Raw genomic sequence first — 54,554 nt, 5'->3', positions numbered from 1 at the left:
CCCGGCAGAGAGACGCAACATGAGTGCTTCGTTTCGCTCGCGGAGTTCGGCGCTTGGTGTGAAAATCGCACGGGCCAGTGTCATCAGGGCAGGGATGCTCATTCTGATCGTTGGACTCTCCGGTTCGTCAGGCTTGGCGCAGACGTCGAAGAAGAGCAGCTCACTCAAGAATATCGAGCTATGTAACGGGTCAGATCGGGTCTCGCCCGAAGCTCGCATCGAGGCCTGCACGGCCTTTATCGATGCGGGCGAGGGGAGCACAAATGGCTTTGCCGTCGCCCACAACAACAGGGGCAATGCCCATAGCGCCAAAGCCGACTACGAAGGCGCGATCAAGGATTTCGTCGCAGCGACCCGGCATAACCCGAATTATGCGAAGGCCTTCAACAACCTCGGAGTGGCCTATCTGAGGACGGGCTCGCACGACCTTGCCCTTGGCGCTTTTCAGGAGGCGCTGAAGCTCAACCCCAACTATGCCACTGCCTTTGCCAACCGTGCGGCAGCGTTCTTGAAGAGGAATGCGTACGACCGTGCAGCGCAGGACTATGACGAAGCAATTCGCCTTGACCCGAAGCTGGAGGCGGCCTGGAGCGGACGCTGTTGGGCCCGGGCCATCCTCGGCGCCTTGCAGGCTGCGATGGAGGATTGCGAGATGGTGCTTCGATCGGGAGCGGGTAACGCCGCGACATACGATTCGCGAGCCCTGATAAATCTGAAAATGGGACAACTCTCCGCGGCTATCGACGACTACAACGCGGCGCTGCGGTACGCCCCCAAGCTGGCGAGCGCGCTGTACGGTCGCGGGGTCGCCAGATTCAAGCTCGGCGACACAGACGGCGGCAATAGCGATATCTCGGCGGCCAGAAGGATCGAGGCCCGAATCGCCGAAGATTTTGTCCGCTATGGGGTGCCGCAAAGGGACTGACAGGCCGCGACATCGTGCAGCCGTTAACAACTGCTTAACCGCCTGCGTCTCAAATTCAAACTCGCGGAACGGCCCCCGCTCCATCCGGCACGGCATGCTGTTCCCGCAAATCAAGACATAGCATTAACAAGTCCTTAATTGGCGAGACCTACAGTCGACGGCACGGGCCGGCGCCAGTGCCGGCATGCCCGCCGAACCGGAAGAAATGCCGCCAATGGCGCGAGAGGCTGCCGCTGGATTTGTGTCGCGAGCCCGCGCATCGGCGCGGGGCTTGTCGCGTCACGCCCGCGCCGCGGCCTTGCTGGCGGCCTGTCTCCTGCTTGGCCTTGCGGCGCCCGGCCGGGCGGCCGATCCGATCAGGGGCGAGGCGACGTTTTCAGCCGGTGGCGGCTTTGCCCGTCTCGTCATCAAGCTCGGCGAGGACGTTCCCTCCGAGGTGACGACCGCGGGCTCGATCCTCGTCATCCGCTTCGACCGGCCCGTCGATGTTCCCGTCGAGCGCATTCCGGAAGGCGCGCCCGATTACGTCAATTCCGCCCGCCGCGACCCTGACGGCGGCGCCATCCGCCTGTCGCTGGCGCGGCGCGTCACCGTCAACACCATGAACGCCGGCGAGCGCACCTTCATCGACCTGCTGCCCGAGGGTTGGAAGGGGCCGCCGCCGAGCCTGCCCATGGACGTGGTCAAGGAGCTTGCCGAGCGGGCACGCGCGGCCGAGCGTGCGCTGCGCGCCCAGCGTGCCGCCGCGGAGTCCAGGAAGCGTCCGCCGATCCGCGTGCGCGCCTCGGTGCAGCCGACCTTCGTGCGCTTCGTGTTCGAGATGCCCGACGGGGTCGGCGTCTCCTCCGTGCTCAACGAGCAGAAGCTGACGCTCGTCTTCAACGCCAATCTCAATTTCGACCTGGCGGACGCGGTTCTCGCCGCGCCGCCGAACGTCGCCTCGATCAAGCAGAAGTCCGATATCGACCAGACCAATGTCGAGATCGCGCTGATCGGCGATGCCGACGTGCATTCGTTCCGCGACGAGAAGAACTACGTCGTCGACGTCTCCTTCCAGCCCGACAAGGGGAAGTTGGCGGCAACGCCCGAGGCGACGATCGCGCAGATGAAGCCGGTCGGTCGCGGGCCGGCGGCTGCCGCTGCCGCTGCACCTGCACCGGAAAAGCCCGCCGCCGAGAAGAAGGACGCCCATCGCGAGATCCCACCGCCGACCTCCGAGACGATCGCGCGCGAGGCCAGGATCGACATCAAGCCCGAGGTGAAGGTGGAAGCGCCCGCCGCGCTGCCGCCCGCCGAAGCGCCGAAACCGGCAGCCTCTCCCGCGGCCGAAGCGGCCCAACCGCCCAAGGAAGCTGCGAAGCCGGCGGCTGCGCCTGCGCCCGTCGAAGCGCCCAGGGAGGTCGCGAAGGAACCGGTCAAGGATGCCGCCAAGGATGCTGGCAAGGATGCTGCCAAGGCTGTGCCGGCGGAGGTGCCGGTCGCGCCCGCGATTGCCAGCGTCGATGCGCGCCGCGACAGTGACGGCTTGCGCGTGACGTTCCCGTTTCAGGTCGCAACGCCGGCGGCGGCGTTCCGCCGCGGCGACACCGTGTGGCTGGTGTTCGATACGCCGAAGCCCGTCGATATCGAGGCGATCCGCACCAAGGGCGGCGCGATGATCGGCGAGGTCGGCCGCGTCCCGCTCGACAAGGCGCAGGCGGTGCGCATCCGTCTCACCCGTCCCCTGGTCTATTCGTTGACGAGCGAGGAGGTCGGCAAGGAGACCAACTGGATGTTGACGCTCGCCGACAAGATCCAGGCGACGCCGCTGCCGCTGATGATGTCGCGCAACATCACCGATCCCGCGCTCGCCAATATCGCGATCCCCTTCGCCAATCCAGGCCAGCTGCACAAGCTCACCGATCCCGATGCCGGCGACACGCTCTATGTCGTCACCGCGCTGCGGCCGGTGCGCGGCTTCATCAAGCGGCAGGACCTCGTCGATCTCTCGCTGCTGGAATCCGCGCACGGCATCGCGATCCGGCCGAACTCCGACGAGATCGGCGTCGAGGTCGGCTCCGACAAGGTCATTCTTGGCAAGAAGGGCGGCTTGACCCTGTCGCCGGTCGACATCTCGGCCGAGCGGGCGCCGACCGCCGTGCGCCCGATCTTCAGTCCCGAAGGCTGGCGCAAGGGCCAGTCGGAAAACTTCATGGCGCGCCAGGGCGAACTGATGACGGCGATCTCGGCGGTCGAGCCGGCGCTGCGTTCGCTGCCGCGGCTCGATCTTGCGCAATTCTACATGTCGCGCGCCATGTATCACGAGGCCAAGGCCGTGACCGACGTGATGCTGAGCGATCCGCTCAACAAGGAGGAGAGCGGCGCGCTGATCATGCATGCGATCGCCAACATCCTGATCGGCCGGCCGGCGCAGGGCCTGAAGGATCTCGCCAATCCTGCGATCGGCAATAGCCACGATTCCCAGCTTTGGAAGGCGCTCGCCTATGCGCGCCAGGGCAAATGGGCCGATGCGCGCGAAAAGTTCAAGAACGTCGAATTCGCCATCGCCTCGCTGCCGCTCGACATCCAGCGCATCGTGACGATGGACGCGATGCGCGCATCCCTCGAGGTGAAGGACTATGCCGGCGCCTCCAAGCGCCGCAGCGAGCTCGAGGTGGTCGGTGTCCCGCCCGAGGCCGCGCCAGGCTTCGCCGTGCTGCGCGGCCGGCTCGCCGAGGCGCTCGGCCACGACAAGGATGCGCTCGACGATTACAAGCTCGCGGTCGCCTCGAATGACCGTCCGGCTGCGGCCGAGGCCAAGCAGCTCGAGATCGCGCTGCGTCAGAAGCGCGACGAGATCGGCAAGGACGAGGCGCTGCGCGAGCTCGAGACGCTGTCGATGACCTGGCGCGGCGATGCGATCGAGGTCAAGACGCTGCAGATGCTGTCGCGCCTCTATGCCGAGAACGGGCGCTACCGAGATGCGCTCACCGCCGCGCGCACCGCGACGCGGCTGCAGCCGAACGCCGAAGCCTCGCGTCAGGCGCAGGATCTCGCCTCCGAGCTGTTCACGCAGCTCTTCCTCGGGCCGAAGGGCGACGAGCTGCCGCCGGTCGAGGCGCTCGGGATGTTCTACGAGTTCCGCGAGCTGACGCCGATCGGCCGCCGCGGCGACGAGCTGATCCGCCGGCTCGCCGACCGTCTCGCCTCGATCGATCTGCTCGACCAGGCCGCCGAGCTCCTGCAATACCAGATCGATCATCGCCTCGAAGGCGCCGCGCGCGCCCAGGTCGCCGCGCGCCTCGCCATGATCTATCTCGCCAACCGCAAGCCCGACTTGGCCATCACCGCGCTTCGCGCGAGCCGCATCAGCGATCTCTCCGGCGAGCTCAGGCAGCAGCGCCTGCTGCTGGAGGCGCGTGCGCAGAGCGACGTCGGCCGTCACGATCTCGCGCTCGACATCGTCTCCAACGTCGCCGGGCGGGAAGTGCTCCGCCTGCGCTCCGACATCTTCTGGGCGGCGCGGCGCTGGCGCGAATCCGCCGAGCAGATCGAGCTCTATTACGGAGACCGCTTCCGCGACTTCAAGCCGCTCAATACGGTCGAGAAGAGCGACATCATCCGCGCCGCCGTCGGCTACGCCCTCGCCGACGACTCGATCGGCCTGTCGCGCTTCCGCGAGAAATACGCCCCGCTGATGAGCGAGAGCGCCGACCGTCTCGCCTTCGACATTGCGAGCAAGCCGGCCGCAGCCTCCAGCGCCGAATTCGCCGAGATCGCCAAGCTCGCTGCCAGCGTCGACACGCTCGACGGCTTCCTGCGCGAGATGAAGCAGCGCTTCCCCGACGCCACCGCCCGCGCGCCCGGCGCGCCGCAGGCCAAAGATACGAGCGACCACACCGGCTCGCTGCCCACGATCCCGGTCGTGCGGCAGATCAAGATGACGCGGTAGGACTGTCTCCGCGCGAAGCGCGGCCCGCGACCGCGCCACAAGCTCGTCATTGCGAGCGCAGCGAAGCAATCCAGACTCTTTCCGCGGCGGCAGTCTGGATTGCTTCGTCGCAAGGGCTCCTCGCAATGACGAGGAGGGAGCGGGGGCTGTCGCTGAGAGCGGAAAGGACGCAGCAGCGAACGAAGCCTTACCCCCCGTAACTCTGCACCAGGCTCCCCGCCACCAGCGACCAGCCGTCGACCAGCACGAAGAAGATCAGCTTGAACGGCAGCGAGATCGTCGCCGGCGGCAGCATCATCATGCCCATCGACATCAGCACGGAGGCGACGACGAGGTCGATGATCAGGAACGGCAGGAATAACAGGAAGCCGATCTCGAAGGCGCGCTTCAGCTCGGAGATCATGAAGGCGGGGACGAGAATGCGTAAGGCGAGATCGTCGGGCGTGGCCGGCGGCGGCTCGCCGGAGAGGTCCAGGAACAGCTTCAGGTCCTTTTCGCGCACGTTCTTCTGCATGAAGCCGCGCAGCGGCACGGAGGCGCGCTGGAACGCGTCCTCGACGCCGATCTGGTTGGCGACGAGCGGGCGGATGCCCTCGTCGTAGGATTTCTGCAGCACCGGGCCCATCACGAAGAAGGTGAGGAACATCGCGAGCGCGATGATCACCGAGTTCGGCGGGGCGGTCGCAGTGCCCATCGCGGTGCGCAGCAGCGACAGCACCACCACGATGCGGGTGAACGACGTCATCATGATCAGGATCGACGGGGCGATCGAGAGCACCGTGAGCAGCGCGATCAGCTGGATCGCGCGCTCGGTGACGCCGCCGCCACCGGCGCCGCCGCCGAGATTGATGCTGATGTCCTGGGCATGCGACGGCATTGCGAGCGAAGCCGCGCCGACCAGGACAGAAAGGAAAAGAACTCTACGCGGGAGGGCGGGCAACCTCACGAAGACGGCTTCGGACGGCCGAGCAGGGAGGCCATCTCGTCTTCGAGATTTTCAAAGCTGGTCTTTTCCGCAGCCGGCTTCGCCGGCGCAGCGGGCGGTGCCGGCGGCTCGCTGCGGGCGGCGCGCGCCGGAGCGGGCGGCGGCTCCGGCGCAACCGGAGGCGCGACCGTTTCCCCGGCCGGGCGGCGCAGGGCAGCCTCGAGCCGCTGCGCCATTTCGGCGAGATTCTGCTCGGCGCTCGAGGGCGCGGCAGCGGGTGCCGGCGGCGGAACGGGCGCAGCCTGCGGCACGGGCGGAGGAGGCGGTGGTGCCGCGGCGCGCTCGGCTCGCACCGGCGGCATCTTCATCGGCTCACTGCCGCGCGGCGGACGCGGCATCAGCGGCGGCTCGCCGCGGGCGATGCGCGGCGGTAGCGGCTCGGGCCGCGGTTCGCGCTCGGGACGTGGCGCGATCGGCTCCGGCGTAAAGCCGCCCAGAGCCGGCTCGCTGCGGCGTTCGGCCAGTGCAGGCGCAGGCCGACGCACTTCGTCGGCGAAGGATGGCCGCGCGGGCCGCGGCGGCGGCTCGGGCATTTGCGGCTCGGGATGATCGAGCAGCTCGGGCCGCGGCGCGTCGTCGGCCCAGCCGCCGGCATCGGGCAGGGGGGCAAGGCGCGGCGGTTCGGCGGCACTCGGACGTTGCGGAATCTGGTCGCGGCTGGGCGCGGCGCGAACGATGTTGGGCTCAACGACGATGTCGGTCGGGCCGCCGATCATCAGCAGATGCTCGACATTGTCGCGCCGGACCAGCACCAGGCGGCGCCGGCCGTCGACCGCGGCGGCGTCGATCACGGCGAGGCGGGGCATCCGGCCGCGCTGGGTGTTGGCGCCGATGCGGCTTCCGGCGAATCGGCGAACCAGCCATGCAGCGACGCCGATCAACGCCAGAACGACGATGAACGCGACGATGAAGGTGATAGGGCTGCCTTGCATACTTGTCCCCGACAAATGGCGCTTTTCTCGTGCCCATGGTCAGTCGAGCCGACCACCGGCGGACGATGCCCCAAACTGCGATTTCTTAACGTTCCACGGCAAGTTTTGCCGTCCCCAACTCTTAATAACCCATGAATCGCCCGATCCAAAACGACTTCTTGCCCTGTGCACGTCTCGCCAAACGGTTGGGTTAATGCCACTTTTCGCGCCGTCGAATCGCGGGGGCGCAAGAATCAGTTTCGGCTGGGGACATGCATCACGACCGGTCCTTAACCAGCTGTTAACCATACAGGCGGCAAATTCTGCCTAGCGGCGGTCCCTAGGGTCCGTCGGGGCGGAGGGAGCCGCGACGATGTCCATCAACGATATTCCGGAACTGTCGGTGCTTCGCACCAAGATGCAGTGGCATCAGGAGCGCCAGCGCGTCCTGTCCGAGAACGTCTCCAATTCCGACACGCCGAAATTCCGGCCGCGCGACCTGGTCGAGCCGAAGTTCGACAAGGCCGGCGCCGTCACGGGGTCCATGGGGCCCTTGGTCCTGACCCGGACCAGCGCCTCGCATTTGGCGCCGTCGGGGGCCCCTTCCGCCTTCGACCAGAACAAGAACGCGGGTTTCGAGACCCGCCCCGCCGGCAATGCCGTCAATCTCGAGGAGGAGATGATGAAGGCCGCCAGCAACCAGATGGACTACGCCGCGGTGACCTCGCTCTATTCGAAGAGCCTGCGCCTGCTCAAGACCGCGATCGGCAAAGGTTAGGCCCTAAAGGAGGCGGATCATGGCAAATGACAGCAGCGACTTCGCCCGCTCCATGGCAATCGCGACCTCGGGCCTGCGCGCGCAGGCCGGCCGCATGCGGGTGATCTCGGAGAACATCGCGAATGCGGACTCGACGGCGCAGACTGCCGGCGGCGATCCCTACCGGCGCAAGGTGCCGACCTTCTCATCCGCGCTCGACCGCACGCTCGACGCGCAGGTCGTCACCCTCGGCAGGATCAAGCCCGACCAGTCCGCCTTCCGCGTCAGATACGAGCCGAACAATCCGGCTGCGGATGCCAGCGGCAACGTCAAATATCCCAATGTGAACTCGGTGGTCGAGATGACCGACATGCGCGACGCGCAGCGGTCCTACGAGGCCAACCTCAACATCATCAGTGCGACGCGCCGGATGATCCAGCGCACGCTCGACATCCTCAAGAGCTGAACAGGACATTTGAGCCATGGCATCACCGACAATTGCCGCCAATGCTTACGCCAGCCTCGCCCGCGTGCTGGAGAACACCGGCGCCGGCAAAGGCAGCGAACCGAACGGGCAATCCTTCGCCGCGCTGCTGAAAGACGCCGTCGGCAGCGTCGTGGAATCCGGTCGCAAGTCCGACGCGCAGACGGTGGCGATGGCCTCCGGCAAGGCCAACGTGATGGACGTGGTCACGGCGGTCGCAGACACCGATGTCGCGGTGTCCACACTGGTCTCGGTCCGCGACCGCGTCATCGCGGCCTATGAAGACATCATGAAGATGCCGATCTGATTTGAAGCGAATGGCGAGTGGCGAATGGCGAGCTCTGGCCACCATTCGCTACTCGCCATTCGCTACTCGCTTCTCGCGCCTTCCTCTAACCCCATCGGAACCTCCAAATGACCGGACCCGAGACCCTCGACGTCGCGCGCGATGCGATCTGGACCATCGTGATCGTGTCGTCGCCGCTGATGGTGGTCGGCCTCGTAGTCGGCGTCATCGTGTCGCTGTTCCAGGCGCTGACGCAGATCCAGGAGCAGACGCTGATCTACGTGCCGAAGATCCTCGCCATCTTTGCCACGATGTTGTTGGCGCTGCCGTTCATGGCCGATTCGATGCACGCCCACATGCTGCGGATATCGTCGCGAATCATAGGCGGCTGAGGCACTATGCGTGAATTATGCGCATCGACGTCTCGCTGCTGCCGGCGCTCGCCGCTTCCTTCATGCTCGCCTTCGCCCGGGTCGGCGCGATGGTGATGCTGCTGCCCGGCCTCGGCGAGACCAACATCCCGACGCGGATCAAGCTGTCGATCGCGCTGCTGCTCACGCTGATCATCCTGCCGCTGCATCGCAACGCCTATCAGGTCGACATGGGCTCGCTGGCGCCGCTGCTGGTGCTGATGCTGCATGAGATCGCGATTGGCATCGTGCTCGGCGCGACCGCGCGCGTGACGTTGTCGGCGCTCCAGGTTGCGGGATCCGTGATCGCGCAGCAGATGGGGCTCGGCTTCGTCACCTCGGTCGATCCGACGCAGGGCCAGCAGGGCGTGCTGGTCGGCAACTTCCTGACCATGCTGGGCGTGACGCTGCTGTTTGCCACCGACAGCCATCATCTGGTGATCGCGGCGCTGAACGACAGCTACACGATCTTCTCGCCGGGCGAGACCGTGTCGAGCGGCGACGTCGCCTCGCTTGCGACGCGTGCCTTCGCCGCCGCGTTCCGTCTCGGCTTGCAGCTCTCCGGGCCGTTCCTGGTGTTCGGCCTCGTCTTCAATATCGGACTGGGCGTGCTGGCGCGGCTGATGCCGCAGATGCAGGTCTATTTCGTCGGCGTGCCGCTGTCGATCTTCGCGGGCTTCCTGGTGCTTGCCGTGGTGCTCACCGCGATGATGGGCACCTTTCTCGACTACTTCATCGGTGTCATGCACCAGATGATGCCGCTCAGGTGAGGGGGATCGATCGGTGGCCGAAGACAACGATCCCGAAAGTCAAACAGAAGACCCGACGCAAAAGCGCCTCGACGATGCGCTCGAACGCGGCGACGTCGCCAAGAGCCAGGAGATCAACACCTGGTTCATGATGGCGGGCGGCACGCTCGTCGTCTCCACCTTCTCGGGCTCGGTCGGCAGCGGGCTGCTGACGCCGATGCGCAACCTGCTTGCCAATTCCTGGATGATCAAGACCGACGGCAAGGCCCTGCTCGCGCTGATGGAGCAGATCGAGCTCGCCGTGCTTGCCGCGATCGGCGTGCCCCTGTTGATGCTGGTGCTGGCGGCCATCGCCGGCAACATGCTGCAGCACCGGCTGGTTTGGTCGGCCGAATCCCTGAAACCCAAGTTCAACAAGATTTCGCCGGGCGCCGGCTTCAAACGCATCTTCGGCAAACAGGCGGCGGCCAATTTTCTCAAGGGCATCGGCAAGCTGGTCGCCTTGGCCGTGGTCATGACCATGATCCTGTGGCCGGAGCGGCACCGCATGGAGGCGATGATCAGGCTCGATCCGGCCGCCATGCTCGGCGCCAGCACCAGCATGACCATCCAACTGCTCGGCGCGGTGGTCGCCGCGCTCGCGATCGTCGCCATCGCCGACTATTTCTTCCAGTACCGAAGCTGGTTCCAGCGGCAGAAGATGTCGCTCCAGGAGATCAAGGAAGAGTACAAGCAGTCCGAAGGCGACCCCCACATCAAAGGCAAGATCAGGCAGCTGCGGCAGCAGCGCGCCAAGAAACGCATGATGGCGGCGGTTCCCAAGGCCTCCGTGATCATCACCAACCCAACCCACTATTCGGTAGCGCTGTCCTACGAGCGCGGCATGACCGCGCCGATCTGCGTCGCCAAGGGCGTCGACAATCTCGCCTTCAAGATCCGGGAGATCGCGCGCGAGCACGACATCCCGATCGTGGAGAACGTGCCGCTGGCCCGCGCGCTCTACGCCACCGTGGACATCGACCAGGAGATCCCGACCGAGCACTACCATGCCGTTGCCGAAGTCATCGGCTACGTCATGCGCCTGAAGCGCGGATTCAGCGCCGGACGGGGATAAGATGCCCGAAACGTACCGGAAATGGCCGTAATCTGGGAATCAGCGTACCTTTTGCCGTTGCTGCCCTTGCACCTCAGGGTCCGATTCAGGCAGGGAGGACCCCACGCGCCCGGTGGCGCGTTGATTCTCTGCCGACAGGCTGCGCCAGCTCGAGAATGACCGCCGAGACCGACCACGACCTCACACGCGAGCCCGTTGCGGCGCACGAGCCGTCGCCGCGCTCGGGCAGCATTGCGCTGGTGCTGTTGGTGGCCGCCGGCCTCGTCGCCGTGGCCGTCGGGCTGATGACGCTCGGGCGCGCGCAGGCGCAGCCCTATATCCTCGGTATCCTCGCCGTGCTGGCGATGGTCGGCCTGTTCAACCTGTTCGCCTTCGCCGCCGGCATCATCCGCTTCGCCGACCGCAATCTCGACGATCCCGTCATCGGCCGCATCTCCGATCACGCCTTCGACGGCCTCGCGGTCACCGACGCGCGCGGACACGTGGTCTATTCCAATGCCGCCTATCTGACGCTGACCGGCGCCACCGGACCGCAGGACGTGCGCCCGGTCGAGCGCGTCTTCATCGGCAACCCCGACGTCTCGGAAGCCGTGTTCCGGCTGCTCAAGGCCGCGCGCGAGGGCAAGCGGCAGCAGGAAGAGGTGCGCATCTCCGGCCATGACGGCAATCAGGGTCGCTGGCTGCGCATGCGCGTGCGCCCGCTCGGCACCGGCAAGCGCGAGGCGAAATACGCGGTGTGGTCGATCGCCGACATCACGCGCGACCGCGAACGCCAGGAGGACGTGTTCCAGGAGCTCCAGCACGCGATCGAATATCTCGATCACGCCCCGTGCGGCTTCTTCTCGGTCAATCCGGCCGGCGAGCTCGCCTATGTCAACGCGACATTGGCGAACTGGCTCGACTACGACCTCGCCGAGATCGGCTCCGGCGGCCTGAAGCTTACCGATATCGTCTCCGGCGACGGCGCTTCGCTCTTGACCTCGATCGTGGCGGTGCCGGGCGAGGTGAAGACCGAGGTGTTCGACATCGACCTGCGCATGCGCACCGGCAAGACCATGCCGGTGCGGCTCTATCACAAGCTCGCCTTCGGCGCCGACGGCGCGCCGGGGCCCTCGCGCACGCTCGTGATCAGCCGCGCCCGCGACGAGCGCAGCGACCCTGATCGTGCCGCCGAAGTGCGCTTCATGCGCTTCTTCGACCACACGCCGATGGCGATCGCGACCGTCGATCGCGCCGGCAACGTGGTGCGCGCCAATGCGCGCTACGCCAAGCTCAGTCAGGCGCTGGGGCTCGACACCTCCTCCAAGTCGATCTTCCGCGCGGTCAATTCGCGCGACCGGCACCTCCTGATCGCGGCCATCAACCAGGCCGCCGAAGGCAAGGCCGATATCGCGCCGGTCGAGGTGGCGCTGGAAGGGGCCAAGGAACGCTGGGGCCAGTTCTTCGTGACGCCGGTCGATTCGGCCGAGACCGAGGCGGAAGCCGCCATCGTGCACATGCTCGAGACCACCGAGCGGCGCGCGCTGGAAAACCAGATCAACCAGTCGCAGAAGATGGAGACGGTCGGCCAGCTCGCCGGCGGCATCGCCCACGACTTCAACAACGTGCTGTCCGCCATCATGATGGCGAACGACTTCCTGCTGAACGCGCACAAGCCGACCGACCCGTCGTTCCAGGACATCATGCAGATCAAGCAGAACGCAACGCGCGCCGCCACCCTGGTGCGGCAGTTGCTGGCGTTCTCGCGGCGGCAGACGCTGCGGCCGCAGGTGCTCGATCTCGGGGACGCGCTGTCCGATCTCACCATGCTGCTGCGCCGGCTGATCGGCGAGAAGGTCAAGCTCGACCTCGTCCACGGCCGCGACCTCTGGCCGGTGAAGGTCGACGTCTCCCAGTTCGAGCAGGTTATCGTCAACCTCGCGGTGAACGCGCGCGACGCCATGCCTGATGGCGGCAAGCTGATCATCCGCACCGCCAACGTCACCGGTGACGATGCGGGCAAGCTCGCCTATAAGGGCATGCCGGCCGCGGATTATGTCCGCATCGAGGTCGCCGACACCGGCACCGGCATCCCCGCCGACATCCGCGACAAGATCTTCGAGCCGTTCTTCTCGACGAAAGAGGTCGGCAAGGGCACGGGCCTCGGGCTCTCCACCGTCTACGGCATCGTCAAGCAGACCGGCGGCTTCATCTACGTCGATTCCGAGCCGGGGCAGGGCACCTCGTTCCACATCTTCCTGCCGCGCCACATCGCCGAACCGGAGGTGCAGGTCGAGCAGCCCGCAGCCGCAATCGGCGCGACCAGCGGAGCCGCGAAGGAAGCCGCGCCCGCTGCGGCGGCAGAGGCGAAGCCGCGTACCGACCTCACCGGGCAGGGCACCATCCTGCTGGTCGAGGACGAGGAGGGCCTGCGCGCGCTCAATGCCCGCGGCCTGCGCTCGCGCGGCTACACCGTGGTCGAGGCCGAGAACGGCGTCGAGGCCATGGAGGTGCTGGACGAGCAAAGTGGCGCGATCGATCTCGTCGTCTCCGACGTCGTCATGCCGGAGATGGACGGCCCGTCGCTGTTGAAGGCCATGCGCGAGAAGAACCCCGACATCAAGTTCATCTTCGTCTCCGGCTATGCCGAGGATGCCTTCGAGAAGAGCCTGCCCGAAGGCCAGCAGTTCGACTTCCTGCCAAAGCCCTTCACGCTCAGCCAGCTGGTCGCGGCGGTGAAGGAGACGATGACGAAGCAGGGGTGAGACCTGCCGCTCTCCTCGCAATGACGGCTGGTGGGCCAGCTCGGCTCGCGGACCCGGGGAAAAGCGGAAATCGGGTCGTAAACCCGGCGGTAAGCATCCTCCAATGGTTCCCGTAAAACCCCTGTCATATATGGGCTTTTGCCACATCCCCGCGACTGAGGGCCGCAGCCGCAAGTTCCGAAACCGGCTTCACTTTTCGGGAAGTCTGACCATCTTAGGGGCACGTCCCCATGCCGGGGATTTGGGAAACGCACATGACTTTCTCGCTTCGCTCCCGGAAATTCTTCAACACGATCGCCGTCGTGCTGGCGCTTGCGCTGCCGACCGCGCTGACGATCTCGTCGGCCGACGCCCGCGCGGGTGGCGGCATGTCGTCCGGTTCGCGCGGTACGCGCTCCTATTCGGCGCCGCCGTCGACCACGACCGCACCCGGCTCGGCCTCGCAGTTCAACCGCACCTACACCCAGCCGGGCGCAGGCATGAACTCGGCCGCGACCGCGCCGGCGCGCGGCGGCCTGTTTGGCCGCGCCGGCGGCTTCATGGGCGGCCTTGCGGCCGGCTTCCTCGGCGCCGGCCTGCTCGGCATGCTGTTCGGTGGCGGCCTGTTCGGCGGCCTCGGCGGCCTGTCCTCGATCATCGGCCTGATCATCCAGATCGCGCTGGTGGTGCTCGTGGTCCGGCTGGCAATGTCCTGGTGGCAGCGCCGTCACACTCCGCGGGCGGCTTACGCCAATGCTGAGGCCGGCGCAGCGCCCGGACCGCAGACGAACTATCGCAGCGGCCTCGGTGGCGGCCTTGGTAGCGGACTCGGCGGCTTCGGCTTCGGCGCCAACAACGCGCCGCTCGAGATCAAGCCGGACGACTATGAGGCGTTCGAGCGCCTGCTCGGCGACGTCCAGGCCGCCTGGTCGAACGAGGACGTGGCCAAGCTGCACACGCTCGCGACGCCGGAAATGGTCTCCTATTTCGAGCAGGACCTCGCCCAGAACCGCGCCCGCAACGTGGTCAACAAGGTCGCGGACGTGAAGCTGTTGCAGGGCGACCTCGCGGAAGCCTGGCGCGAAGGCGAGACCGACTATGCCACGGTGGCGCTGCGCTTCGCGCTCACCGACAAGACGGTGGATCGCAACACCGGCGCAATCGTCGCCGGCAGCGAGCAGCCGGGCGAGGCGACCGAGATCTGGACCTTCGCCCGCCGGCCGGGCACAGGCTGGGAATTGTCAGCGATTCAGCAGACCAACTGATCGCGGACGAGATGAGGAATCAGGGCGTCGTGCTTCGGCACGGCGCCCTTTTCTTTTGGGCCTCTCGCAGCACGGCATCGGAATAAGCGGGGGCGCCTCGGGTTGAAGTCAGGCGGCGAACAAAAAAAACGTTGGGAGGACAGGATGATCCGTATCGAGAAATCCATGACGATTTCCGGTGTTGCGCTGGCTATTGTCTTGCTTGCTGCCCCATCGGCGCAAGCGCAGTCGGCCGACATGACCTTCTTCGTGACGTCGAACGGGCCCGGCAAGGGCGCCGATCTCGGCGGTCTCGAAGGAGCCGACGCGCAATGCCAGAAGCTTGCACAAGCGGCCGGCGCCGGCACAAAGACTTGGCGCGCCTATCTGTCGACGCAGGCCGCCGACGGCAAGCCGGCCGTCAACGCCAAGGATCGCATCGGCAAGGGGCCGTGGCAGAACGCCAAGGGCACGGTGATCGCCAAGGACGTCGCCGAGCTGCACGGCGCGACGAACAATCTCACCAAGCAGACCGCGCTCAGCGAAAAGGGTGAGGTCATCAATGGTGCCGGCGACCAGCCGAACCGGCACGACATCCTCACGGGATCGCAACCGGACGGCACCGCGTTCGCCGGGCCGGACGATCGCACCTGCAAGAACTGGACGTCGAGCACGCAAGGCGCCGCGATGGTCGGCCATTTCGATCGCCGGGGTCTGCGCGACGACGAACCCTCGAAATCCTGGAATAGCTCTCACCCCTCGCGCGGTCCCGACGGCGGCTGCTCGCAGGCCGATTTGAAGACCACCGGCGGCGACGGGCTGCTGTACTGCTTCGCGGCGAATTGAGGCGCTGAGTTCTCTCCACCGTCGCGGAGCTCTCTCCATTCGTCATTGCGAGGAGCTCTTGCGACGAAGCAATCCAGAGTGTCTCCGCGGAGGCATTTCAGGATTGCTTCCGCCTTCGCCAAGGCTTCGGCGGACAAGTCGCTTGCGCTCGCAATGACGGCGTATGTTGAACCGCCGTTCCGCCTCACGCTGACGGAACCTTCAGCCACGTGCTACATTGGTCCGATCGCCTCCACGCTCACGGACCTCCCCCATGACATACGAGCTCTACTACTGGCCCGAGATCCAGGGCCGCGGCGAATATGTGCGGCTGGCGCTGGAGGAGGCGGGTGCCGCTTACGTCGATGTCGCGCGCGGTCCGCGCGGATCGGCCGCGATGATGAAGATGATGGATGCGCAGAAGGGCACGCCGCCCTTTGCGCCGCCGTTCCTGAAGGCGGGCAAGCTCGTCATCGGCCAGACCGCCAACATCCTGCTCTATCTCGGCTCCCGCCATGGGCTTGCGCCGAAGACGGAGGCCGGCAGGCTCTGGGTGCACCAGCTTCAGCTCACGATCACCGACTTCGTCGTCGAGATCCACGACACCCATCATCCGCTCGGGCCCTCGCTCTATTATGAGGATCAGAAGGCGCCGGCGAAGAAGCGCACGGCCGACTTCTGGGACGAGCGCGTGCCGAAATATCTCGGCTATTTCGAGCGGCTCCTCGCCGGGAGCGGCGGCATTTACGTGACGGGCCGGCGCCTGACCTATGTCGATCTCTCGCTGTTCCAGCTCGTCGATGGGCTGCGTTATGCTTTCCCCAAGCGCATGAAGGCGTTCGAGAAGGATGTCCCGGGCCTCGTCGGCCTGCACGACCGCATCGCCGCACGGCCCAACATCCAGGCCTATCTCGCAAGCGAGCGCCGCATTCCCTTCAACGAGCAGGGCATCTTCCGCCGCTATCGCGAGCTGGACCGATAGCGGCTTCGTGCAGTTGGCGCGTTCACCAGACGCCGGGGATGAGGCGATGGCGCACCCGCGCCGTGTAATCGGTGTAGCCGGGCAGACCCTCGCGCAGCGTGCGCTCCTCGATCGGAATGCGGACCGCGAGCAAGGCGAGGAGAAGCGGCATCATCGCAAGTCCCCACCACGATCCCAGCAGCAACGGCACGCCGGTGAAGAACAGGATCATGCCGCTGTACATGGGATGGCGGACATAGGCATAGGGTCCGGTCGAGATCACGTGCTGCGCGCGCTCGGCTTGCAGCTTCACCACGGGCGCGGCGAACGAGTTCTCGCGGAACACCCACATGGTGAACAGTGTCGAGCCCAGGAACAGCCCGAGTCCGAGCACCTGCAACGCCGTCGACATGTCAGAGGATCGAACACGCCGGTCGAGCCCCATCAGGACAAGCCAGGCCAGGATGGCGACGATGAACAGCGCCATGAACATCTTGTCGGCGGCGGGCTGATCCTTTTGCAGCACCGGCCGCAGGCGTTCGGCGAGCAGCGCCGGATCGGTCCGGTAGAGCCACCAGCCGCAGAGTGGGCCGAGCAGGGCGGAGGTTGCGAGGAAGGCCCAGGCCGACGGCCAATGCAGCGTCCCCGCGCACGCGAACAGCAGCGCGCCCATGCCGACGACGAACACCGTGTTCCGCAATAGCAGCCGTGCGAACATGCGCAGGTCCCGAGTGAACGGCGCATGATCCTGGTGCAGCTATCCGGCAAAGATGCGGCCGGACACGCCAAAAGCCCGATCGACCGGATCGGGCGCTTCGGTCTCGGGACGCCTGATCAGGCGAGCTGATCGATCCGCGTGCCCTGACCCGGCGGCAGCGGCGCCGGCGGCTGCGGCTTGAAGGTCGGATTCTCGTCCTTGACCTTGGTCTGATCGTCCTGCGGCTTGGTCGTGTCGTAGTTCGGAACCACGATCGCGATCGGCGGGGGCGCAACGGTAGAAACCTTCATCCGCAAATCCTCACACATGGAAACAATCAAGCCTGCCCTGCGAGGAGCGAAATTTCCTTCAAGCCAATCGTTAAAATGTGAGGGAATTGGCGCGGTGAAGGCTGTCCACGCGTGGCATCCGCAAACCGAGACGACGAGGCCTCTCCCCGTCATTGCGAGGAGCCCTTGCGACGAAGCAATCCAGACTGCTTCCGCGGATACAGACTGGATTGCTTCGCTGCGCTCGCAATGACGGAGTATGCGGCGGACGCCATCGCGCGATACGCACCCCGCAAGGGTGCGGAAAGAGCTGGCGCGTGCCCTATTCGTCCTTGCCGCGCGTGATGGCGATGGACGCCTCTGTCTTGGTGCGGGTGCATTCCATGTTGAGCCGGCGGTAGCGCATGGTGACCTTGTCGCCGCGCAATAGACCCATCCGCTTCAGGCAGCGCGTCGCGCCCGTCGTGGTGTCGTCCTTGGTCACGGTGAAGACGATCGCCGCCATCGAGCCGACCAGCGCGTAGAATTCCGGCTTCGGCTTGCGATCACCCTTGGCGTAGAGCTCGATGGAATATTTGTCGCCGCGGCAACCCACGGACAGCTCCTTGGCCGCCGGGTGCGTGAGATAGACGACGTTGGCGGCGCGGAAATTCACCTTGAGGCGATCGACCTGGCTCGCCAGCTCCTTGGCGCTGTCGTCGCAGCGATCGGCGCGGGCAGGCGAAGCGAGAGCCACAAGGCCGGTGAGGGCGGCGGCGACCAGGATCGCGCCGCGGACGTTCAAGTTCAATGTCATGATGAAAAGCCCCTTAGGTCACGCATTCAAGCGTCGGCGGACGCGAATCGCAAGGGTGGGCAGAGGCATTTCCACGAGCTGTGCCAATGCCTTCCGTGCCGAACCTACCCCTCCCATGCGCACCGCTCCCTTTCTTTTCTGGCTAGAATGCGCTTAGAACGCTTCTATGCCGAGAGGCCCGCCACGGCCCCAAAACCCCGAGATTTGCCCCATGAACGCTCCCACCGCCTTCCCCGACCAGTCCAAGCCCGTTCCGCCCTACAAGCACACCCCGCTGTTCCCGCTGGGCAAGGACGAGACGCCCTATAAGAAGATTTCGTCCGAGGGCGTCAGGGTCGAGAAGGTGCTCGGCAAGGACATGCTGGTGGTGTCGCGCGAGGCGCTGCGGGCGCTGTCGGAGGCGGCCTTTGGCGACATCAACCACTATCTGCGCCCCGGCCATCTGAAGCAGCTCCGCGCGATCCTCGAGGACGGCGAGGCGAGCCCGAACGACAAGTTCGTCGCTCTGGACTTCCTCAAGAACGCCAATATCGCGGCTGGCGGCGTGCTGCCGATGTGCCAGGACACCGGCACCGCGATCATCATGGGCAAGAAGGGCTGCAACGTCATCACCGACGGTGACGACGAGGCGGCGCTGTCCGAAGGCGCGCGTGACGCCTACCTGCGCCGCAATTTGCGCTACTCGCAGGTCGCGCCGCTCTCGATGTACGAGGAGAAGAACACCGCCAACAACATGCCGGCGCAGTGCGAGATCTACGCCGAGGGCGATGACGCCTACAAGTTCATGTTCATGGCCAAGGGCGGCGGCTCCGCCAACAAGAGCTTCCTGTTCCAGGCCACGCCCTCGGTGCTGACCAAGGACCGGCTGCTCGCGTTCCTGAAGGAAAAGATCCTCACCCTCGGCACCGCCGCGTGCCCGCCTTATCACCTCGCCATCGTGATCGGCGGTACCTCGGCCGAGCTGTGCATGAAGACGGTGAAGCTCGCTTCGGCGCGCTATCTCGATGCGTTGCCGACGCACGGCTCGCCCGACGGCAACGCCTTCCGCGACGTCGAGATGGAGAAGGAAATCCACAAGATGACGCAGTCACTCGGCGTCGGGGCGCAGTTCGGCGGCAAGTATTTCTGCCACGACGTGCGGGTGATCCGCATGCCGCGCCACGGCGCCTCGCTGCCGATCGGGCTTGGCGTGTCCTGCTCGGCCGACCGCCAGGTGCTCGGCAAGATCACCAGGGACGGCGTCTATCTTGAGGAGCTCGAGCACAATCCCGCGCAATACCTGCCGCAGGTCGAAGAGTCGCTCGGCGGCGAGGTCGTCAAGATCGACCTCAACCAGCCGATGAAGGACATTCTGGCGACGTTCTCGAAATATCCGATCAAGACGCGGGTCTCGATGACGGGCACCATGATCGTCGCGCGCGATAGCGCCCACGCCAAGCTGCGCGAACGGCTGGAGAAGGGCGAGCCGCTGCCGGACTATTTCAAGAACCATCCGGTCTATTATGCCGGTCCCGCCAAGACGCCCGAGGGCTACGCCTCCGGCGCGTTCGGTCCGACCACCGCGGGCCGCATGGATTCCTTCGTCGACCAGTTCCAGGCTGCCGGCGGCTCGATGGTGATGGTCGCCAAGGGCAACCGCGCCCCTAGCGTGCGGGAGGCCTGCAAGAAATACGGCGGCTTCTATCTCGGCTCGATCGGCGGCGCCGCGGCGAACCTCGCCGAGCACTGCATCAAGAAGGTCGAGGTGCTCGAATATCCCGAGCTCGGCATGGAAGCGATCTGGCGCATCGAGGTCGTCGATTTTCCGGCGTTCATCATCATCGACGACAAGGGCAACGACTTCTTCAAGGAGTTGAATTTGGGCTAGTTGCTTCACCCGTACGCGCGCGGGGGAAGATGCTCGTGCCGTAACAATGATCGTCATGCCCGGGCTTGTCCCGCCTGCGCGGCCGAAGCCGCTTCGGCGAGGCGAAGGCCCGGGCATCCACGTTCTTAGTGCCGCAAAGAAGCCGTGGATGGCTGAACAACAAGCCCGGCCATGACGAAGCCAATGCTTCAGCGCCTCAACTGCAATTCGTGACCTGGTTGGAGCACAGCGCGCGCCACCAGCCGCGGACGCCGTCGTGGCTCTCGACCAGACCCCAGAGCCCACTGCAGGCGAAGATGCGCTTCGGGCCGCCGTCGGTGTCGAGCGGCCCGCCGAGCTCGCGCTGGGCCGGCATCCATTTGGCATCGATGAAGGGCGCCTGAAACAGCCCGCCCATGCGCGTGGTGCCATTGGCATAGTTCGCGCCGACCTTGTTCGAGGCGACCCAGCCGCGCCCGGCATAGGGCCTCGGCGCGCTGCGCGGATATCGCGTCTCGTCCTCATAGTCCTTGCCCGGCGGCCTCGCGCCTTCGATCAGGAACCAACCGTCCTTGAAGCCGATGATGCGGAATTCGGTGAGCCAGCCGCCCTCGGGCGTGTTCTCGGCGCCGCCGAGCCTCAGCCGGTAGGGCGGCGGCAAGGTGCCAAGCACGCGCGCCTTGATCGACGGCTCGGCGCGCACGTTGAGGCCGCTGGAATCCTTGTCGACGGACCAGGCGCCGAGATCGCAGGGCTCGGTGCCAGCAGGCAGGTTTGCGCGCTTGGCGGCGAGCTCGGCGTGCATCCCGGCGAAATCATTGTCGTCGTTATCAGGGGCCGGCCCGGTGCGCGGCTTCAGCTCGGCTGACGTCGCCCGCGTCGCGTCCGCAGTCAGCGTGACGACCAGAACCTGGCGCGCCGCAAAGACGCTCCCCGGTGTCTTCGGATCGTTCGATGTCGCGGGATAGACCGCGAGATAACCGGTCGACTCCTCGGTTCGATAAGCGGTGCCGGCAACATAGCCTGCCGGCACCAAGGCGAGCCCGCTCGCGCGCCACGCCGGTTCGCTGTCACCTGCGCGCGCGGCCTGTGCTACGGCAGACAGGACTGCCGCCGCGATGAGGAGGAGCGCACGCATCGGTGCAGCGCGCGGTTTACGCCCGCGCGCCGGTGAACGGGAAGCTGCCCATCGGGCCGATGCCCATCTCGCCACTGATGCTGTCGCCGGAGACCGTGCCGGTGAATTCGAGCGTGAGCGGCATCGGCTTGTCGATCGAGACCTTCCAGGAGACGTTGTCGCCGGAGACGGTGCCGTCGAAGATCTCGGTGGTATTGCCTTCCGCGCCCTGCGTGCCCGTGAGCGTGCCGCCAGCAGCCTTCAGGCTCAGCGTCGCCTGGCGCTCGCCCATCGGCGTCGTCATGGTCAGATTCCAGTTGCCGTCTACGGCCATTCCCGTCTCCCGAACAGATTGCGGCGGTCCGCGACGATCCGCGGCCGTCCCTGGCCGAGCCTATAGCCCAACTCGCAGCTCCTGCCTAACGCTCCGGTAGGGCATTTAGGCGCGGGCAGCGGCGCGTCGGCGGTTGGTTACGATCAGCCGCAGAACGAAGTACTGCACGGCAAAAGCCAGGATCTTGGCGCCGCCTGCGACCACCATAAGATAGAACGCCCAGAGCTTCAGATCGCCGGTGGCGGCGACTGCCATCATGCCGGCGCCGATCACGAACATCAGCGCCGCCCAGGCATAGCCCGCGATGGTGACATATTCCGGGACGGTCTCGACGATGACGGGCGGCATGTAGCGCAGCATCCAGCCGCGCTTGAGCATGATCGCGCCGATCGCGAAATGTGCGATCGAGGGTTTTGCCAGCATGAAGCGCGGATCATTGGTCAGCAGCGTGATACCGCCGAGCACGATGACCAGAGCGAGGCTCGCATAGGTCATGTAGTGGAGCGGCTGTCCCTTGAGGCGCGCATAGAGCACCTGCGCGAACGCGCCGGCAATCGCCACCGCCGTTGCGAGGATCACGTTGTCGGTGAGGAGATAGACGGCCAGGAAGATGATAACGGAGAGGAGGTCGGAGGCGAGGCGGGCGAATACGTCCTTCATCGTCATTCCTGTTTCGCGGTCGTGGGCAGGGCGCAGACTGCCGCACCCTACTTGATCCGGCGATGCCCGGCATATCACTTTGTGAAGACAACCGCGCCGCTGCGACATGGCGCATGACACCCCTCAAACCGACCAGAATGCCAGGCTAGGACCAGCAGCGCAGGATTCGGAACCGCAATAGGCAGACCGCGATGGTCGAGACAGGGAGCCGCGCCGGCTCAACCACATCACAACGTCAAGACGACGTAAACGACCTCCAGAAAATGAAATGCTGCAACGAGCTGGCTGGTCATCTCGTCGACCAACCCCGTCCAGGGCAGGCGCGACACCATGGGGAGTGCGGCGGCGAGCAGAAGGCCGGCCGCGAGCAGGGCGCCGCCTTCGAAGAACGTGAGGCTGCGCCGGCGCAGTCGCATCGCCAGGAATGCAAGTGCGGCGCCGGCCGGGGCGAGGACAGCGATGGAGTCCGCGGTGATCGAGAGCATGTGCATCGGCCTTCTTTGACCACGCAATATCCACGTGGATTCCGGGATCGCGATCTCCTCGCGCCCGTTGACGAGGGCTACGCCGCGCCGACCCAATTGCCGTGGAAGCCGTCGGGGACGCGATGTCCGAGCTGCACCAGGGCGGCAGGACCCGCCTCGATATCGGTGGCGTTGAACACGGCGAGATCGCTGCGGTTCTCCCGCGCACGCCAGACCACCGCGAGCAGCCAGCCGTCGCCTTCGGCGGCATCCCTGGATCGCTCGACGAAAACAGGCTCGGAGATGGTGTCGCCGGCCGGCAGCAGATATTGGCCGAGCCGCCTGCCGTTGCCGTCGACATGGACGATGCCCGACAGCGCGCCGAACATCGGCAGTTTCGGATTGGCGCAGGCGTACCAGCCGTGACGGCTCTTCAGCCCGGCGCGGCGATCGTCGATGCGCGGGAATTCTCCGGTGAGGTCGTCCAGGTAGGTCTGCTGGAAGCGGTCGGTATTGCCTGCGAGATCGAAGGTCCAGCGGCAATGGCGGGCGCGCGATTTCTCGGGATCGGTGGGCCGGCCGTCCGGATGCGGAAACAGCGGCGCTTCCTCGAACTGCATGACGTCGGCGACGATACGGCCCTCGTCCTCCCACGCATTCATGACATGGAAGACGTAGCAGGCTTCGGCACGAAACCAGACGATGTCCTTCGCCGTGCCGCTGCGCTTCATCACGCCGACATAGGCGCCCTTGTCCGGCTCCCAGGCATAGGGCGGCTTTCCGCTCATCGCGCGCTCCATGCTGCCCGTGATCGGCAGGATCGGAAACAGCACATGGTTCGCGGTGACGATGAAGTCGTGCACCATGCTGGCATAGGGCGCCTCAAACCGCTCGAACCGCGTCGCCTTGCCTGTTGCGTCGATCGATCCGTAGGAGAGGGCAGGCGTCAGCGGGCCCGCCGCGTTGTAGCCGAAGAACACCAGTTCGCCGGTGACGGGATCGATCTTGGGATGCGCGGTGAAGCTGCCGGCGACGCGGCCCTGGTAGTTGTGATAGCCGCGCGTCGCCAGCGTGCCCGGCTCGATCTCCGTCGGAAGATGCGCTTCTTCCAGCGCCAGCAGCTTGCCGGCGTGGAAGATGACGTTGGTGTTGGCGACGCCGCCGTCGGTCAGGCTCGCCGGCGCATCCGGCAGCTTGCGGCCGAAGCCGCCGAACAGCGCGCGGCCGGCGTCGTGCTCGGCGAGCCATTTCGGCGTGCGGACCCAGCGGTTGCGGTAGCTGGCGCGCCCGTTCTCGAGATGGAAGGCGTGCAGCATCCCATCGCCGACGAACCAGTGCGCGCCGGGCGAATCGAACTGCGGATTGGGGCCGTTGCGATAGAGCGTGCCGTTCAGCTCACGCGGCAATTCGCCGACGATCTTCAGGAAGGGCGCGTCGGCCTCGAATGGGATCGGCGCGATATTGTTGCTGCGCTCGGCCATGGCGTCGTGCTGCACGGCGAATCCTCCCTTATCTTTACATCGTAAAGATTGAGTAGACCCGATCGCAGCTTTCGTCAAGCGAAATCTTTACACTGTCAATATTGCGTCATATAGCTTGCAAATGGCCAAAACAGACACCAAGGGCGACGCGGCGCGCAGCCCGCGTGCCCTAAGAAAAACCACCTCGACCGCGGCATCGCGCGCCTCGCGGCGCGCCAGAACCGCCAAGACCGAGACGCCGTATCATCACGGCGCGCTCCGCGAGGCGCTGCTCCAGGCCGCCGAACGGGTGCTGGAGCGCGACGGGCTCGCTGGCCTGACGTTGCGCGCGGTGGCGCGCGAGGCCGGCGTCTCGCATGCCGCTCCCACCCATCATTTCGGCGACCTGACGGGCCTGCTCAGCGAGCTCGCGGCCGTCGGCTTCCGCCAGTTCAACGCGGTCATGAACGCTTCGTGCGATGCCGCCACCACGCCGCTCGGAGCCGCGCTGGCGCGGCCGAAAGCCTACATCGCCTATGCGCAGGCCCATCCTGGCATGTACGGCATCATGTTCCGCACCGAGCGGCTGGATTATTCGAGGCCGTCGCTGCACGAGGCGGCCGAGGCATCCTTCGCGGGCCTTACCAATGCGATCGGCATGATGCGGCAGGAGCAGATCAGCGGCGACGCGCTGACGCTGAACCAGGGCGCCGCGATCGCGCGAGCCTGGTCGCTGGTTCACGGCTTCACCATGCTGCTGCTCGACGGACGGCTGAAGGACATTCTCGCGCGGCTGCCGGAGGGAACGACGGCCGAGCGGCTGCTCGAGACGATGCTGACCGCTCCAGTGACCGGTAAGCTGCCCGGCTCCTGATCACCAGGTGTGACGCAACTCTTGCTTTATTCAAGCGTTGATGCGCCATGGCAAAGGCATCGCGCTCTCCCTGGAAACGTGCCAACCCCCGTAAACGCGCGGGTAAGGCATCCAAGCATCTCAGTCCTGCACAGAAATCGGCGGCGAAGGCACGCGCCCGCCGCGCCGGGCGACGCTATCCCAACCTCGTGGACAACATGCGCGTGGCAGCGAAGAAGACCTCCAAGAGGAAGACGCCTTCCAAGTCGAAATCCTCCAAGGCAAAGTCTGCGAAGAAATCTGTCAGGAAAACCGGCAAGCGTAACGCAAAGAAGACCTCAAAGTCCTCGCGCAAGCGCGTCGCCTCCGCGCGCGAAAAGGATCCGCGGGGCGGGCTGACAGCAGCTGGCAGAAAGGCTTTCGCCCGCAAGCAGGGTTCCCATCTGCGACCAGGCGTCACCAAGAAACAATCCGAGATGACCCCGCAGGAAATGCGCCGGAAGGGAAGCTGGGCGGTTCGCTTCTACGGCCGCGCCAAATTGCCACCGCTGGTCGATGCCAAGGGTCAGCCGACCCGGCACGCATTGTCGGCACATGCTTGGGGCGAGCCTGTTCCGAGGACGGTGGCAGAGGCGCGGCGTATCGCCGCCAAGGGCGAGCGGCTGCTTGCGCGCTATCGGCGCGTCAAGGCGCGGGGCTAATTTAGCGCATCGTGGCGAGCTCGACGGCGCGGCCGCGCGCGCCGATGATCTTGACCTCGTCCTTGCCGCAAGCGAAACCGCGGGCGAGATCGTCGGCGGCCTTGCGCGCGAGCTCGTTGGCCTTCGGGTTGGCGATCCCATCGACATAGGCGACGTGGCAGACCGCACCCGGCGGCAGCCGGGTCACGACCAGCATGGCCTTGGTGTTCGGCCGCCCCTGCTTGTCGGGATCGGAATTGTCGGCGATGTGCCAGCGCTGGATGATCGCAAACGGCTTTGCGTCGGCCGCGCGCCATTCGATGGTCGTCTCCGATGAATTGAACGGCACGAACCAGACGTTTGCCGCGGGTTCCTCGGCTGCCGCCTTGCGGCTGCGCCCGACCGAGACGATCTCGCGAAGGTCGTCCTCGGCGACCAGCACGATCAGGCCGTCCTTGCCCGGACAAACCCGCGTGCTGCTGCCGTCGAGCGCGCCGGGCTTGCCGATCTGCCGGCAATCTTTTGGAGCCGTCGAGGTGTAGCTGCTGCCCAGGGATTGGGCGTCGGCGCGGCTCAGACCGATGCAAGCCATCAGGACGGCGAAGCCTATTGCGGTGACACGGTTCATGTGAAGCTTTGATGGACTGGGAACTTCGTCCCATCAGACGTCTTGATTGTGGGCAAGGTTCAAACAGGGTTGGGATATACCTGACAGCAGCGCGGAATCGTTCTACAAGAGCGGCTTCGCTTGGGCTCCTCGTGCCTCGTTCGCGTTCTCATTTTCTCGATCATGCCAGCCACCTCGAACAAACCTTATCGCGTCGGCCGCTCCAAGACCGGACTCGGCCTCTTCGCCACCAAGCCGATCAAGAAGGGGACCCGGATCATCCGCTACTTCGGTCCGATTCTGGACTCGCGGATTCCCGAGCACGACGAGATCGAGAACAAATATCTGTTCGAGCTCAACGGGCGCTGGACCATCGACGGCTCGGTGCGCAAGAACCTCGCGCGCTACATCAATCATTCCTGCCGCCCCAACGCCGAGTCCGACGTCCGCCCGCGCGAGCGCAAGGTGTTCATCCGCGCCATCAGGAACATCGAGCCGGGCGACGAGATCAATTACGATTACGGCACCGACTATTTCAAAGCCTATCTGAAGCCGATCGGCTGCAAGTGCGATTCCTGCGAGAAGAAGCGCAAGAAGCTGCGCGCTGAGGCGAGGGCGGAAGCCGCCAAGGTGAAGGCGCGGGCCGAGCGCAAGGCCCAGAAGGCGGGCGCGAAAAGCACGGCTACGAAAAAGAAGAAGCTGAACGGCAAGCACTTCCCCGGCAAGGTCGGCCGCGCCAAGGCGTAGCCTCGGATTGGTCGTCGCGCGCCTTCTGCCGCGCGAGCTGACAGGCTTCGCGCAAGGCCAAAGCTCTCGGCTCGCCCTCAGCCCGAGAACGACGTTCTCGTCTCCTCTCCGTCATTGCGAGCGAAAGCGACTTGTCCGCCGAAGCCTGGCGAAGGCGGAAGCAATCCAGAATCCTGCCGCGGAAAGATTCTTCGCTGCTCACCGCAGGCGTTGCTGGCCTCCATCTCGTTGCTCTGCATGACCAACCATTTCGGGCACAATTAAGCGAAACAACCGGAATAATCCCACCCACTTTGGATTGGAATTTGGAGCACCGGGGATTTATTTATTGCCGTACCCGACCGTAACCGTGAGACGACGATGCGAAGCTTTGGCATCCTATATCGAGATGTCTGCGCAGGAGTTGGATGTTTGTTCCTGTCGATGACCACGCTATGGCCGTCCGGGGCAATTGGCGGCGAAATGAGTTTGACGTGTGTTTATGAGATTATGACGTCCGCCCGAGAGGCCATGGTTCTTTGTGAAGGCACGCTCGATCGCAAGAGTGAGCATACTTATCAGGAATTCCGCGCGACCTTGAAAAGGTTCATCAACGAAAACGCAAAATTGGATAATGACAAAATCGCCGCCGACTATGATCGAGTGCGGAGCCTGTGGGCACGAGAGGAAGTCGCGAAGGGCTTTTGTGAGCTGCCAGAGTACCTGGCTTTGAAGGTGATGTTGCAGGAACTCTTGCAGCGAGAAGCAACGTTCCGCGAACGGCTTGAACGATCGGTGGATCCAACGGCGGGAGAATGCCTCTAGTCTTTCTGACGATCCAGTTGAGCCCCACTAGGTAATGAATTTAGCCCTTTGGATGGGTTGAGTCTTGCGAACCCATCGCTTTTCCGCGCAGCTCGCCGTTCTCGCTGCCTACCGGCGAGGCGTCGGGCAAAATACCCAAAGTCTGTCAATCTCGTCCGGCGAAAATATATCGCTTTTCCGAATTTCGGATTCGTGGCATATGTCTGCCATCCCGGCCCTGCCAGAGGGGCGCTTCGCGATCGTCACGAGATGCGGGTCGGGGTGCGGTGGACGCGGTAGCGCCGGCGCGATTTGCTTGAGGACAGGGCGGGCAACCGTGAGTCTCAGGCGATGCGCATACGACACGGCGCGGTCACAGCGGTTTGGTCGATGGTCTGGGGTGCGCACACCAAGCCCCGGGCGCTGAGGCCAAATCGTCCGCGGACGGAGAAGTCGTGTGGTCCTGACGCCCGGGGTCTGTGCGTCAAGGCTTGCGGTGATGCGGCGGCCCAACCGGGTGCGTGCATCAGAGAAGCCGCAAGGCGACGGGGGCAATAGTGCAGCGCTCCCCGAGGAGAGCACGAAGGACACCGTTAAAACCATCCGCGCAGGGAAGGCCGGGCGACCGGCAACACCTGTGGTCCACCCCGTGTGCATTTCCTTGTACACGGACTCGGGTGCCGCCGGCGCCCGGCCTTCCCTGCGCCCTCCGGCAATCGAAGGGCGCAAGCAACGAAGCAAAGCTCGGGCGAAATCCGCTGCGAGAGCGCGAGGTCATGCATGCATCCGGGTACGATCCGATATGACGAAGCCTTCGCGTTCCCCGGTCTGCGCCGCGGAGCTGGCACGCAAGGATCACGCCGCCACGGCGCGCCCGCTCTTCTTCAAGCCCACATATTGCAGCTCGGCGAACACGCCGGTGGCGATGGCTTGCGCGACGACCATCAGTTCGCCGGCGAGGTTCGGCGATACCGCGCCCGAGAGCAGCAGCGCGATGCTGCCGACGGTCCAGGCCGCATTTCCGATCACGACCAGCAGGACCAGCGATTTCGCCACCGTGGCCCGCGAGGCGAGCCAGCCGACCAGGGCGGTGTAGGCGATCAGGAACAGGCCGGCCTCGCGCAGCAGCGCTTCGGGCAGGTTGAACAGCGCTGCGAATGCGCTCGCACCGAAGGTGAAGCCGAGCGCGGCGACGCCGCTGAAGATGGCGTCGGCGAACAGGGCGCGGCGCAGGAAGGTGGATGCATCGATCATCTCAGGTCTCCTTGGTTGGGGCTGGGGTGGAACTTTAGCGCCGACCGCGCCACCAGGCGCGGAGCAGGCGGGCGAGACGGAACGGGCAGAGGCTTCTGCCGACGCCGTGCTCGAAGGCGATGACCTGCGCGACGACATAGTCGCCGGTCGAATGCACCAGCGGCTCGGGCAGGTTGAGGCTGCGCGCCAGCATCCGCGTTGCGAACGCCATGGCCCAGGGCAAGACGTGGTCAGCGACGGTCCGGTAGAGCAGCAATGCGATCATGGTCATCTCCTGTTGCGACCAAGATGCGCGTGCTCGTCCCCCAATTCGATTACCTCGGTGGTAATGGAAGCGCCTAAATTCGCGTGCTAGCTTTTGACCATGAACGCACATGCATCCACCGCCCGCACCGAACGCAGTCAGCCGGTCCATATCGGCGACCATTTGCGCGAATGGCGGCAGCGCCGCCGCATGAGCCAGCTCGATCTCGCCGGCGAAGCCGAAATCTCGGCGCGGCATTTGAGCTTCGTCGAGACCGGCCGCGCCGCGCCCTCGCGCGACATGGTGCTCAGGCTCGCCGAGCGGCTCGACGTGCCCTTGCGCGAACGCAACGTGCTGCTGGTCGCGGCCGGTTTCGCACCGGCCTTTCCACAGCGACCGCTGGAGGATCCCGCCTTGAAATCAGCCCGTCAGGCGATCGACCTCGTCTTGAAAGCGCATGAGCCCAATCCGGCGCTCGCGGTGGACAGGCACTGGAACCTGGTCTCCGCCAATCGCATGGTGGCGCCGCTGCTCGACGGCATCCCGCAGCATCTGCTCGGCCAGCCCGTCAACGTGCTGCGGCTCGCCTTCCATCCCGAGGCGCTGGCGCCGCGCACGGTCAATCTCGCCGAATGGTGCGGGCATCTCCTGGAGCGGCTGCACCGGCAGTGCGAGGCGACGGCCGATCCGGAGCTGATCAAGCTCTACAATGATCTGAAGAGCCATCCGATTCCGGCGCGCTCAGCGCCGCTGTCGAGCGACAACGTCGCGATCCCGTTCAAGCTGCGGCATGGCGGCGAGATCCTCAGCTTCTTCTCCACCACCATGCTGTTCGGCACGCCGGTCGACATCACCCTGTCGGAGTTGGCGCTGGAGACGTTCTTTCCGGCGGACGAGCGCACCGCCGAACGGCTGAAGCAGATGGCGGCCGGGCTGCGCTAGCGCCGTTTACAGGACGGAGCAGCGCTCGCATAATCGGCGGATGGACACACGCGCGTTCCGGCGATTGCGGCCGGCCAATCCCGTCGGTGATCTCCTGCGCGGCTGGCGCACCCGTCGTGCATTGAGCCAGGCGGAGCTGGCGTTCGAGGCCGGCATTTCGATCAAGCATCTGAGCTATGTCGAGACCGGAAAGGCGGCGGCAAGCCGGGACATCCTGCTGCAGCTCGCGTCGGCGCTCGATCTGTCGTTGCGTGATCGCAATGCGCTGCTCGAGGCCGGCGGCTTCGCGCGGCAATATGGCGAGCGCGATCTGTCGGCGCCGGAGCTTGCCGAGGCGCGGCGTGCCATCGATCTTCTGCTTCTCCGTCACGAGCCGTTCCCGGCAATCGTCACCGACCGGCGCTGGAACGTGATGCAGGCCAATCGCGCCGCCTCGCGCCTGATGACCATGCTGCTTGGCCCTCTACGCATGCAGCGGCCGCTCAACCACATGCGCATGTTCCTCGCTCCCGACGAGCTCAAGCCGTTCGTCGAGAACTGGCCGATTGTTGCGGCCGCGCTGCTGGCACGGGCGCGGCATGAGGCGATGGCCGCGCCGCTCGATGAGGCCCTGCAATCGACCTGGCGCGAATTGATGCGGCTGCCGCAGCTGCCTGAGGCGACCGAGGACAACGCGGCCCCGGGGCCGCTCTGCGAGGTGCGCCTGCGCAAGGGCGATATCGGCGTTGGTTTGATCGGTGCGGTGCTGACGCTCGGCACCCCGCAGGACGTCACGCTGCAGGAGCTTCGCGTCGAGATGTTCATGCCTGCTGATGCCGCCTCCGAGGCCGCCTTGGTCGCGCTTGCAGATCAGGACGCTTGAGCCTGCACGGCTTCGCGCCGCTCGAAGCTCATGGCCTGCATCACCTCCGCGAACGGCCCGTTGCGGTCACTCAGTGTCGCCGTGGTGAGGCCCGCGCCATGGGCGCCGACGCGCGTCGCGGCGCGGATCAGGATCCATTCGCCCTCGGGCGGACGGAAGAAATACAGGCTGATCTCCGGGTTGATGAAGGTCCATTGGCGCATGTCGACGATCTGCGCGACGCCGCTGGAGAAGTCCGCCGCCTGCACCGCCTGGAGCAGCGGCGTGTTCGGCTCGCCCTCGACCAGCGGCGCATCGAGCCGCATCCAGGCCGCGGCCGGGCCCGGCTTCTCCAGCGCGCCCTCAATGAGCCGCACCGACACGTTCTGGAAATAACGGCTCCATTTCTGCGCGAAGGCGGGCGGCGGGCTGCCGGCCTCGGGGCCCTTGTCGACGGGCGTGGGCCTCGCGAACGGATCGATGGGCGACTCGCCGCTCGGCGCCGTCAGCAGCGCCGTGCAGCGGCCGATCTCGGTCTCGCCGTCCATCAGCCGCACCTGCAGGGTCTTGGCCTTGCGACCGTCGCGCAGCAGCTCGCTGACCGCCCTGAACAGGCGCAGGCCCGCCGGCCGCCACAGATCGAAGGTCAGGCGCCGCACAGCAAAGCCGGATCTGGCGGCGAGGCGCTCGACCTCGCGGGTCATCAGCGCGGTGGTGGCGCTTCCCTGCAGCATGTCCGGCGACCACGGCCCGCCGGCATGCTCGGTGGCCCGGAACAGTTCGCCGTCCGGCTTGAAAATGGCGCTCATCGCGGTCTCCCCTTTGGGCTTGATTGTGGTCGTAAGTATCGTGGCCGTAAGTATCGGGGCGGGGAGAACCGGTCACAATAACCGCAGAGGTGAAGTCGTGAGCCATGCAGGACGGGTGCCTTGCGCCGCCCCCGGTTCGGCTTATGTTCGGGCGGACCCTCGAAGTGCCCGAAGGAGGCGCCTGACATGAGCACGCTGAAACCGCTCCAGATCGACGTCGTCTCAGATGTGGTCTGCCCCTGGTGCTATATCGGCAAGCATCGCATCGAGAGCGCGCTGGCGCTGGTGCCTGACGTTCCGGTCAAGCTCAATTTCCGTCCCTTCTTCCTCAATCCCTGGGTGCCGCGCGAGGGCATCAGCCGCGAGGCCTATCTCACCCAGAAGTTCGGCTCGGTCGAAGCCTATAAGGGCATTGCGGGACGCGTCGTCGCGGCCGCGAGCGAGGAGGGGCTCGTCTACAAGCCGGAGCTCGTGGCGCGCCAGCCCAACACGACTGACTGCCACCGCCTGATCCTCTGGGCGGAAGCGATCGGCAAGGCGCCTGAGATGAAGCAGCGCCTGATGGAGCTGTACTTCCGCGACGGCGGTGATCTCACCGATGTGAACGTGCTGGTGCAGGCGGCAGCCGACATCGGCCTCGACGCCGACGACGTGCGCAAGCGCCTCGCCACCGACGAGGACGTCGCGCGCGTCTCGGCAGATGCCCAGGAAGCCGCCGACAAGGGCATCTCCGGCGTGCCGACCTACGTCTTTGCGCAGAAGTACGCGGTCTCCGGCGCGCAGGATCCAAACCTGCTTGCCCGCGCCATCCGCCAGGTCTCCGAGGAGATCAACGCGCAGGCGGCGGAGTAGCTTTCTATTTTCGGAGCCGGCGAACCACGCCGCGCGCGGCCTCGTGCGCGGCGTTGAGGCCGACCAGCGCGCCGTGAATGAGCGCCACGACCGGGTCGTGCCGCCGTAGCGGGATCAGCACATCGCCGATCGCGAGGCGTCCGCGCCAGATCGGGTTGATCATGGGGTGATCGGCATTCGCCGTCGAATCCGCGCTGGCGACGGCGGGGTCGGCGCAGAGATGGCGGGTGAGGTCGAGCGTGAGCTGCACCCCCGGCGAATATTTTGCAAAGCGCTCGTCGATCCCAAGCTTGAAGAAGAAGGCGCGATCCTGATGGCGCAACACGATGCCGGCGGCAATCGGCGTCGCGCCGGCGCGAAGGGTGACGGTCTCGCACTGCGCGGTCTCTGCCAGCGCCGGCACGGCGCGGCGAATGAAGGTCGCGTCGCCCGGATGCTGGACCAGCGCGGTGCCCCGCTTGCCCTTCCAGCCGCTCGCTTCGAGCTGCAGAAAGGTTTCGAGCGCACGTCCGATCTGGTCGGAGCGGCGCGCGATCTCGAACACGACGGAGCCGTGCTCCTCGAGACGGTGGCGCTGGCGCCGCAGCTCCTTGAGCTTCTTGGCGCCGAGCGCCTCGCGCAACAGTGCGTCTCCATCCTGCGTCGCATCGAGGCTGGCGCGGATGTAGGAGCTGAGGATTCTCGGCTTCAGGCGGTCGCGCTTCAGCACCTGCTTGAGTGATGCCATGGCTGCGCCGTCGAGCGCGACGTCGGTCAGCACGAGCGCATGCGCGCCGGCCTCGCGCGCCTGCTGCAGCAGACGCGCAGCGGCTTCGAGCGGAGCGTCGCGGTCGAGCAGCGGGCTGCACAGCGTGCCATAGGGATGCGCGCTCACCAGGGCGGGCAGGGGAATCTTCAAAGCGCGCCAGAGTGAGACCACCGGCATCAGGCCGATCAGCCGGGCCGAAGTGCCGTCAAATGCGGACAGTGCCGAGGCATCCGTGCGACCGCGCGCAGTTGCGCTGACGGCGAGCTCCCAGGCGGGCAGGTAATATCCGTTCGGCTCGATCGCCCGCTGCGCCAGCGCGCGCCATTGGCCGGTGTCGACGGCCGCAAGGGGAACAGGCGCGCGCGCCATCGCGGCATCCCTTGCCGATGCCGGATTGATCGCAGCCAGATGCGCGATGTCGACCACGTCCCGTCGTCCCCGTTCACACGAGCTGGGGCCCGTGCCACCGGTCATGCTTAGCGCAAAGATTGGAAAATACCGTTGGCACGCCGCCGCAATTCGAGCGGTAGTGTTAACATTCCATTCAGCATCCGGCCGGGGGTGACCCTGAGGAATCGTGGCTAGTCTCCCGGCACGAAATGATCGCGGGTGCTCGCGCGGCCGCCGCTGGCGGTATCGGTGATGGTGATCTCGATGTCGCGGGAGGTCTTCGGCAGGTCGCTGGGCCCGACCTGTACCGACAGCCTGACCTCGCGGGTCTGATCCTGCCCGACCTCGATGATGGGCTTGCCGCCAGGTTCCGCCTCGATGCCGGCGACGCGAATGGTCGCGCGCGGCAGACCGGAGACTTCGAGCGCAAACGATCGCTGTGCACTCTTGTTGAGGATACGCACGGTGTAGTCGTTGCGCACGCCGCCGTCCGAAAGCTGGACGAAGAGGGGATTGCGCTCGTGCAGTACGTTGACGTCCATCGTCGCGCGAGTGGCGAGAGTGTACAGCATGATGCTGCCCACAATGGCGATGGCCGCGGCATAGATCAGCGTGCGCGGACGGATGATGCGGTAGATCGCCGGCTTGCCCTCGCGTCGGCGCTGCATGTTGATGTCGGTGTCGTAGCCGATCAGGCCCTGGGGCCGGCCGATCTCGCGCATGACGTTGTCGCAGGCGTCGATGCACAGGCCGCACTGGATGCAGCCGAGCTGGATGCCGTGGCGGATGTCGACGCCGGTCGGGCAGACATTGATGCACTGATGGCAGTCGACGCAATCGCCGGCGGGATCGCCATGGGCGCGCGCGGCATCCGCCTTCTTCACCGACATGCGCGGCTCGCCGCGGTCACGCCGATAGGTGACGTTGAGCGCCCATTCGTCGGTCAGCGCCGCCTGGATCCGCGGCCACGGGCACATGTAGATGCACATCTGCTCCCGGGCGTGACCGGCAAAGACATAGGTCGTGGCGGTGAGGATGCCGATCCAGAGATAGGCGATGAACGGGGCCTGGAAGGTCGCGAGCTCCTTCACCAGCGTCGGCGCGTCGGAAAAGTAGAGCACCCAGGCGCCGCCGGTCCACCAGGCGATCATGATCCAGAGGAAGTGCTTGAGCGCGACCTTGCGAAGATGGTCGAACGTCCAGTAGCGCTTGTCGCCCTGCATGCGCTCGCGCCGGTCGCCCTCGACCCAACGCTCGACCGCGTAGAACAGGTCGGTCCACACCGTCTGCGGGCACATGTAGCCGCACCACAGCCGTCCCGCGACCGCGTTCATCAGGAACAGAATCATCGCCGCGATGATGAGGAGACCGGTGAAATAATAGACCTCCTGCGGCCACAGCTCGATGAAGAAGAAGTAAAAGCGCCGATGCGGGAAGTCGATCAGCACGGCCTGGTCGGGCAGGCCGGGTCCGCGATTCCAGCGCACGAACGGCAGCAGATAATAGGTCCCGAGCGTGACGCACAGGATCGCCCATTTGATGCGGCGGAAAGGGCCATGCACCGATTGCGGATAGACCTTCCTCCGCTTCTCGTAGAGAGGTCCCTCGATGAAGGTGTCGTCGGTCATCCCATGCTCCCCGCGTTTTGCGAAGGCGAGAGTCCGACTTGCCGGCGCAGAAGAGCCGGCAAAGAATCTCCAGCACTGCGCGGACTTTCGGGCTCGCGATGTTGTAGTATATCGTTTGGCCGTCACGCTTTGGTTTGACCAAGCTCAATGCGCGCATCTTTCCGAGATGCTGGGATAGCGCGGCCATGGTATTTGCGCCCTACGCAAGGGCGCTCTCGCTCAGGAGAGGTCATGGTCACGACGTCTTTTACGCCGATCGCGTCGCTCGTTGGCGGTGCGATGATTGGCCTCGCGGCCGTTCTGCTGATGTGGGCAACGGGTCGGATCGCCGGCGTCAGCGGCATCGCGGCGCGGCTGTTTCCGCCCTATGAGGACAGCGAACTCGCTGGGCGCCTTGCCTTCGTCGCCGGTCTTGCTGCTGCGCCCGTGCTGGTCCGGCTCGTCACCGGAGGTCTGCCGGAGCAGACGATCGCGGCGGGGCCGGCCCTCCTGATCATCGGCGGATTGCTCACGGGTTTCGGTTCGGTGTGGGGCAGCGGCTGCACCTCGGGCCACGGCGTTTGCGGCCTGTCGCGGCTGTCGGTGCGCTCGCTGGTTGCGACCATCACCTTCATGGCCGCCGGCATGGCGACCGTGTTCTTGATGCGGCACTGGAACTGACGGCGATGGCAATCCTGGTTCAATTCGCGATTGGGCTGATCTTCGGCCTCGGCCTCATCGTCTCCGGCATGTCGAACCCCGCAAAGGTGCTGAACTTCCTGGACGTCGCCGGCATTCAGGCAGGGACATGGGATGCAAGCCTCGCCTTCGTGATGGCGGGCGCGGTGGCCGTGACCTTCGTCGGCTTCAGCCGCGTTCTCAAGCTTCCGCGTCCATTCTTCGCTGATCGATTCTATTTGCCGACGCGGCGAGACATCGATCCCAGGATCGTCGCAGGTCCGGCGATCTTCGGCATCGGCTGGGGGCTGGTAGGCTTTTGCCCGGGGCCGGCGCTGACCGCGCTCGGATTTGGCTCGCTCTCCGCCGTCATCTTTGTTGTGGCGATGTGCGCCGGCATGGTGCTCGCCCGCTTCATCGCTCAGCTGCCGTCATCGACGCGCTACATCACGCCGGCCGATCCACTCGAAACTTGAGGTCACGGGACCGGGCGAATAGTCTCGCCCGGTCTCCGACCATCAAGCCTTCATCGCTCACCAGCTACCGACGCCGACGCTGACGCCGGGCGCGCGAATGCCGACGCCGGCGCGCGGGCCGTCATCGTAGTGGCGATGATAGCTCCGGCGCTCATAGTAGCGGTCGCGCGGCATGTAATTGTAGGAATCGCGCACGATCACGCGCGACCCGCCGCGCGTGCGATAGCAGCGACCATCCTCGTCGCAGACGAGTCGCACCTGCTGCACGAGATCCGGATTGGTGTATTCGCTGGTCGTATAGATATCGGAAGCCTTGGCCCCCGAGGCGGCGGCCAAGGCCCCCACGCCTGCCAGCAGCGCAATAGTCAACGTCCTCATCATGTCCTCCTCGAAACTGCCCTCGGCGGTAACAAGAAGGGGAGGCGGTGATCGTTCCGGGTCATCTACAGGTTTTTCCCGGAACCTGTCGTCAGGGGCGGGTTCCTAGATCGGCTCGTAAGTCTCCGTGCCGCAGATGTCGTCGGCGTCGGCGCGCCGGCGGTCCACGACCCTGCCGTCGTTGATCGTCACGATGTAGGTCTGGGCGCCGAGCGACGTACCGGTCGCCGAGGTGAGCTGCGCGCGGACGCACGCGGTCCAGCCCGGTCCTCGCAGCTCACGATGCGGCGGGGCGACGTGAACCTCGCGCGGATAGGACGTTGCGAGAAAGACGACGTCGATCTGCTCGCGCACCACGCGCTTGACGTCGGGCGGCGCTTCCGGCGGCTGCTCGGGCTCCTTCATGCGCATGAATTCCGGCACCGGTGCGCGGCTGTCGGCAAAGCCGCAGGCACCGAGCGCAAGCGCGCCAATGAGCAGCGCCGCATGAGCAATGATCCGCAACATCCGTGAAAGGTCCCCTGCGGGCCGACAGATAGGCACGAATGCGATCGGACGAAGTCCAGGCCGATCAAGATTTGCTGAGGTCCCGGAACCCGGACATCGCTATTCCGCGATTGGGGGCTGGCTTGTACCCCAGAGGTGGGGGATTGCGGTAATGCGGATTCTGGTCATCACGCCGCCGTGCTGGCGCTGAGGGCCGCCTCAGCGCAGGCGCAGTGCCCGCCCAATGACCGCGTCGAGTCGATCGACGTTGCGGGGCTCATCATCGCTCGCGGGTGTTACGCGCGTGATTGCGAGCCAGTCATGATGGTGGTGTGCACGCGATGCGAACCTTCGTTCATATCGCGGCCGCTATTGCACGAAAGCGAGGCCGACGCGCTTGTCGCTGCGCCAAACTGTGCGACAATGCCGTACGAAATCGTCACACGCGATCGAGAGCGTGACCGATTGCGGCAACATGACGGGAGTATCGAGGTCGATCGCCGCGCCGCCCGCCGACATGTTTCGCACTGTGCAAGGAATGCCGCTGTTTTCAAAGGTGATCTTTCCGCCCTTGAAAACACGGTGACGTTGCGATGTGCGCTTCTCAATCATCCGCGTTAGTCCTGCCGATAGTAGGAAGTAGTGCAGAGAAATTACGTTGAACTAAACTCAATACTGGCGCTACTTGCACGGCGTTTCAGACTTTGTTTACGACGTTGGAGCGGCGAGCCGCTCCCACGAACCTGCCCAAAGAGCCCACCCAAAGAGCCTACACAAGTGCCTTTCCTTTATGGCGCGACGCGCCGATGGAGATATTGATGAAGACTTCGCTTTCGATTTTGTTCGCCGCAGCGCTCTCGCTGGCCTCGATGCCCGCCCACGCCGTCAAGTGGGACCTCTCGACCATGACCTGCAAGCAGTTCCTCGAGAGCGGCGAGGACAACATCGGCGTCGTGCTGACCTGGATGGACGGCTGGTACAAGGGCGACGAGGACAACGCGATCATCGACACCGACATCTTCATCGAGAATGCCAAGAAGTTCGGCGCCTATTGCGGAAAGAATCCGACCGTCAGCGTCGTCACCGCCGCCGACGAGATCCTCGGCAAGTGACATTGCCGGCGCAATGACGGCAAGCGCGATCGCGCTTGCTGTCCCGATACGATTTCCATCGAGAGCCGCGTCGAGCCTTGCGCTTCGCGCGGCTCTCTTGTTTTCAGGGCGCGTTCACCCCGGCAGCATCGCGAACGCGCTCGACACCATCGCGGCCGGCTTGCCGTCGGCGGCCGAGAGCAGCGTGACGCGGCCAAAGCTCATGGTGCGCCCGAGCCGCACCACGCGTGCATCCGCCAGCACGTCGGACGAGGAGATCGCGCGCATGAAATGCGTGGTCTGATCGACCGTGGTCATGGGACGGTAGCCGCGATTGGCCGCGAGGATCGCGATCACCATCGCGGTGTCGGCGAGCGCCATCAGGGCCTGGCCGCAGACCACGCCGCCATTGCGGCACAGCCGCTCCGAAAACGGCATGCGCAGCAGCGCGCCGGGCTGCCAATCCGGGACGTCCGCGCGCGGCACATGCTCGATGCGCTCGACCGCGAGGTTGAGGTCCTGGACCCAGGGCGCAAAGACCTCGCCGAGGATGCGTCTGGCGTCGGCGAGGCCGAACTCGGCTTCTGGCTGCGTTTGCATTGCTGTCGCGCTCTCCTGTGTTGCCGGATGTTTCGCCGCATTGTGCGCGCATCGGCGAGGCAAAGTCACCCGGTCTGGCGCCGGCCGCCTCGGCTTGAAAATGCCTGACTTGGCCCGATATGATGCCAGGCTTGGGTAGGGGTGGATGATGTTGCGTCGCTGTATCCTCGTCTTTTGCATGGGCCTGCTCGGTCTCGCGCTGAGCGGGTGCACCAAATGCGGTCCGATCTGGGATGATTGGCTGCAGACGCCCAAATCATGCCGATCGGATCGGCACTAGCGGCCACCGGTCGTGACCGGGCTGACGAGGATGACAGGGCACGGGGCGATCCGCGCCTCATGGAAGACTTAAGGAGTGAATGATGAAGCTTTTCCGTTTGGCCGCGGTGCTGGCCGTGCTGGCGGGACCTGCCTACGCGCAAATGCCCAACATCAATTTGATGCAGGATGCCCCGAGCAAGTCGCCGGAGGAGAAGGCCATCGAGGCCGAACGTGAGAAGGCCTACAAGGAAACACTGAAGAAGATTCCGGATACCAAGGCGTCCAGCGATCCCTGGGGCGGCATGCGCGCCGAACAGCCGAAGCAGCCGGCGGCGCCGAAGGCGTCGGCCGCGACCAGTGCGCCGAAGAAGGCCAAGAGCGGGACGGCCGCCAACTGACCCGTTCCGGGGAGGCACAATGCTCCTCGGAAGGACTCCTCTTGATCCGGCCCGCGCCCTACATTGTCCGTAGCGTAGTGCGCAGAGGAAGGCAGGACATGGCCGATCGTCCGCGGGATCTCGCCGAGCGGATGGCGCGCCGGCGCAAGGCGGCCGGCAAGCCCGGCCAGTCCGCCGGCGATGGCTATCTGCGCGAGACCTTCACGCTGCCGCGGGCGGCGGCACGGGAGCGGGCGCAGGCCTTCTTCGCCCGCTACCCCAAGGCCGGCTATATGAGCGAGGTCGAGACCTGGCGCGAATTGCCCGGCGGCGATATCGAGTTCACCATGCGTCGGCTGCCCAGCGCCGACTGACGCGCGCTATGGCGCAGAGGGCGAAAACGGTTCAGGCCGTCTTTCGCCCGATCGCCTTCAGCTCGCGGTCGATGCGCAGCTGCACGCGCCGGATCGCCAGCAGGTCGAGCCTGGTCTCGGTCTTGCCGGTCCTGATCCGGTCGCCGATGCGGAACTGCCACTGGTGAACTCGACGCCCCTGTGATTCATGGTCACCTCCCACGATTCACCCTTGTGCCTGCAAACATGTTGGTCGTCGCAATATTCCGCAGGCAAGAAAAATGTCGCCCGCGGCCTCCGTGGTTCTCCGACCATGAACAAAGTTCCTGGAGCCCGGCCGGGGTGCATCCGGCGGTCCCGCATCGCGGTTCCAATCGAAGCGCCGGATCCGCTCGACGGCATGTGCCTTGCTTGCCGATCACGGGCAAGCAACCATGGGCGCCTCATGCTCGGCATTCCCCGCCGCTACTCGCATTTCGTCTTCGGCATCATCCAGTCCGGGCTTACCTCGCTGATCGCGGCTGGGATCGCCAGCTTTCCCGCCGGCAGCCCGATGCTCTTCGTGCGGCACTGGATGGTGTCCTGGCTGATCGCATGGGCCGCGATGCTGCCGGTCGTGCTGCTGGCGGCGCCCGCGATCCGCGCCTTCTCGCTGCGCCTGACGCAGGAGGAGCAGGAGCCCCGCGCCGGCCGGTAGCCGGGCGACCCTAGCCGGCTGGCTGACGACAGCCTGACAGGCGGACCGCCGGCAGGTGCGCGATCGAAAGGCCGCACACTGGCCCCGTACCGGTCCCAATTTCGACATCCGTCCGCACCACTGCGGACACACCCGTCGGCAAGATTTTATCCGTTCGGCGCAGCCATGGGGGAAACGTGGCGCGCCGGAAACGGGGTGGCATCATATGGATAACGTAGAGCGGTCATTCGCCGCCGCGACGGCGGCTGGCTTCGTCGTGCTAGTGATAGGCCTGGTTCTGCTGGCGGTGCTGTAGCATGCGCTGCTGCAGACGGAACCGACGTGCCGGGCCGTCCGATCGACGGCGCTGGCGTGCCTTGCCTCTCAAAAGTGGCAAAACAACCCCATGCACAGTAGGGGTCCTGCCGATTTCATCTCTTCGCCAATGGGTTGCTGGTAGTATTTAGCTACCTTCTGCATCGGCGAGCGCGACGCCCGACCGGCGATGCCGATCGAGGTTCCGGCCAAGGACCGGAGCGGAGTGCCGCATCGCGGGCGGGCTTGGCCCGCTCCGGACGGCGGTCCTGGCAGTGCCTAATGAACCTTGATCTCGTTCAGCGGCAGACGGAGCTCGGCGGCGCGCTCTTCGCGGTCCTTCTTGCGGAACTCGTTTTCCTTGCGCTCGAACTTCACCATCTCCTCGTGGGCGGCGTCCAGCAGCGGCTTTCGCCTCAGCGTATCGTGCTGCGTGTCGTTGTTCGTCATGACCAGAGATCCCCAAAAGTTGCGCTCCCATCCCCACAGAAGGCCCGAGACCGCGAAAAGGTTCGGTGCCGTAGGATTACGGAAACATGACGGCGCCCAGTCGCGCGTCGTTGATCCCGGTCATGGTCGCTTCGAGGAACCCGGCGTAGGCGGCTATTCCGGCGGCTGCAGCCCCGGCGATTTGACCCAATCGTTCAGATGATTGGCAACGTCGGCCTGGCGCGCCTTCTTGAGCAGCGCGTCCCGCTCCGGCCCGGGAGGTAGCTTGGACGCCTGCTCGCGGACCTGCTTCACCCATGCCGACAGCCGGTCCTGAAGGGTCAGTTGCTGCTTGAAACGTCGTCGCTTCAACATGGCGCGCTCTTTCCGTGCGAGGAGGCGGGAGCGCGAGGTCAGCGTTCTCATCACCGATAGTGGCCAGGGTCCGCGCGGTGATGATGCATTAGGATCCAGAAGTGGATCCGCGTCTGTTCAGTTGTGCACGCAGTGCGGACGGCGTGATGATCCAGCATGGCCGGTTCGACCAGCTCCGTTGTCTCCTGGTCCAGTCAGAAAGACAAAATCCGCAAAAGAACATATTGCGAACCTAGAACAAATGGGGTACATTGCTTTTATCGCCGAGCTGCCTCGCAACCGTTTGTCCCTCACGCGAATCCTCGCCATAAGGAGCACGACCCAATGTCCGCAACTGCCCTGCGTATCGTCGAAGGATCCTCCATGGACAAGAGTAAAGCTCTGGCTGCCGCGCTCTCTCAGATCGAGCGCCAGTTCGGCAAGGGCTCGGTGATGAAGCTCGGCAAGAACGACCGCTCCATGGACATCGAGGCGGTGTCCTCAGGCTCGCTCGGGCTCGATATCGCGCTCGGCATCGGCGGCCTGCCCAAGGGGCGCATCGTCGAGATCTACGGGCCGGAATCCTCGGGCAAGACCACGCTGGCGCTGCATACGGTGGCGGAAGCGCAGAAGAAGGGCGGCATCTGCGCCTTCATCGACGCCGAGCACGCGCTCGATCCGGTCTATGCCCGCAAGCTCGGCGTCAACATCGACGAGCTCCTGATCTCGCAGCCCGACACCGGCGAGCAGGCCCTGGAGATCTGCGACACCCTGGTGCGCTCGGGCGCGGTCGATGTTCTCGTGGTCGATTCGGTGGCGGCGCTGGTGCCGAAGGCCGAGCTCGAGGGCGAGATGGGCGATGCGCTGCCGGGCCTTCAGGCGCGGTTGATGAGCCAGGCGCTGCGCAAGCTGACGGCCTCCATCAACAAGTCCAACACCATGGTGATCTTCATCAACCAGATTCGCATGAAGATCGGTGTGATGTACGGCTCGCCGGAAACCACGACCGGCGGCAATGCGCTGAAATTCTACGCCTCCGTCCGCCTCGACATCCGCCGCATCGGCGCGATCAAGGAGCGCGACGAGGTGGTCGGCAACACCACGCGCGTCAAGGTGGTCAAGAACAAGCTGGCCCCGCCGTTCAAGCAGGTCGAGTTCGACATCATGTACGGCGAGGGCGTCTCCAAGATGGGCGAGATCCTCGATCTCGGCGTTAAGGCCGGCATCGTCGAGAAGTCCGGCGCCTGGTTCTCCTATGACAGCCAGCGCCTCGGCCAGGGCCGCGAGAACGCCAAGGCGTTTCTGAAGGGCAACCCCGACATCACCGCCAAGATCGAGACCGCGATCCGCCAGAATTCCGGCCTGATCGCCGAGCAGATTCTCGCCGGCACGCCGGAGCGCGACGCCGACGGCGAGGAGCCGGCGGACGAGTAAGACCTAACGCGAAAATTTTTCGCGAGGAGCGGGCACTGAGGACGTTGAGTTGCCGACGTCTTCGGTGCCCGTTTCGTGTTGCGTGGGGGCGCGTCGACGATGAAGCGTGTGATTCTGACTAGTTCGTCCGGCGTTGGTCTCACCTATGCCGGTCGTGCTGACATGGTCGTCCCGTTGATCTTTCGGTTCGTTTGGGGGCCGTTGCCTACGTCGCACCACCTCGAGGACTATCTTACGGGAGGCTATTACAGGGGCGATCCGGAGGTGCGGTGGTCCGATCTTGTTGGCCGGTTGCCTCAGACCGGTCTCGCACACAAGGAGACTGGCCTGGTTTGGTTTTGCGAGACCTATGGCGTCGAGTTCATCGAGCTGTGGTTCGACCCTGAGCCTAACAGTCAATTGCAACTGATCTGGATCCTGGACTATTTGCGGTCCCATCCATCGATCACCCATTGTCTGAGACTGCGACGGGTCAATTTCGATCTGCGCGAAGCGGACGGCCCGCAACTTCGCGATCGTACGGTGCGGGAATCGGAGATCGCAGAGTGCGACTTCGAGATAGCCAACATGGCCTGGGAGGCGTATCGGGCGCCGACGCCTGAACTTTGCTTCGGGTTGCTGACAAGGGATTTACCCAGGCTACCTTTCCTGAAGCCGGCTCTGGAAGCGTTGCTAGCTGAACTGCCGTCACCAATCACCGGATTGGGCGCGACGGAGGCGCGGCTTATCGAGCTGATTGCAAGGGGGCACAATCGTACAAAAGAACTGTTTCAGCCGGGCGGGCTGCTCGAAACGCGCGTGTTCGACCAGTGGGAGCTGGGTCCGTTGCTCGAAGGGCTTGCGTCGGGCCCGATGCCGGCGGTCGCAGGTCTCGATCCGAAACTCGCGACGCTCGCCCCGCACGATGCGCGAGGTCGCAACGCCGCCTATCGTCGGAGCCGGTTGTCGCTGACTGAATTTGGCAAAGCGGTTTTGGAAGGCCGCGAAGATTTCCGTCGCCACAATCCGATTCGACGTTGGTGGGGCGGCACGCTGCTCACCAATGAACGGCTGTGGCGGTGGGATCGCGAAAGCCGGTTGCTGATTGCGCCTTAGCGGCGCACGCAGTGCCGTAGGGTGGATTAGCCGAAGGCGTAATCCACCACTGTTCAGTTCAGCGGACGCAGAAGTGGTGGGTTACGCTTCGCGTACTGCGCTTTGCGCGGCCGCGAGGCTAACCCACCCTAGGAGCCTGAGGGCCTTGAGTTGCTGACGTCTTCGATGCCCGTCTTGTAATACTAGAGATACCGAATGATTTGTTCGACCGGGGTCGCCGTGAGTCGGAATCAATCCGAGGTTATTGCTGCTCGCCAGATCATTGTTGAGACGGCGAAAGGCATACTTTCCGGAAGCGTGTCCCCGGTGGAGGGTGCCCGGACAATTGCAAGGCACAGGTTCAAGGCGCGCCTCGAAGACGATTTTGATATCTTGCCCTTTGTCGGAATTGATTCGGAGACCGAATCGTTGCCGCTGGGACGGGAAAGGGCGCACTGGATGGCGCGAGCGCTCGCTGATCTGCAGGGCAAGATCGATAAGTCCCAGGCGTGGGCGCTCACAGTCGCGAGCACCCATTGCCAGAGTCTTGTGACTCGATCGGAAAGCCTGATGCGGTGGCCTGATTGGCCGAAGGCGTAATCCACCACCGTTCGGTTCAGCGGACGCAGAAGTGGTGGGTTACGCCTCTCGGACTGCGCTTTGCGCAGCCGCGAGGCTAACCCACCCTACAAAGCTTACTCCGCGGCTTCCGCGTAATCGCTCACCGGCGGGCAGGAGCACACCAGATTGCGGTCGCCATAGACGTTGTCGACGCGGCCGACGGGGCACCAATATTTGTCGGTGCGCGAGACGCCGTCGGGGAAGCAACCCTCCGTGCGGGTGTAAGCGCGCTTCCAATCGTCATCGGCGATGTCGTGCACTGTGTGCGGAGCGTGGCGCAGGGGCGAGGCTGCGATCTCAAAGCGACCGGCCTCGACCTCGGCGATTTCCTTGCGGATCGCGATCATGGCGTCGCAAAAACGATCCAGCTCGGCCTTGGATTCCGATTCGGTCGGCTCGATCATCAGCGTGCCCGGTACCGGGAAGCTCATGGTCGGGGCGTGGAAGCCGTAATCGATCAGGCGCTTTGCGATGTCGTCGACGGTGACGCCACTCGTCGTCTTCAGCGGACGCGGATCGACGATGCACTCATGCGCGACGCGTCCCTTCTCGTTCTTGTAGAGCACCGGGAAATGCGGATCGAGGCGCGCTGCGATGTAATTGGCGTTGAGGATCGCGATCTCGGTGGCGCGCTTCAGGCCTTCACCGCCCATCATCAGGATGTAGATGTAGGAGATGGTAAGGATCGACGCCGAACCGAACGGCGCGGCCGAGACCGGACCGACCGGCGCGTCTGCCTTCGTCGCGGGGTGGCCGGGGAGGAACGGGGCGAGATGCGCCTTGACGCCGATCGGGCCCATGCCGGGGCCGCCGCCGCCATGCGGGATGCAGAAGGTCTTGTGCAGGTTGAGATGGCTGACGTCGGCGCCGTAATCGCCGGGCCTGGAAAGGCCGACCTGCGCATTGAGGTTGGCGCCGTCGAGATACACCTGGCCGCCATGGCCGTGCACGATGTCGCAGATCTCGCGGATGTGCTCCTCGAACACGCCGTGGGTCGAGGGATAGGTGATCATGACAGCTGCGAGGTCGTTCGCGTGCTTCTCCGCCTTGGCGCGGAGATCATTGACGTCGACGTCGCCGTTCTTCTCGCAAGACACCACCACCACGTCCATGCCGACCATCGAGGCCGAGGCCGGATTGGTGCCGTGGGCGGAGGAGGGGATCAGGCAGATCTTGCGATGGCCCTGTCCGCGCGCGGCATGATAGCCGCGGATCGCGAGCAGCCCGGCATATTCGCCCTGCGCGCCCGAGTTCGGCTGCAGCGAGATCGCGTCATAGCCGGTGATGTCGCAGAGCCATTTCTCCAGCCGTGCGAACAGCGCGTGATAGCCTTGAGCTTGCTCGCGCGGGGCGAACGGATGCAGCGAGCCGAATTCCGGCCAGGTCAGCGGCATCATCTCGGTGGTCGCGTTCAGCTTCATGGTGCAGGATCCAAGCGGGATCATGGCGCGGTCGAGCGCGAGGTCGCGATCACTGAGCTTGCGCATGTAGCGCAGCATCTCGGTTTCCGAGCGATGCGCATGGAAGACGGGATGGGTCAGGAAGGCCGTAGCGCGCTTCAATTCGTCCGGCAGCGCCTCGCGCGTCTCGGCGTCGATCTCGGCATAGGCAAGCTTGCCGCCGAAGGCGCGCCAGACCGCTTCAATCGTCGCAGGCGTCGTGGTCTCGTCGAGCGCGATGCGAAGAGCCGTATCGCTGACGCCGAGATTGATCTTCTCGCTTGCTGCCCGCGCGACGATCTCGGCGCGCTTGCCGCCGGCATCGACGCTCAGCGTGTCGAAGAAGCTGTCCGATTGCGGCGCGAAGCCGAGCTTGCGCAGGCCGGTCGCGAGCACGGCGGCGCGGCGATGGACGTTGCGTGCGATCTGCGAAAGGCCCTCGGGGCCGTGATAGACCGCATACATCGAGGCGATCACGGCGAGCAGCACCTGCGCGGTGCAGATGTTGGAGGTCGCCTTCTCGCGGCGGATGTGCTGCTCGCGGGTCTGCAGCGCGAGCCGATAGGCCGGCGCACCGCGGGAATCGACGGACAGGCCGACGATGCGGCCGGGCAGCGAACGCTTCAGCGCATCGCGCACCGCCATATAGGCCGCGTGCGGTCCGCCATAGCCCATCGGCACGCCGAAGCGCTGGGCCGAGCCGATCGCGATGTCGGCGCCCAGTTCGCCGGGCGAGGCGAGCAGCGTCAGCGCCAGCAAATCGGCGGCAAGAATCGCGAGCGCGCCCTTGGCCTTCAGCGCCGCGATGGCGGGCCTGAGGTCGCGCAACGCACCGGAAGAGCCCGGATATTGCAGCAGCGCGCCGAGCACGTCGGCCTTGTCGAGATCGGTGAGGGGATCGCCGACGACCAGAGTCCAGCCGAGCGGCTCGGCGCGGGTGCGCATTACGGCTAACGTCTGCGGGTGCACGTCCTTGTCGACGAAGAAGGCCTTTGCCTTGACCTGCGAGTGGCGCTCGGCCAGCGCCATGGCTTCGGCGGCGGCGGTGGCTTCATCGAGCAGGGAGGCGTTGGCGACGTCGAGCCCGGTGAGGTCGCAGATCATGGTCTGGAAGTTGAGCAGCGCCTCCAGCCGGCCCTGGCTGATCTCGGGCTGATAGGGCGTGTAGGCCGTGTACCAGGCCGGGTTCTCCAGGATGTTGCGCTGGATCACCGCAGGCAGGATGGTGCCTGAATAGCCCTGGCCGATCAGCGAGGTGAACACCTGGTTTTGACGCGCAAGCTCGGTCATGTGCGCGATCGCCTCGGTCTCGCTCAAGGGCTTGCCGAGGTCGAGCGGGCCGGCCTGCCGGATCGAGGCCGGCAGCGTTTCCGCGATCAGCGCATCGACGCTCTTGGCACTGACTGTTTCAAGCATGGCGGTGACATCGCGCGCCGATGGGCCGATGTGGCGGCGGACGAAACTGGCGGTGTCGCCGTTGGATTTGCGGTGCGCGGTCATCATGGGTCCTCGCTTCAGATTTCGCTGTCAGTGTCATGCCCCGCGAAGGCGGGGCATCCAGTACTCTCCAGCAGCGCGGATTGAACCGAGGGGCCGCGGCGTACTGGATCACCCGCCTTCGCGGGTGATGACACTGAGCATGAGGTTAGACTTCGCTTCATCTCACGCCGTATGCGCCTTGTAGGCGGCTTCATCCATGAGGCCGCCGAGCTCGCTTCTGTCGGCCATCTTGATCTTGAAGAACCAGGCCTTGCCTTGCGCATCCGAGTTCACCAGCGCCGGCTCGGATGCGAGCTCGGCATTGGCCTCGAGCACTTCACCCGAGATTGGTGCGTAGACGTCGGAGGCCGCCTTGACGGACTCGACGACGGCGGCGGCTTCGGCCTTCTTCAGCGCGCGGCCGACCTTGGGCAGCTCGACGAACACGACGTCGCCGAGTTGCTGCTGGGCGTAATCGGTGATGCCGACCGTGGCGACATCGCCGTCGATGGCGAGCCATTCATGGTCGGAAGTGTACAGCGTCGTGGTCATGTCTCGTCCTCAGCGTTTGTAGGTGTTTTTCACGAAGGGCATGGCGGCGACCTGTAAGGGCAGTCGCTGGCCGCGCACCTCGGCGAAGAGTTTTGTGCCAAGCGCGCTCAGATTCGTGGGCACGTAGCCCATCGCAACCGGCGCATTCAGGCTCGGGCCGAAGCCGCCCGAGGTGACTTTTCCGATCGGCTCGCCGCCCGCGTCATTCGCAAACAGCAGCGCGCCCTCGCGCACCGGCGCGCGGCCCAGGGCGAGCAAGCCGACGCGGCGGCGGGATGCGCCGCCATCGAAATGGGCGAGGATCTTCGCAGCGCCGGGAAAGCCGCCGGCGCGTGCACCGCCGGTGCGGCGGCTCTTCTGCACCGACCATTCCAGCGCGGCCTCGGCCGGAGTGGTCGTGGCGTCGATGTCGTGACCGTACAGGCAGAGCCCGGCTTCCAGCCGCAGGCTGTCGCGGGCCCCGAGGCCAATCGGCAGCACGTCGGGATTTTCAAGCAGCACCTTTGCGAGGCGTTCGGCATCGCCTGCTGGAACCGAGATCTCGAAGCCGTCCTCGCCGGTGTAGCCGGAGCGCGAGACGAAGCACTTGATGCCGGCGACCTCATGCGGGCCGGCGTCCATGAACTTCATGTCGGGCGCCTCTGCACAGAATTTCGCCAGCGCCGCTTCGGCCTTCGGGCCCTGCAACGCGATCAGCGCGCGGTCGGCAAGCTGCTCGATCACGCAGGCGTCGGACAGGTTGGCGCGCAGATGCGCCTCGTCCTCGGCCTTGCAGGCGGCGTTGACGACCAGGAACAGGTGATCGCCGAAATTGGCGACCATCAGGTCGTCGAGAATGCCGCCGTCGTCATTGGTGAACTGGGCGTAGCGCTGCCGCCCTGCGGCGATCGCCACGATATCCTGCGGCACCAGCCGCTCCAGCGCGCGGGCGGCGTCCTCCACATTGCCGGATTTCGGCCGGAGCGCGAGCTGGCCCATGTGGGAGACATCGAACAGGCCCGCTTTGGTGCGGGTATGGAGGTGCTCCTTCAAGACGCCCGCGGGGTACTGCACGGGCATGTCATAGCCCGCGAACGGCACCATCTTGCCGCCCAAGGACACATGGAGGTCGTAGAGGGGGGTACGTTTCAGGGTGTCTTGGTCGTGCGCTAGCATCTTGAGGGCCCTCGGCGGTTCCCCGGGGAGGATTCCCCGATGGACACCAGTCGAAGCCCCATCTGTCGCTGTGCCTGAGAGTATTATCCCGTCGGCGGACGCTGTCCGGGCCTACACCCGTCGGCGCCTCTTTCCAGATGCTGTCAAAGCCACGCGGTCCTTTTGCCTGAGAGTTTCCGGGGCGGTTGCTCCTTCGGCGCCGGCTACCAAGTGCCGGTCTCTCCCGACGTGGCCGTACGATACAGATGGGTAGAGACCACAGGGGAGCCAAGCCTGTCAACGCGTCCGCGCGCCCTATCCAACGGGTTGCAAGGGGATTGAGCGCCTGCGGCAACCCTCTGATCTCTCTGCACAGTTTCTGGACAGCGAAGCTGGCCTTGTCTAAAAGCGCTTTGGCCCGCAGATATCAGCCTTAACGGTCCGGTTTGGACCGCGAAAAGCGGGCCCAAGCATACCCGATTGGATGAACATGAGCGGCGTCAACGAGATCAGGTCGACCTTTCTGAACTTCTTTGCCGAGAACGGCCACGAGATCGTGCCGTCCTCGCCACTCGTGCCGCGCAACGACCCGACGTTGATGTTCACCAATGCCGGCATGGTGCAGTTCAAGAACGTCTTCACCGGCGTCGAGAAGCGGCCCTATCAGCGCGCCACCACCTCGCAGAAATGCGTGCGCGCCGGCGGCAAGCACAACGACCTCGACAATGTCGGCTACACCGCGCGCCATCTCACCTTCTTCGAGATGCTCGGCAATTTCTCGTTCGGCGATTACTTCAAGGAGCGCGCGATCGAGCTCGCCTGGAAGCTGATCACGAGCGAGTTCGGGCTGAAGAAGGACAAGCTGCTCGTCACCGTCTACCACACCGACGACGAGGCGGCCGGCCTGTGGAAGAAGATCGCCGGCTTCTCCGACGACCGCATCATCCGCATCCCGACCTCGGACAATTTCTGGGCGATGGGCGACACCGGGCCGTGCGGCCCGTGCTCGGAGATCTTCATCGACCGCGGCGAGCACATCTGGGGCGGTCCTCCGGGATCGCCGGAAGAGGACGGCGACCGCTTCCTCGAATTCTGGAATCTCGTGTTCATGCAATACGAGCAGGTGACGAAGGAGGAGCGCGTGAATCTGCCGCGTCCCTCGATCGATACCGGCATGGGCCTGGAGCGCATGGCCTGCATCCTCCAGGGCGTCGAGAGCGTGTTCGAGACCGACCTGTTCAAGAACCTGATCGACGCGACCTCGTCCGCGCTCGGCAGCGGACCGAACGAGCAGAACGTCGGCTCGTTCCGCGTCATCGCCGATCACTTGCGCTCGTCCGCCTTCCTGGTCTCGGACGGCGTGCTGCCCTCGAACGAGGGCCGCGGCTATGTGCTGCGCCGGATCATGCGCCGCGCGATGCGCCATGCCCAGCTCTTGGGCGCCAAGGAGCCGTTGATGCACCGGCTGGTCTGGGCGCTGGTGCGCGAGATGGGACAGGCCTATCCGGAATTGATGCGCGCGGAAAAGCTGATCGAGGAAACGCTGCGGCTGGAAGAGACCCGCTTCCGCAAGACGCTGTCGCGCGGCCTTGCCATCCTCGACGAGAAGAGCGCCGGTCTGAAGAAGGGCGACATGTTCGACGGCGACGTCGCCTTCACGCTGTACGACACCTACGGCTTCCCGCTCGACCTGACCCAGGACGCGCTGAAGTCGCGCGGCATCGGCGTCGACCAGGCGGCGTTCACTGACGCGATGGAGCGTCAGAAGGCCAAGGCGCGCGAGTCCTGGAAGGGCTCGGGTGAGGCCGCCTCCGAGGCGATCTGGTTCCCGCTGCGCGAGAAGCTCGGCGCCACCGAATTCCTGGGTTACGAGACCGAGAGCGCCGAGGGCGTGGTCTCGGCGCTGGTCAAGGACGGCGCCGAGGTGACGAGCCTCAAGGCCGGCGAGACCGGCGCGATCGTGCTGAACCAGACGCCGTTCTATGCGGAGTCCGGCGGCCAGGTCGGCGACACCGGCGTGCTCTCGGGCGAGGGCGGCATCAAGGTCCGCGTCACCGACACGCAAAAGAAGCTCGGCGATCTCTTCGTCCATATCGGCACGGTCGAGAGTGGCGAAGTGAAGCTCGGCACCGCGCTGCAGCTCGAGGTGGATCACGCACGCCGCTCAACCATCCGCGCCCATCACTCGGCGACCCACATCATCCACGAGGCGCTGCGCCAGGTGCTCGGCGATCACATCGCCCAGCGCGGCTCGATGGTCGCGCCGGACCGGCTGCGCTTCGACTTCGTGCATCCGAAGCCGATCACGGCTGAGGAGCTCGCCCGGGTCGAGGACATCGCCAACGACGTGGTGTTGGAGAACGACGAGGTCACCACGCGCGTCATGGGCGTCGACGAGGCCCGCGAGGCCGGCGCGCGCGCGCTGTTCGGCGAGAAGTATGGCGACGAGGTCCGCGTCGTCTCGATGGGCAGGACCGCGCGCGAGCGCGGCGCCAACGCGCTCGGCTGGTCGGTCGAGCTCTGCGGCGGCACCCATGTGAAGCGCACCGGCGATATCGGCCTGATCACGGTCACGAGCGAGAGCGCGGTCGCCTCCGGCGTGCGCCGGATCGAGGCGCTGACGGGCAACTACGCGCGAAAACATGCCAACGACACCATGGCGCTGGCGAAGATCGCGGCGAACGAGCTGCGCACCTCGCTCGACGACGTGCCGGCGCGCATCTCGGCGCTGATGGAGGAGCGCAAGAAGCTCGAGCGCGAACTCTCCGATGCCCGCAAGAAGCTGGCGATGGGCGGCGGCGCCGCAGCCGGCAACAACGGCGCAGCGTCGGGCGTGCGCGAGGCCGGCGGCGTCAAGCTGATGGCGCGTGCGGTCGAAGGCATCGAGATGAAGGATCTCAAGAGTCTCGCCGACGACGGCAAGAAGCAGATCGGTTCGGGCGTCGTCGCCATCGTCGGCGTCACCGGGGACGGCAAGGCCGGAATTGTGGTCGGCGTCACGCAGGACCTCACCGCGCGCTTCAATGCCGTCAATCTGGTCCGCATCGCCTCCGAGGCGCTCGGCGGCAAGGGCGGCGGCGGCCGGCCCGACATGGCCCAGGCCGGCGGGCCCGATGGCGCCAAGGCCTCCGAGGCCCTGAGCGCGATCGAAAAAGCGATGGCGGGCGCTTAGCTCAATGTCTACCGGACTGGCGAGCGCTCAGCCCTCTTCAGGAACACGTAGTCGGCGGAGTAGGGCGCGCTCCTGAACTCGCCGGCCTTGTCGCAGGCACCGTCGAGCTTGCCGCCATGGCTGTTGATGCGCTGGACCGTGGTCACGGGCGTGAGTGCGCCGCTGCCGCGATGCGAGGTGACGTCTAGTTTCAGCCAGGGAATGTCGGCTGCGGTCGCGCCCGGCGCATTGCCGGCGGCTTTACCCGTCACCGCGCTGCCGTCGGCAAGCTCCCAGTTCGGCCCGGCATAGTGTGATCGGCATGGTCGCATCTCCGCGCGAGGGCCACAGAATTGAAAAAGGGCCGCGCTTTGGCACGGCCCTTGATCATGTCTGGCCCAGTCGGGCGAAATTGCGGACAGCTTACGCCGCCAGCTCTTTCGTGAGGTTCTCGGCGACCTTGTCGAGGAAACCGGTGGTCGAGAGCCAGCGCTGGTCGGCGCCGACCAGCAGCGCAAGGTCCTTGGTCATATAGCCGGCCTCGACGGTGTCGACGCAGACCTTCTCCAGCGTGGCCGCGAACTTGGCGAGCTCGGGGTTGTTGTCGAGCTTGGCGCGGTGCGACAGGCCTCTCGTCCAGGCGAAGATCGAGGCGATCGAGTTGGTCGAGGTCTCCTTGCCCTTCTGGTGCTCGCGGTAATGGCGGGTCACGGTGCCGTGGGCAGCTTCCGCCTCGACAGTCTTGCCGTCGGGGGTGAGCAGCACCGAGGTCATCAGGCCGAGCGAGCCGTAGCCCTGCGCGACCGTGTCGGACTGCACGTCGCCATCGTAGTTCTTGCAGGCCCAGACATAGCCGCCGGACCATTTCAGCGCCGAAGCGACCATATCGTCGATCAGGCGGTGCTCGTAGGTCAGGCCCTTGGCGTCGAACTCCTTCTTGAACTCGCGGTCGAAGATGTCCTGGAAGATGTCCTTGAAGCGCCCGTCATAGACCTTGAGGATCGTGTTCTTGGTCGACAGGTACACCGGGTAATTGCGCAGCAGGCCGTAATTGAAGGAGGCGCGGGCGAAGTCGATGATGGAATCGTCGAGATTGTACATCTCCATCGCGACGCCGGCGCCGGGCGCCTTGAACACTTCCTTCTCGATCACGGTGCCGTCCTCGCCGACGAACTTCAGCGAGAGGGTGCCCTTGCCGGGGAACTTGATGTCGGTGGCGCGGTACTGATCGCCATAGGCGTGGCGGCCGATGATGATCGGCTTGGTCCAGCCGGGAACCAGGCGCGGCACGTTCTTGCAGATGATCGGCTCGCGGAAGATCACGCCGCCGAGGATGTTGCGGATGGTGCCGTTCGGCGACTTCCACATCTGCTTGAGGTTGAACTCCTTCACCCGGGCTTCATCGGGGGTGATCGTGGCGCACTTGACGCCGACGCCGACCTTCTTGATCGCCTCGGCGGCGTCGATCGTGACCTGATCGTTGGTGTGATCGCGGTATTCCATGCCCAGGTCGAAATAGAGCAGCTCGACATCGAGGAACGGGGTGATCAGCTTGTCCTTGATGTACTGCCAGATGATCCGGGTCATCTCGTCGCCATCGAGCTCGACGACGGGATTGGATACCTTGATTTTTGCCATGATCGGGGGAGCCTCTTGGGAACGGCGCTTTCGGCGCGCCACGGGAATATCCGCCGCCTCTTAGCACCTGATAGCAGCGGGCGAAAGCCAAGGGATTATGCACTTTTAGCTCATCCAGCTTGCGCAGGCGGGAAGCGGCCGGCCGGCCCTCGGCCCGGCCTTCGGGCCCGTTTCGGGCGAGATTCAAAGTCGAATCCAAGTCGTTATTTCCCTTGAGAATTTTGTCAGGACA

59 protein-coding genes, 1 pseudogene and 1 riboswitch are annotated in these 54,554 nt (G+C 65.3%); of the genes and pseudogenes, 30 read left to right on the top strand and 30 right to left on the bottom strand.

The features are described 5' to 3' along the window. Positions 1–19 precede the first annotated feature (19 nt). Both I6F16_RS31445 and I6F16_RS31440 read left to right on the top strand, forming a co-directional pair. Positions 20–925 carry a tetratricopeptide repeat protein gene (locus I6F16_RS31445; RefSeq protein ID WP_192893148.1) on the top strand — a complete coding sequence of 302 codons (906 nt, stop codon included), beginning with the start codon at positions 20–22 and terminating at the stop codon, positions 923–925. Positions 926–1,139: 214 nt separating this feature from the next. Then, entirely contained in the window at positions 1,140–4,856 is a 3,717-nt protein-coding gene (locus I6F16_RS31440; RefSeq protein ID WP_225174278.1) for a tetratricopeptide repeat protein, read from the top strand. 187 nt (positions 4,857–5,043) lie between these two features. Here the strand turns inward: I6F16_RS31440 and fliP are convergent, their stop codons facing one another. Continuing rightward, on the bottom strand, positions 5,044–5,802 hold the full coding sequence (fliP, locus tag I6F16_RS31435; RefSeq protein WP_036013079.1) for a flagellar type III secretion system pore protein FliP: 759 nt from the start codon (positions 5,800–5,802) through the stop codon (positions 5,044–5,046). After that, positions 5,799–6,773 carry a flagellar biosynthetic protein FliO gene (locus I6F16_RS31430; protein ID WP_225139735.1) on the bottom strand — a complete coding sequence of 325 codons (975 nt, stop codon included), beginning with the start codon at positions 6,771–6,773 and terminating at the stop codon, positions 5,799–5,801. Before I6F16_RS31430 ends, fliP begins: the two co-directional genes overlap by 4 nt. A 352-nt stretch (positions 6,774–7,125) precedes the next feature. Here I6F16_RS31430 and flgB point away from each other — a divergent pair, with 352 nt between their 5' ends. The 10 genes from flgB to I6F16_RS31380 all read left to right on the top strand — a co-directional run bounded on the left by flgB (position 7,126) and on the right by I6F16_RS31380 (position 16,326). Continuing rightward, the gene (gene flgB, locus I6F16_RS31425) at positions 7,126–7,530 is read left to right on the top strand and encodes a flagellar basal body rod protein FlgB (RefSeq protein WP_036013075.1); all 405 of its coding nucleotides are present in this window, start codon (positions 7,126–7,128) and stop codon (positions 7,528–7,530) included. A gap of 19 nt (positions 7,531–7,549) precedes the next feature. Beyond that, the gene (flgC, locus tag I6F16_RS31420) at positions 7,550–7,975 is read left to right on the top strand and encodes a flagellar basal body rod protein FlgC (protein WP_036013073.1); all 426 of its coding nucleotides are present in this window, start codon (positions 7,550–7,552) and stop codon (positions 7,973–7,975) included. Positions 7,976–7,991: 16 nt separating this feature from the next. Next, positions 7,992–8,300, top strand: a complete 309-nt coding sequence (fliE, locus tag I6F16_RS31415) for a flagellar hook-basal body complex protein FliE (RefSeq protein ID WP_036043790.1) — start codon at positions 7,992–7,994, stop codon at positions 8,298–8,300. Between the two features lie 107 nt (positions 8,301–8,407). Next, the gene (fliQ, locus tag I6F16_RS31410) at positions 8,408–8,671 is read left to right on the top strand and encodes a flagellar biosynthesis protein FliQ (RefSeq protein ID WP_025037372.1); all 264 of its coding nucleotides are present in this window, start codon (positions 8,408–8,410) and stop codon (positions 8,669–8,671) included. A 17-nt stretch (positions 8,672–8,688) separates the two neighbouring features. Continuing rightward, positions 8,689–9,459 carry a flagellar biosynthetic protein FliR gene (fliR, locus tag I6F16_RS31405; protein WP_036027906.1) on the top strand — a complete coding sequence of 257 codons (771 nt, stop codon included), beginning with the start codon at positions 8,689–8,691 and terminating at the stop codon, positions 9,457–9,459. 13 nt (positions 9,460–9,472) lie between these two features. Beyond that, entirely contained in the window at positions 9,473–10,552 is a 1,080-nt protein-coding gene (flhB, locus tag I6F16_RS31400; RefSeq protein ID WP_225132769.1) for a flagellar biosynthesis protein FlhB, read from the top strand. 155 nt (positions 10,553–10,707) lie between these two features. After that, positions 10,708–13,296, top strand: a complete 2,589-nt coding sequence (locus I6F16_RS31395) for a PAS domain-containing protein (RefSeq protein ID WP_225174277.1) — start codon at positions 10,708–10,710, stop codon at positions 13,294–13,296. A 230-nt stretch (positions 13,297–13,526) separates the two neighbouring features. Further along, positions 13,527–14,540: a TIM44-like domain-containing protein gene (locus I6F16_RS31390; RefSeq protein WP_036013065.1), complete on the top strand. Its 1,014-nt coding sequence runs from the start codon at positions 13,527–13,529 to the stop codon at positions 14,538–14,540. 144 nt (positions 14,541–14,684) lie between these two features. Next, complete coding sequence (locus I6F16_RS31385) at positions 14,685–15,365, top strand: lectin (RefSeq protein ID WP_036013064.1); 681 nt, start codon at positions 14,685–14,687, stop codon at positions 15,363–15,365. A gap of 253 nt (positions 15,366–15,618) precedes the next feature. Then, a complete protein-coding gene (locus I6F16_RS31380; RefSeq protein WP_036027902.1) occupies positions 15,619–16,326 on the top strand; it encodes a glutathione S-transferase in 708 nt (235 codons plus the stop codon). Positions 16,327–16,348: 22 nt separating this feature from the next. On the opposite strand, the gene I6F16_RS31375 is transcribed toward I6F16_RS31380, so the two are convergent. The 3 genes from I6F16_RS31375 to I6F16_RS31365 all read right to left on the bottom strand — a co-directional run bounded on the left by I6F16_RS31375 (position 16,349) and on the right by I6F16_RS31365 (position 18,088). Then, positions 16,349–17,023 (bottom strand): isoprenylcysteine carboxylmethyltransferase family protein, encoded by a 675-nt coding sequence (locus I6F16_RS31375; protein ID WP_036027901.1) that lies wholly within the window; start codon positions 17,021–17,023, stop codon positions 16,349–16,351. 116 nt (positions 17,024–17,139) lie between these two features. Next, a complete protein-coding gene (locus tag I6F16_RS31370) occupies positions 17,140–17,313 on the bottom strand; it encodes a hypothetical protein (protein ID WP_167361693.1) in 174 nt (57 codons plus the stop codon). Between the two features lie 301 nt (positions 17,314–17,614). Continuing rightward, the gene (locus tag I6F16_RS31365) at positions 17,615–18,088 is read right to left on the bottom strand and encodes a hypothetical protein (protein WP_036027900.1); all 474 of its coding nucleotides are present in this window, start codon (positions 18,086–18,088) and stop codon (positions 17,615–17,617) included. A gap of 211 nt (positions 18,089–18,299) precedes the next feature. On the opposite strand from I6F16_RS31365, the gene I6F16_RS31360 reads away from it, so the two are divergent. Further along, complete coding sequence (locus I6F16_RS31360) at positions 18,300–19,955, top strand: fumarate hydratase (protein ID WP_036027899.1); 1,656 nt, start codon at positions 18,300–18,302, stop codon at positions 19,953–19,955. 196 nt (positions 19,956–20,151) lie between these two features. On the opposite strand, the gene I6F16_RS31355 is transcribed toward I6F16_RS31360, so the two are convergent. The 5 genes from I6F16_RS31355 to I6F16_RS31335 all read right to left on the bottom strand — a co-directional run bounded on the left by I6F16_RS31355 (position 20,152) and on the right by I6F16_RS31335 (position 24,005). After that, the gene (locus I6F16_RS31355; protein ID WP_225174276.1) at positions 20,152–21,072 is read right to left on the bottom strand and encodes an SH3 domain-containing protein; all 921 of its coding nucleotides are present in this window, start codon (positions 21,070–21,072) and stop codon (positions 20,152–20,154) included. Positions 21,073–21,088: 16 nt separating this feature from the next. After that, the gene (locus tag I6F16_RS31350) at positions 21,089–21,385 is read right to left on the bottom strand and encodes a hypothetical protein (RefSeq protein ID WP_036013050.1); all 297 of its coding nucleotides are present in this window, start codon (positions 21,383–21,385) and stop codon (positions 21,089–21,091) included. Between the two features lie 105 nt (positions 21,386–21,490). Next, on the bottom strand, positions 21,491–22,045 hold the full coding sequence (locus I6F16_RS31345; RefSeq protein WP_036013049.1) for a septation protein IspZ: 555 nt from the start codon (positions 22,043–22,045) through the stop codon (positions 21,491–21,493). 227 nt (positions 22,046–22,272) lie between these two features. Beyond that, on the bottom strand, positions 22,273–22,530 hold the full coding sequence (locus I6F16_RS31340; RefSeq protein WP_345960967.1) for a hypothetical protein: 258 nt from the start codon (positions 22,528–22,530) through the stop codon (positions 22,273–22,275). A 77-nt stretch (positions 22,531–22,607) separates the two neighbouring features. Beyond that, on the bottom strand, positions 22,608–24,005 hold the full coding sequence (locus I6F16_RS31335; RefSeq protein WP_225114254.1) for a carotenoid oxygenase family protein: 1,398 nt from the start codon (positions 24,003–24,005) through the stop codon (positions 22,608–22,610). Between the two features lie 106 nt (positions 24,006–24,111). Between I6F16_RS31335 and I6F16_RS31330 the strand changes: the two genes are divergently transcribed. Continuing rightward, on the top strand, positions 24,112–24,843 hold the full coding sequence (locus I6F16_RS31330; protein WP_225114253.1) for a TetR/AcrR family transcriptional regulator: 732 nt from the start codon (positions 24,112–24,114) through the stop codon (positions 24,841–24,843). 175 nt (positions 24,844–25,018) lie between these two features. On the opposite strand, the gene I6F16_RS31325 is transcribed toward I6F16_RS31330, so the two are convergent. After that, complete coding sequence (locus tag I6F16_RS31325) at positions 25,019–25,252, bottom strand: hypothetical protein (RefSeq protein WP_225114263.1); 234 nt, start codon at positions 25,250–25,252, stop codon at positions 25,019–25,021. On the opposite strand from I6F16_RS31325, the gene I6F16_RS31320 reads away from it, so the two are divergent. Next, the gene (locus I6F16_RS31320) at positions 25,218–25,523 is read left to right on the top strand and encodes a DUF6321 domain-containing protein (RefSeq protein WP_225114261.1); all 306 of its coding nucleotides are present in this window, start codon (positions 25,218–25,220) and stop codon (positions 25,521–25,523) included. The genes I6F16_RS31325 and I6F16_RS31320 overlap by 35 nt on opposite strands. A gap of 1 nt (position 25,524) precedes the next feature. Here I6F16_RS31320 and I6F16_RS31315 read toward each other — a convergent pair whose 3' ends face one another. Next, positions 25,525–26,130, bottom strand: a complete 606-nt coding sequence (locus I6F16_RS31315; protein WP_225174275.1) for a hypothetical protein — start codon at positions 26,128–26,130, stop codon at positions 25,525–25,527. 162 nt (positions 26,131–26,292) lie between these two features. Between I6F16_RS31315 and I6F16_RS31310 the strand changes: the two genes are divergently transcribed. After that, positions 26,293–26,856, top strand: a complete 564-nt coding sequence (locus I6F16_RS31310; protein ID WP_225114251.1) for an SET domain-containing protein — start codon at positions 26,293–26,295, stop codon at positions 26,854–26,856. 411 nt (positions 26,857–27,267) lie between these two features. After that, a complete protein-coding gene (locus I6F16_RS31305) occupies positions 27,268–27,660 on the top strand; it encodes a hypothetical protein (protein WP_157784088.1) in 393 nt (130 codons plus the stop codon). An 834-nt stretch (positions 27,661–28,494) separates the two neighbouring features. Here I6F16_RS31305 and I6F16_RS31300 read toward each other — a convergent pair. Beyond that, a complete protein-coding gene (locus I6F16_RS31300; protein WP_225114250.1) occupies positions 28,495–28,893 on the bottom strand; it encodes a hypothetical protein in 399 nt (132 codons plus the stop codon). A gap of 34 nt (positions 28,894–28,927) precedes the next feature. Continuing rightward, a complete protein-coding gene (locus I6F16_RS31295; RefSeq protein WP_225114249.1) occupies positions 28,928–29,158 on the bottom strand; it encodes a hypothetical protein in 231 nt (76 codons plus the stop codon). Between the two features lie 99 nt (positions 29,159–29,257). On the opposite strand from I6F16_RS31295, the gene I6F16_RS31290 reads away from it, so the two are divergent. Beyond that, a complete protein-coding gene (locus I6F16_RS31290; protein ID WP_225114248.1) occupies positions 29,258–30,079 on the top strand; it encodes a helix-turn-helix transcriptional regulator in 822 nt (273 codons plus the stop codon). Positions 30,080–30,119: 40 nt separating this feature from the next. Continuing rightward, positions 30,120–30,941 carry a helix-turn-helix transcriptional regulator gene (locus I6F16_RS31285; RefSeq protein ID WP_225114247.1) on the top strand — a complete coding sequence of 274 codons (822 nt, stop codon included), beginning with the start codon at positions 30,120–30,122 and terminating at the stop codon, positions 30,939–30,941. Here I6F16_RS31285 and I6F16_RS31280 read toward each other — a convergent pair. After that, positions 30,929–31,729, bottom strand: coding sequence for a thioesterase family protein (locus I6F16_RS31280; RefSeq protein ID WP_225114246.1), 801 nt, complete (start codon positions 31,727–31,729; stop codon positions 30,929–30,931). The two genes, I6F16_RS31285 and I6F16_RS31280, sit on opposite strands and share 13 nt — an antisense overlap. 186 nt (positions 31,730–31,915) lie before the next feature. Between I6F16_RS31280 and I6F16_RS31275 the strand changes: the two genes are divergently transcribed. Then, a complete protein-coding gene (locus tag I6F16_RS31275) occupies positions 31,916–32,581 on the top strand; it encodes a DsbA family oxidoreductase (protein WP_036043828.1) in 666 nt (221 codons plus the stop codon). A gap of 4 nt (positions 32,582–32,585) precedes the next feature. Here I6F16_RS31275 and I6F16_RS31270 read toward each other — a convergent pair whose 3' ends face one another. The 3 genes and pseudogenes from I6F16_RS31270 to I6F16_RS31260 form a co-directional block, all read right to left on the bottom strand. Next, a complete protein-coding gene (locus I6F16_RS31270) occupies positions 32,586–33,755 on the bottom strand; it encodes a GNAT family N-acetyltransferase (protein WP_225114245.1) in 1,170 nt (389 codons plus the stop codon). A gap of 155 nt (positions 33,756–33,910) precedes the next feature. Further along, on the bottom strand, positions 33,911–35,347 hold the full coding sequence (gene ccoG, locus I6F16_RS31265) for a cytochrome c oxidase accessory protein CcoG (protein ID WP_225114244.1): 1,437 nt from the start codon (positions 35,345–35,347) through the stop codon (positions 33,911–33,913). 43 nt (positions 35,348–35,390) lie between these two features. Continuing rightward, positions 35,391–35,531 (bottom strand): annotated as a pseudogene (locus tag I6F16_RS31260) (transcriptional regulator); the annotation flags it as partial. 47 nt (positions 35,532–35,578) lie between these two features. Here I6F16_RS31260 and I6F16_RS31255 point away from each other — a divergent pair. Both I6F16_RS31255 and I6F16_RS31250 read left to right on the top strand, forming a co-directional pair. Next, complete coding sequence (locus tag I6F16_RS31255) at positions 35,579–36,007, top strand: YeeE/YedE family protein (protein ID WP_036013017.1); 429 nt, start codon at positions 35,579–35,581, stop codon at positions 36,005–36,007. A gap of 5 nt (positions 36,008–36,012) precedes the next feature. Further along, positions 36,013–36,480: a DUF6691 family protein gene (locus I6F16_RS31250; RefSeq protein WP_036013015.1), complete on the top strand. Its 468-nt coding sequence runs from the start codon at positions 36,013–36,015 to the stop codon at positions 36,478–36,480. 57 nt (positions 36,481–36,537) lie between these two features. Here I6F16_RS31250 and I6F16_RS31245 read toward each other — a convergent pair whose 3' ends face one another. The 3 genes from I6F16_RS31245 to I6F16_RS31235 all read right to left on the bottom strand — a co-directional run bounded on the left by I6F16_RS31245 (position 36,538) and on the right by I6F16_RS31235 (position 37,956). Beyond that, complete coding sequence (locus tag I6F16_RS31245; RefSeq protein ID WP_036013014.1) at positions 36,538–36,861, bottom strand: hypothetical protein; 324 nt, start codon at positions 36,859–36,861, stop codon at positions 36,538–36,540. Between the two features lie 102 nt (positions 36,862–36,963). Continuing rightward, on the bottom strand, positions 36,964–37,365 hold the full coding sequence (locus I6F16_RS31240; RefSeq protein WP_036027875.1) for a hypothetical protein: 402 nt from the start codon (positions 37,363–37,365) through the stop codon (positions 36,964–36,966). A gap of 348 nt (positions 37,366–37,713) precedes the next feature. Further along, positions 37,714–37,956, bottom strand: a complete 243-nt coding sequence (locus tag I6F16_RS31235) for a PilZ domain-containing protein (protein ID WP_225114243.1) — start codon at positions 37,954–37,956, stop codon at positions 37,714–37,716. 206 nt (positions 37,957–38,162) lie between these two features. Between I6F16_RS31235 and I6F16_RS31230 the strand changes: the two genes are divergently transcribed. Further along, positions 38,163–38,456: an HdeA family protein gene (locus I6F16_RS31230; protein ID WP_036013032.1), complete on the top strand. Its 294-nt coding sequence runs from the start codon at positions 38,163–38,165 to the stop codon at positions 38,454–38,456. A gap of 114 nt (positions 38,457–38,570) precedes the next feature. Here I6F16_RS31230 and I6F16_RS31225 read toward each other — a convergent pair whose 3' ends face one another. After that, positions 38,571–39,035, bottom strand: a complete 465-nt coding sequence (locus I6F16_RS31225; protein ID WP_225114242.1) for a PaaI family thioesterase — start codon at positions 39,033–39,035, stop codon at positions 38,571–38,573. A gap of 362 nt (positions 39,036–39,397) precedes the next feature. On the opposite strand from I6F16_RS31225, the gene I6F16_RS31220 reads away from it, so the two are divergent. Together I6F16_RS31220 and I6F16_RS31215 are read left to right on the top strand one after the other, a co-directional pair. Beyond that, positions 39,398–39,694 carry a hypothetical protein gene (locus tag I6F16_RS31220; protein ID WP_036013030.1) on the top strand — a complete coding sequence of 99 codons (297 nt, stop codon included), beginning with the start codon at positions 39,398–39,400 and terminating at the stop codon, positions 39,692–39,694. A 98-nt stretch (positions 39,695–39,792) separates the two neighbouring features. Beyond that, positions 39,793–40,047 carry a hypothetical protein gene (locus tag I6F16_RS31215; RefSeq protein WP_036013009.1) on the top strand — a complete coding sequence of 85 codons (255 nt, stop codon included), beginning with the start codon at positions 39,793–39,795 and terminating at the stop codon, positions 40,045–40,047. Positions 40,048–40,078: 31 nt separating this feature from the next. Here I6F16_RS31215 and I6F16_RS31210 read toward each other — a convergent pair whose 3' ends face one another. Next, positions 40,079–40,249, bottom strand: coding sequence for a hypothetical protein (locus I6F16_RS31210; RefSeq protein ID WP_225114241.1), 171 nt, complete (start codon positions 40,247–40,249; stop codon positions 40,079–40,081). Positions 40,250–40,471: 222 nt separating this feature from the next. On the opposite strand from I6F16_RS31210, the gene I6F16_RS31205 reads away from it, so the two are divergent. Next, on the top strand, positions 40,472–40,723 hold the full coding sequence (locus tag I6F16_RS31205) for a DUF2798 domain-containing protein (RefSeq protein ID WP_109143204.1): 252 nt from the start codon (positions 40,472–40,474) through the stop codon (positions 40,721–40,723). Between the two features lie 573 nt (positions 40,724–41,296). Here the strand turns inward: I6F16_RS31205 and I6F16_RS31200 are convergent. Together I6F16_RS31200 and I6F16_RS31195 are read right to left on the bottom strand one after the other, a co-directional pair. After that, positions 41,297–41,467 (bottom strand): hypothetical protein, encoded by a 171-nt coding sequence (locus tag I6F16_RS31200; RefSeq protein WP_225114240.1) that lies wholly within the window; start codon positions 41,465–41,467, stop codon positions 41,297–41,299. Between the two features lie 153 nt (positions 41,468–41,620). Continuing rightward, positions 41,621–41,821 carry a hypothetical protein gene (locus I6F16_RS31195; protein ID WP_036043863.1) on the bottom strand — a complete coding sequence of 67 codons (201 nt, stop codon included), beginning with the start codon at positions 41,819–41,821 and terminating at the stop codon, positions 41,621–41,623. Positions 41,822–42,145: 324 nt separating this feature from the next. Between I6F16_RS31195 and recA the strand changes: the two genes are divergently transcribed. From recA to I6F16_RS31180, 3 genes are all read left to right on the top strand, one after another. Further along, entirely contained in the window at positions 42,146–43,234 is a 1,089-nt protein-coding gene (gene recA, locus I6F16_RS31190; RefSeq protein WP_027577058.1) for a recombinase RecA, read from the top strand. A gap of 99 nt (positions 43,235–43,333) precedes the next feature. Continuing rightward, the gene (locus I6F16_RS31185) at positions 43,334–44,329 is read left to right on the top strand and encodes a hypothetical protein (protein WP_225114239.1); all 996 of its coding nucleotides are present in this window, start codon (positions 43,334–43,336) and stop codon (positions 44,327–44,329) included. Between the two features lie 195 nt (positions 44,330–44,524). After that, a complete protein-coding gene (locus I6F16_RS31180) occupies positions 44,525–44,908 on the top strand; it encodes a hypothetical protein (protein WP_225114238.1) in 384 nt (127 codons plus the stop codon). Between the two features lie 95 nt (positions 44,909–45,003). Here the strand turns inward: I6F16_RS31180 and gcvP are convergent, their stop codons facing one another. From gcvP to gcvT, 3 genes are all read right to left on the bottom strand, one after another. Beyond that, positions 45,004–47,868, bottom strand: coding sequence for an aminomethyl-transferring glycine dehydrogenase (gene gcvP, locus I6F16_RS31175; RefSeq protein WP_225114260.1), 2,865 nt, complete (start codon positions 47,866–47,868; stop codon positions 45,004–45,006). A 162-nt stretch (positions 47,869–48,030) separates the two neighbouring features. Further along, a complete protein-coding gene (gene gcvH / locus I6F16_RS31170; RefSeq protein WP_057030328.1) occupies positions 48,031–48,399 on the bottom strand; it encodes a glycine cleavage system protein GcvH in 369 nt (122 codons plus the stop codon). 9 nt (positions 48,400–48,408) lie between these two features. Then, a complete protein-coding gene (gcvT, locus tag I6F16_RS31165; protein WP_225114237.1) occupies positions 48,409–49,554 on the bottom strand; it encodes a glycine cleavage system aminomethyltransferase GcvT in 1,146 nt (381 codons plus the stop codon). A 145-nt stretch (positions 49,555–49,699) separates the two neighbouring features. Next, a riboswitch (glycine riboswitch) is annotated at positions 49,700–49,790 on the bottom strand. A 233-nt stretch (positions 49,791–50,023) separates the two neighbouring features. On the opposite strand from gcvT, the gene alaS reads away from it, so the two are divergent. Beyond that, the gene (gene alaS, locus I6F16_RS31160) at positions 50,024–52,705 is read left to right on the top strand and encodes an alanine--tRNA ligase (RefSeq protein WP_225114236.1); all 2,682 of its coding nucleotides are present in this window, start codon (positions 50,024–50,026) and stop codon (positions 52,703–52,705) included. An 8-nt stretch (positions 52,706–52,713) separates the two neighbouring features. Here alaS and I6F16_RS38070 read toward each other — a convergent pair whose 3' ends face one another. Both I6F16_RS38070 and I6F16_RS31150 read right to left on the bottom strand, forming a co-directional pair. Continuing rightward, a complete protein-coding gene (locus I6F16_RS38070) occupies positions 52,714–53,202 on the bottom strand; it encodes a DUF3455 domain-containing protein (protein WP_275970745.1) in 489 nt (162 codons plus the stop codon). Next, a complete protein-coding gene (locus I6F16_RS31150) occupies positions 53,108–54,322 on the bottom strand; it encodes an NADP-dependent isocitrate dehydrogenase (RefSeq protein ID WP_225114235.1) in 1,215 nt (404 codons plus the stop codon). Before I6F16_RS31150 ends, I6F16_RS38070 begins: the two co-directional genes overlap by 95 nt. Positions 54,323–54,554: the final 232 nt, after the last annotated feature.

Origin of the sequence: Bradyrhizobium sp. IC4060 (genome assembly GCF_020193715.1) — a bacterium.
Classification (GTDB): domain Bacteria; phylum Pseudomonadota; class Alphaproteobacteria; order Rhizobiales; family Xanthobacteraceae; genus Bradyrhizobium; species Bradyrhizobium yuanmingense.
This window is presented reverse-complemented; position numbering and strand designations above follow the sequence as displayed.

Excerpts from the sequence above, each read along its gene's own strand:
- I6F16_RS31150 (WP_225114235.1), bottom strand. The coding sequence starts at position 54,322 with ATGGCAAAAATCAAGGTATCCAATCCCGTCGTCGAGCTCGATGGCGAC.
- I6F16_RS31445 (WP_192893148.1), top strand. The coding sequence starts at position 20 with ATGAGTGCTTCGTTTCGCTCGCGGAGTTCGGCGCTTGGTGTGAAAATC.
- I6F16_RS31375 (WP_036027901.1), bottom strand. The coding sequence starts at position 17,023 with ATGTTCGCACGGCTGCTATTGCGGAACACGGTGTTCGTCGTCGGCATG.
- I6F16_RS31355 (WP_225174276.1), bottom strand. The coding sequence starts at position 21,072 with ATGCGTGCGCTCCTCCTCATCGCGGCGGCAGTCCTGTCTGCCGTAGCA.
- I6F16_RS31315 (WP_225174275.1), bottom strand. The coding sequence starts at position 26,130 with ATGAACCGTGTCACCGCAATAGGCTTCGCCGTCCTGATGGCTTGCATC.
- gcvH (WP_057030328.1), bottom strand. The coding sequence starts at position 48,399 with ATGACCACGACGCTGTACACTTCCGACCATGAATGGCTCGCCATCGAC.
- recA (WP_027577058.1), top strand. The coding sequence starts at position 42,146 with ATGTCCGCAACTGCCCTGCGTATCGTCGAAGGATCCTCCATGGACAAG.
- I6F16_RS31365 (WP_036027900.1), bottom strand. The coding sequence starts at position 18,088 with ATGACATTGAACTTGAACGTCCGCGGCGCGATCCTGGTCGCCGCCGCC.
- I6F16_RS31255 (WP_036013017.1), top strand. The coding sequence starts at position 35,579 with ATGGTCACGACGTCTTTTACGCCGATCGCGTCGCTCGTTGGCGGTGCG.
- flgB (WP_036013075.1), top strand. The coding sequence starts at position 7,126 with ATGTCCATCAACGATATTCCGGAACTGTCGGTGCTTCGCACCAAGATG.
- I6F16_RS31215 (WP_036013009.1), top strand. The coding sequence starts at position 39,793 with ATGGCCGATCGTCCGCGGGATCTCGCCGAGCGGATGGCGCGCCGGCGC.
- I6F16_RS31360 (WP_036027899.1), top strand. The coding sequence starts at position 18,300 with ATGAACGCTCCCACCGCCTTCCCCGACCAGTCCAAGCCCGTTCCGCCC.
- I6F16_RS31430 (WP_225139735.1), bottom strand. The coding sequence starts at position 6,773 with ATGCAAGGCAGCCCTATCACCTTCATCGTCGCGTTCATCGTCGTTCTG.
- I6F16_RS31240 (WP_036027875.1), bottom strand. The coding sequence starts at position 37,365 with ATGTTGCGGATCATTGCTCATGCGGCGCTGCTCATTGGCGCGCTTGCG.
- ccoG (WP_225114244.1), bottom strand. The coding sequence starts at position 35,347 with ATGACCGACGACACCTTCATCGAGGGACCTCTCTACGAGAAGCGGAGG.
- flgC (WP_036013073.1), top strand. The coding sequence starts at position 7,550 with ATGGCAAATGACAGCAGCGACTTCGCCCGCTCCATGGCAATCGCGACC.
- I6F16_RS31440 (WP_225174278.1), top strand. The coding sequence starts at position 1,140 with ATGGCGCGAGAGGCTGCCGCTGGATTTGTGTCGCGAGCCCGCGCATCG.
- fliR (WP_036027906.1), top strand. The coding sequence starts at position 8,689 with ATGCGCATCGACGTCTCGCTGCTGCCGGCGCTCGCCGCTTCCTTCATG.
- I6F16_RS31230 (WP_036013032.1), top strand. The coding sequence starts at position 38,163 with ATGAAGACTTCGCTTTCGATTTTGTTCGCCGCAGCGCTCTCGCTGGCC.
- I6F16_RS31290 (WP_225114248.1), top strand. The coding sequence starts at position 29,258 with ATGAACGCACATGCATCCACCGCCCGCACCGAACGCAGTCAGCCGGTC.
- I6F16_RS31350 (WP_036013050.1), bottom strand. The coding sequence starts at position 21,385 with ATGGCCGTAGACGGCAACTGGAATCTGACCATGACGACGCCGATGGGC.
- I6F16_RS31385 (WP_036013064.1), top strand. The coding sequence starts at position 14,685 with ATGATCCGTATCGAGAAATCCATGACGATTTCCGGTGTTGCGCTGGCT.
- I6F16_RS31235 (WP_225114243.1), bottom strand. The coding sequence starts at position 37,956 with ATGATTGAGAAGCGCACATCGCAACGTCACCGTGTTTTCAAGGGCGGA.
- I6F16_RS31200 (WP_225114240.1), bottom strand. The coding sequence starts at position 41,467 with ATGACGAACAACGACACGCAGCACGATACGCTGAGGCGAAAGCCGCTG.
- I6F16_RS31285 (WP_225114247.1), top strand. The coding sequence starts at position 30,120 with ATGGACACACGCGCGTTCCGGCGATTGCGGCCGGCCAATCCCGTCGGT.
- I6F16_RS31205 (WP_109143204.1), top strand. The coding sequence starts at position 40,472 with ATGCTCGGCATTCCCCGCCGCTACTCGCATTTCGTCTTCGGCATCATC.
- I6F16_RS31245 (WP_036013014.1), bottom strand. The coding sequence starts at position 36,861 with ATGATGAGGACGTTGACTATTGCGCTGCTGGCAGGCGTGGGGGCCTTG.
- I6F16_RS31300 (WP_225114250.1), bottom strand. The coding sequence starts at position 28,893 with ATGATCGATGCATCCACCTTCCTGCGCCGCGCCCTGTTCGCCGACGCC.
- alaS (WP_225114236.1), top strand. The coding sequence starts at position 50,024 with ATGAGCGGCGTCAACGAGATCAGGTCGACCTTTCTGAACTTCTTTGCC.
- I6F16_RS31250 (WP_036013015.1), top strand. The coding sequence starts at position 36,013 with ATGGCAATCCTGGTTCAATTCGCGATTGGGCTGATCTTCGGCCTCGGC.
- I6F16_RS31380 (WP_036027902.1), top strand. The coding sequence starts at position 15,619 with ATGACATACGAGCTCTACTACTGGCCCGAGATCCAGGGCCGCGGCGAA.
- fliQ (WP_025037372.1), top strand. The coding sequence starts at position 8,408 with ATGACCGGACCCGAGACCCTCGACGTCGCGCGCGATGCGATCTGGACC.
- I6F16_RS31220 (WP_036013030.1), top strand. The coding sequence starts at position 39,398 with ATGAAGCTTTTCCGTTTGGCCGCGGTGCTGGCCGTGCTGGCGGGACCT.
- I6F16_RS31370 (WP_167361693.1), bottom strand. The coding sequence starts at position 17,313 with ATGAAGGTTTCTACCGTTGCGCCCCCGCCGATCGCGATCGTGGTTCCG.
- I6F16_RS31340 (WP_345960967.1), bottom strand. The coding sequence starts at position 22,530 with ATGCTCTCGATCACCGCGGACTCCATCGCTGTCCTCGCCCCGGCCGGC.
- I6F16_RS31390 (WP_036013065.1), top strand. The coding sequence starts at position 13,527 with ATGCCGGGGATTTGGGAAACGCACATGACTTTCTCGCTTCGCTCCCGG.
- I6F16_RS31345 (WP_036013049.1), bottom strand. The coding sequence starts at position 22,045 with ATGAAGGACGTATTCGCCCGCCTCGCCTCCGACCTCCTCTCCGTTATC.
- I6F16_RS31185 (WP_225114239.1), top strand. The coding sequence starts at position 43,334 with ATGAAGCGTGTGATTCTGACTAGTTCGTCCGGCGTTGGTCTCACCTAT.
- I6F16_RS31180 (WP_225114238.1), top strand. The coding sequence starts at position 44,525 with ATGATTTGTTCGACCGGGGTCGCCGTGAGTCGGAATCAATCCGAGGTT.
- I6F16_RS31295 (WP_225114249.1), bottom strand. The coding sequence starts at position 29,158 with ATGATCGCATTGCTGCTCTACCGGACCGTCGCTGACCACGTCTTGCCC.
- I6F16_RS31225 (WP_225114242.1), bottom strand. The coding sequence starts at position 39,035 with ATGCAAACGCAGCCAGAAGCCGAGTTCGGCCTCGCCGACGCCAGACGC.
- I6F16_RS31280 (WP_225114246.1), bottom strand. The coding sequence starts at position 31,729 with ATGAGCGCCATTTTCAAGCCGGACGGCGAACTGTTCCGGGCCACCGAG.
- gcvP (WP_225114260.1), bottom strand. The coding sequence starts at position 47,868 with ATGACCGCGCACCGCAAATCCAACGGCGACACCGCCAGTTTCGTCCGC.
- I6F16_RS31330 (WP_225114253.1), top strand. The coding sequence starts at position 24,112 with ATGGCCAAAACAGACACCAAGGGCGACGCGGCGCGCAGCCCGCGTGCC.
- fliE (WP_036043790.1), top strand. The coding sequence starts at position 7,992 with ATGGCATCACCGACAATTGCCGCCAATGCTTACGCCAGCCTCGCCCGC.
- gcvT (WP_225114237.1), bottom strand. The coding sequence starts at position 49,554 with ATGCTAGCGCACGACCAAGACACCCTGAAACGTACCCCCCTCTACGAC.
- I6F16_RS31395 (WP_225174277.1), top strand. The coding sequence starts at position 10,708 with ATGACCGCCGAGACCGACCACGACCTCACACGCGAGCCCGTTGCGGCG.
- I6F16_RS31195 (WP_036043863.1), bottom strand. The coding sequence starts at position 41,821 with ATGTTGAAGCGACGACGTTTCAAGCAGCAACTGACCCTTCAGGACCGG.
- I6F16_RS31310 (WP_225114251.1), top strand. The coding sequence starts at position 26,293 with ATGCCAGCCACCTCGAACAAACCTTATCGCGTCGGCCGCTCCAAGACC.
- I6F16_RS31275 (WP_036043828.1), top strand. The coding sequence starts at position 31,916 with ATGAGCACGCTGAAACCGCTCCAGATCGACGTCGTCTCAGATGTGGTC.